This is a genomic window from Streptomyces sp. DSM 42067 (genome assembly GCF_055792885.1).
Map to the genome: position 1 here is coordinate 332,510 of NZ_CM147706.1, position 56,125 is coordinate 388,634.

Consider the following 56,125-nt stretch of genomic DNA (forward strand, 5'->3'; position numbering starts at 1 on the left):
ACTTCTACCGGCTGCTCACCGCGGTGGTGGTACCGCGGCCCATCGCGTGGGTGTCCACGATCTCGAAGGACCACTCCGTACCGAATCTCGCGCCGCACTCCTTCTTCACCGTCGCCAGCACCCAGCCGCCGATCGTGCAGTTCACGTCAGTGGGGCGCAAGGACTCGCTGCGGAACGCGGAGGAGACCGGGGAGTTTGTCGTCAACTTCTGCTCCGAGCCGCTGTTCGAGCAGGTCAACGCCACGGGCACGGACTTCCCCTCCGATGTCGGGGAGTTCGAGGCGGTCGGCATCGAGCAAGAGCCCAGCCTGCGGGTCAAGCCGCCGCGGGTGGCGGCGTCGCCGGTGGCGCTGGAGTGCCGCCTGCACAGCACGCTGTGCCTGGGCGACTCGACCGTGGTGTTCGGACGCGTTGTCCACGCCGTGCTGAGCGAGGACGTCGTCGTGGACGGCCACCCCGACATCGAACTGCTGCGTCCGCTCGCGCGCCTGGGCAGGAACGAGTGGGGCACCATGGGCGAGATCAAGGAGATCGCGCGCATCCCGTATGCCGTGTGGCAGCAGAACGGAAGCTGACCCGGCGCCAGGCAACGCCCCTGCACCAGCAGGCCCGGAGAAGTGCCGGGCCGGTCGCCCGACGAAGTGCCGGGCCAGGCCGGTCGGTCCCTGGCAACAGGTCGCACACGTGCGTCGGCAGTCTGTGCGATCAGCCAGTCAGCACGGGCAGGAGGTGCGCCGTCGCGGTGGCGAAGCAGCGTCAGACCAGTAGCAGGCCGCGAGGTCTCCCGGGCCGGATCGGCAGACAACCGCCGTGCCAGACCAGCCTTTGGGTGAACGCCTGCGGGGCCGGTGGCCTGCACCGCCTCTGTCAAGGTCAGTGGGTGGTGAGCACCATGCGGAAGCGTGCGGTGCCGGCGAGCATCTTCCGGTATGCCTCGTCGGCTTGGTCCAGCGGCATGATCTCGGTCATCGGGCGGATTCCGTGCAGGGCGCTGAATGCCATGGTGTCCTGCACGTCCAGCGCCGTTCCGGACGGGTGTCCGCGCACGATCTTGCCTGCCATGAGCAGTTGGATCGGGTTGATTCCCAGCGGCTCGGCGACCGCACCGATGACCACCAACTCGCCGCGGTGGGACAGCCCGTCAGCGGTCGCCGTGATGGCAGCGGAGTTGGCGGCGGTGGCGAGGACTACCTTGGCGCCGCCAAGGGACTGCAGCGCGTCTGCGACGGTGGTGTCCCCCGTACTGTCGATGTAGTGGTGCGCGCCGAGCTGCTTGGCGAAGTCGGCCTTGTCGGATCCGCGGGCGATGGCGACCGTCTCGAAGCCCATGGCGGCCGCGTACTTAACCCCCAGGTGGCCGAGGCCTCCGATGCCGAGTACGGCAACCAGATCGCCCGGTCGTGCGGAGCTGCGCCGAAGCCCGTTGTACGTGGTCACCCCCGCGCAGGCCAAGGGTCCTGCGTCGGTCGCCGCCAGCCCTTCGGGGATGCGCGCAAGGGCGTCGGCTGGTGCGATCACCACATCGGCGAAACCCCCGTCGTAGGCCCATCCGGGGACCTTCAGGTTCTCGCACACGACGAAGTCGCCCTGTCTGCAGGGCGTGCAGTAGCCGCAGCTGCCGCCGAACCATCCCACCGCCACCCGGTCGCCCACCTGCCAGCCGCGGCTTTGTGTTCCCTCGCCGAGCTCTTCGATGCGACCGGCGATCTCATGGCCGGGGACCACCGGAAACCGGACACCCGGGAACACGGCGTCGACGAATGCCGCGTCGCTGTGGCAGATCCCGCAGGCGTCCACGGCGATCCGAACGTGGCCGGGGCCCGGCTTCGGTACCTCACGCTCGATGATCTCGAACGGCCCGCCTGCGGCGGCCACCTGAGCAGCTCGATACGTGCTCATCTGGACCTCTCCCGGGTACTCCTAGGAACGGTCCCCCAGACCATCAGACCATGTCCGGCCCTGTCGCGCGCGTGGGCTGGGATCCGGTCCTGCCTTTTGGACCATGCCGGGTGTCACCCGCCCTCCACCCCGGTGTCACCAACTACGATCACGCGTCGTCTGAGCGACGAGAACATCGGCGCCAACATCGCGCGAGTCCAGGGCTCGCTCACGCGCCGGGCGCTCCCGGCGTGCCCCTGCCGAGAGGTGGCCCGGCAGCTCAGCGACGTATCGTTGCTGATGTCTGAGACGTGGAGGCAATCATGACCACACCACGGGACCTGTTGCTCGTCGCCATGGACATGGAAGCCAGCCGCCCTGTGGAACAAGGCGACCTGTCGCTCGCACTCGCGGGAGCCGAGGCGATCGACCTCCTCGATCACCAAGCCATCAGACTGGTCGATGATCACATCGTGCCCAGCCACCCGTCGGCGACAGGCGATCGCCTCCTGGATGAGGCCGCGTCCTCCCTCGTCCGTCAAGAGCCCTACGAGTCGGTCGATGACTGGCTGTGGCGCAGGGGTCGCGGCCTGTCCTCGTTCTATCGGGACGCTCTCGTCGCCGAAGGGCAGCTGACCGGGCAACGCCCTCGGCGGATGCTCTTCCGGAACCGTAAGCCGGTGCCGGCCGATTCGCCCGCTCACCACCAGGCGGCCAGCCGCTGGAGTTCACACGAGCCCGTCCTCGCCGCGCTCGCGGCGGCCGTCGGGATTCAGGACAGCCAAACGGCAGACTCCCCGAGCATGACCGAGGTCGACGACGCGGTGGCGACGATCCTGGCCGCAGTCAACGGCGCGGTGATCGAACTGGAAGCCACACGGCAACAGCGAGCCATCGAAGCCTCGGCCTTCGACAACATCTGGCGAGGCGAGTGACGAGGGCACGCGCTCGCCGGCTACCGAGCCGGCAGCCGCACTGACGATTCCCGGATCCGGCCCGCTGCCCGGAAGCCGCCCCACGCCCCGGCATATCACAGCGCTGCGCCGCCGACCCGCAGCCGGCCGGACCCTCAGCGGTGGCCGGCTTGCAGCGCAACCCGCTCCAGCAGGCGCCGGTAGTTCTCCCACCACGACTGATCGCCCGGCAGTCCGCTCCGTGCTCGGTCACGATCTGCCCTTGAAGGGGGGTGAGTTGAACGATCAGACGGTAACGTCGATCTCGTGCTGGCTACAGTTCTCGGGCTGACCGGCGGCATCGCGGCCGCAATCATCGGTGCGTGGGCGGCGCTTCGCGCTCGGCGCCCGCCCAAATCGCAGGTCGAGCTGGTCGACGTGACCATTGCGCCGCCGTCGGGTTCGGCCTCGGGTCTCCGGGACATGTCTCCTGTGCTCGATGTGAAGGTACGCAACACGGGAGGCCAGTCGGCCGTACTCAAGCGACTCGTCGTGCGCGTGCACCGGGCTGTCCGGTGCGGGAGCATGTTCTCCAGCATGCGGCTTACGCCCTACCGCGCGATGTGGGTCGGCGCCCTCTTGCCGGTGTCCGCCACGTACGACGCCGCGATCCCACCGCCCGAAGACGCCGGCGGTTTCCGGGCCGTCATCGACCTCTCCCAGGTGGTTGCGCAGGGAGAGGCGGATCGGTTCGAGGTCCGCCTCGGCATGCAACCCACGTTCGACACGTACGTATACGACCTGGACCTGGAGATCATCTACGACGGGAACGATCGCATGATGACCTCGCCGAGGGTGGCCGTCGCGTTCCCGCAGCATGGTTTCGTGTACTCGGCTGACGAGATCCGGACCGTGATCAGCCACTTCCTGGAAGACACGAGGAAGGTCCGCGAAGCGATCGACAGAGAGATGACCGCACGCGGACTCCCCGTCCCCGACTGGGAATCCACACCGCCCCGACGCCGCGCTGACCTGCCGGACGGCCTCGTATCGGTGGACGGGAACGCCGACGTCCTCTCCTCCGGCGCAGAAGGCGTCTATGAGGTTACGGAGGCGTTCTGGGATCCGGGACGAGCAATCACGGGCCATCTCCAGAGCTTCGAGCGGATGTATCGCGAACTCGTCGGGATCACCGTCGGCGCGGCAGTCGCCGACGAAGTCCTGACGGCGTCGCTCCCGCTGGCTGAGGCCACCCTGGCTCAACTTCCGGCGCTGTACGCGGAATTCCGGGTGCCGACGACCGCGGAGGTCCAGCGCGTCGGTGAACCGGCGGGCACGAAGCAGCCGGCCAAGCTGATGGCGGAGATCCGGGATCGCCACAGCGAATCCGCGGCACGAGAATCGGCACTTGAGGAACTGCGGAGCCGTATCCGTGCCCGTGACGAGGGGACCTTCTGGTTTCTCGGTCAGTTGCTGGCAGAGGAGGAACGCCGGAACTCGTGGCTTGCCCACATCGGCCTTGACACGATGCCGAACGGGTCCTCAGCAGCCGAGCTGCTGGACGAGTTCCTCCGGCTCCGGAGTCCGGACGACCGGGACTCCTTCAACGTCGGCGCGACCTGGCCAATCGCCGGGGTAGCCGTGACGCCGCGGGCGCTGCGGCTGCGCTCGGGACACTCCTGGACGACCAGTCACGGGCACTGGGGCCCGAGCACCCCGACACATGTGCCACGCGCATCGAAGTCTTCCGGTTTCTGATGGAGGCGGGCGACATGGCCGCCGCCGCCACGGTTGCTGCCGATATCGTCGCCGACCAGCGTCGGACGGTGGGACCGGATCACCGGCACACCTTTCTCTACCGGCACAACCTCGGATTCTGCCTGGGTGAAGCAGGGGATCACCAGGGTGCCGTCGAGGTGTTCACCGAACTTCTCGGCGATGCCATGCGGGTGCTGGGTCCCGACACTCCCAACACCCTTGATGTCCGTCATGAGCTGGCCCGATGGCGAGGGAGAGCGGGGGACGCCGCGGGTGCCGCCGCCGAGTTCGCCGAAATAGTCCCGGACCGCATCCGCATCCAGGGGCCCGACCACCCGCATACGCTCATGTCGCGGCACAACCTGGCGCTATGGACAGGCGAGGCGGGGGACGCCACGGGCGCCGCCGCCGAGTTCGCCGAACTCGTAGTCGACCGACGGCGAGTGCTGGGGCCGGAACACCCCGACACCGTCAAGAGCGAGCGCGCCCTGGCCCACTGGCGAGAACAGCCTGGCCCGCACAGTCACACTGTCCAATGACAGGATGTCTCGCGTGGTGATGGCATGAGCTGCGGCATCATTGCCGGTCGTGGGTGCCGATTGTCGCCGCGGCTGGTTCCTCACCGTCTGTAGGAGCTGGTCACCCCGTTACTGCCGACGTTCAACCCCCGACCGCAGGACGGCGGGACCGCTCCGCGCGACGAGCGGCCTGGGCTTACAGCGGTTGTGTATGTGCTGACCAGGGGGTGTGCCTGGGGGCACCTGCCGGAGAGGTTCGGTGCTTCGCTTTCGGCTACCGCCGCCTCACCGTCCGGTGCGAGCGAAAAGGCCTCACACTTCCCGGACAAGCGGCGACGGATGTACGTCATGGGGCCGTGGACTGGCGGGAGTGGTCGCCGAGTGGCGGGCGCGGTGCCGGGGCCGGGAGGCCGAAAAGGCGCGCGCGTGCGGCGGAGGCGATGAGCGCCGGGTGGAACAGGCCGGCGGGTGAACCCACGAGGTGGTAGATGCGGTCCAGGGTGCGCTGGGCGCGTAGGTCGCCGTGCACCGCGAGCCGGTCGAGCTCGTGTGACCAGCGGCCGAACAGCGCGTCGATCGGGGACCGGCCGCTGTCGCTGTCGGTGTATCTGAGGTCCTCACCGGTCGCTATGGCCCACGGCAGTTCGGCGGCACGGGCCAGGCGGCGCATCAGCCGTCGCTCCGAACCGGGCCGCAGACCGGAGACGGAGGTCATGGCCTTGCGCAGCAGCAGCGCCTGACACGCTGCCACGGTGATGCCCTGCCCGTATACCGGGTTGAACGCGCAGGAGGCGTCGCCGACCGCGAGGAGGCCGGTGGGCCAGTTCTTCATGCGGTCGTAGTGGTGGCGCACATTGCCCGTCCGTCGGTGGACGACGATGTCGCCGACCGGGCGCGCGCTCCTGGTGAAATCGGCGAGCGCGGGGTCGCGCAGCCGGCCGAGAAAGGCATCGAAGCCCTCGGCGTCGCGCGGCGGCCGCCGGTCCCCCGCCCCCACGGCGGCGACCACCCAGTTGCCGCCCTCCACGGGAAGGGCCACTCCGCCGCAAGGCGACTGCGGGGACAGCAGCATGAGGATGCCCGCTACCCGGCCGAGGTGGTCGGCGGGCGCGGAGTAGACCCGGCTTGCGTAGCCGACCCTGGCGTCGACGATGGTCGTGGCCACCTCGCCGAATCCGGATCGTGCCAGCCAGATGGGCAGCCGCGAGCCGCGGCCTGATGCATCCACCACGAGGTCCGCCGTCAGCGGCGCGTTGCCGGAGCACTCGACCACCCAGCCGGTGCCACCGTTCGGGCGCCGCAGCGCCGAGACCCGCCTGCCGCTGTGCAGTTTCACTGCGGGCAGCGCCTTCACTCGCTGTCTGATCACGTGTTCGACGAGTGGCCGGGGCGCGGAGACCAGCTCGAATGCGGGGGTGCCGAACGGCGCCCAGCCCTGCTCGCCGAGCCAGGCGAGGTCACCGGTGTCCAGCGGTACGCCGCCCGCGGCGATCAACTCCCGGCGCAGGCCGGGCAGTAGTTTCTCGATCGCGCTCAGGCCGCGGTAGAGCAGGACATGTGGCTGGTGGCCCTGGGGGACGCCGGGCCGGGGTTCGGGGCGGTCGGTCAGCACGTCCCGCTCGAGAAGCGTCACCGTCCATCCGACGCTGCCGAGGGCGGCGGCCGTGAGCAGCCCCGCGAGGCTCGCCCCTATCACGACGACGTGCCCAACCGTTGTGCCGTGGCGGGCCCTTGTGCCACTGCTGCCTCTGCTTCGCGAGCTTCCGAACACGGCCATGACTACACCAGCACGAAAAGGAGCCGGCGCATCTGACGAAGCCAGGAAAGAGGGAGGATGCGCCATAGCGGAGCACCTCCCGACAGAGGTATGTGCCCGCGGAGAATCGCCCCGTGATCGAGCGATGATTCGTGCGGGAAATAGCCCGGCTTGCAGGTTTCGATGTTCTTGAAACCCTTGTTGTAGTAATAGCGGAGCTGTGGGTCCCGTGGAAGATTGTGCCGCTTCTCACGCATGTATGTGTCCACCGGCGCATCGGGGTGGGTGCTCTTCCAGGCACGCAGACCCGGCATGGGTGAACCGAGGTAGATGTCACGCCAGCCGGCCTTGAGAGCGTAGGGCCAGAAGAACCCGAAGATGGCCGTGACCGCGTCGCCGTCGATGCTGCTGAGGCTGATGCCGAACAAGGACCGGGTTTCCGTCGGGACCGGACGTTCCACTCGTGCGCAGTCGGCCCAGGTCTTCGCCGCCCGCAGTCGGCCGGGCGTGACGGGCTTCATGAACGTGAGGCCAGCGCATCGCCGGTATCCGGCGCGAAGGCGCCGATGCTCAGTTGCGGATACGCCTCGATGCGGGGCGCCAACTCGTCGCGCCACGCGGCCTGCTCCTGGTTCCATTCGCTTCTTCGAGCACCATGAGCCGCTCGACGTCGTCTGGTCGTAGGAAGCGGACTTCGACAGAAGCGGCAGGCGAATTCTGTCTGTTCAGGTCACTCGGTTTCGATATCCGAACGGGGCTGGCCATGCAATTACCTTTCTCGGCATGACGGGGGGCTGCGGGAGGTCCCGTCCGCAGAGGAGGATTACATCCGCACGGGCGCTCGGGAAACGGTGCGCGAGTTTGGTCGTCTGACGTTCATTCGGAGATAACCAGCCGTGGCTCGAGCAGGTCAAACAGTCGCGACTAGCAAAAGCTGTTGGTGAACGAGGGGGAAACCCAAAGCGAGACGCACAGGGGTTCCCGGGTTAGGTAGCCGGATTACGTAATTCTACTGAGGCCGAATCCGGCCACTCCGCTCACCGGCAGGGCGCGATGAGCAACCAGGCCGTCCCGCACCTGCGACCGACAGCGGCGAGCCCACGACAAAGCCGCCCGTAATCGAGCGCCTGCCGCCTTCTTGTGCGTGCGTACGAATGCCGGCCTTGCGCTGCTGTTACAGGTCCGCGCCTCGAGCAGAGCGGCGTACGTGGGAGTGGTCGGTGCGTGCATGCCAGAGCCGACAGGGGCTTGCTCTTGATCCCGCAAGGGTCGGTGTAGCAATCAGCGATTGTCACGGGCACGCAGCGGAGACTTCATGCGCTACGCAACAGACAGTTACGGAAATGTCCGCTTTTAGAAACATGAAACGTCATTCCGTTGTTCAGCTGTGCCGTTGCTTCACAGTGATGCTCCTCGGCCCCACCGGGGTCGAGACACCGAACCGCACGGCCGACTCGAGAACACGTCCGGCCTGCAACAGCTTGAGGGAGCATCAGATGTCTGCTTCTGTCATCGCCCGCCGATTCACGGCCGCCGCGCTCGCCGCCGGCTGCCTGCTCGGCGCGGCCACGGTCTCGGCTGCCGCCGACGACGACCCGGGCCGTCACCACCGGGCGCCGCACTCCTCCGACGACCGCGGGCGCGACCACCGCTCGCCGTTCCCGTCGGACGACCGAGGGCGTGACCACCGCCCGCCGTTCTCCTCGGACGACCGAGGGCGTGACCACCGCCCGCCGTTCTCCTCGGACGACCGCGGCCGGGACCACCGCACGCCGTTCCCCTCCGACGACCGCCCCGGCCGTCACCACTGGGGGCCGTACCCCTCCGACGACCGCCCCGGCCGTCACCACACGCCGAACTACTCCTCGGTCGTGATCAGCAACGTCCGTGCCGACAGCCCCGGATTCGACGACGGCTCGAACTGGTCACTGAACGGCGAGTGGGTCGAGATCGCCAACACCTCGCGCCGCAGCGTCAACCTGAACGGCTGGACACTGCGCAACGAGGACGGCACCCGCTACCGCTTCGGCTACCTGCGTCTGGAGGCCCGCTCCACCATCCGCGTCCACACCGGCGTCGGCCGCGACACCCGCTACGACGTCTACCAGGACCGTCGCCACTACGTGTGGGACAACCGCTCCGACACCGCGGCCCTGTACGACGACGCGGGCCGTCTCGTCGACATCACCTCGTGGGGCCGCCGCCACCGCTGACCCACGACGGGGCACGAAGCAGTCCCGATGAGGCCCACAACCGCCGGGAAACCCTTGGCACATACGGGCCAGGCATGACATCGGCCTCCAGGACCAAGCCATGGTCCTGGAGGCCGGCGTCGTGTCGGAGGTGGTGCAGCGTCCGGGCCCCGCGGTCTGCACCAGGCCGCTTCCGTAACCCTCTGCCTGTGGCCGCCCGGCGCAAAGCCGTTTGGCAAAGCCGTTTGTAGGATGCGGCGGCACCACGGCCCAACGGAACGAAAGGCGGTCATGTGGCGGCCCGCATCGAGCTGGTCACCGTCGACAAGACGCTGATCCGGCGACTCGGCTCGGGCAAGCACGTCCGTCACCAGCGCCGCGGCTCGCTGCCGACGATCGGCTCCGAAGGCTTGCCGTCCACCCCGACCGGTACGTCACCGGCCAGCATCACCCGGTGCATGACCCGCGGGTGATCGAGATGGGCGGTGTCGGCGGGGGCCAGATGGATGGTGGACCGGTTGTCCCAGAACGCCACACTGCCCGGCTCCCAACGGAAGCGGACCGTGTACTCGGGCCGGGTCGCCTGCTCCAGCAGCATCTCAAGCAGCAGCCGGCTCTCGGCACGCGAGACGTCCTGGATCTGCTCGAGGTAGTAGCCGTTGACGAACAGCACCCGCTCCCCCGTCTCCGGGTGTACCCGCACGAGGGGATGCACCGACGCGACCTGATGTTCGAGCAGGTGGCGCACGTACGCGTCGTCACCCGGCCGCGCCTGATATCCGACGCCGAGCCGATGTTCGGCGCGCAGTCCGTCCACGAAGTCGCGTACCGGCTTGGACAGCCCTGCGTACGCGGCCGCGAGATTGGACCAGGTCGTGTCACCGCCGTACGGCGGGACGGTTTCGGCACGCAGGATCGTCGCCGCCGGCGGGTCGATACGCGCACCGTGATCGCAGTGCCAGCCGCGCAGGGGGGAGTGGCGGCGCCGCTGCAGCCACTCGGCTTGCTCCATGCCGTAACGCCCGCCCAGCTCCAGCCGGTCAGCCGTCGTCTCGATCTCCGGGACGTCCTGCGGAGAGGCACTGCCGCGCCGCCTGAGGACGACGAGTTCACCGAACCGGCGTGCGAACGCCACATGCCCGGTGTGATCCAGGCGCTGTCCGCGGAAGAACACCACCTTCCACCGCAGCACCGCAGCCCGGATCACCGCGACCACCGCGTCCTCCAGGCGATCCGCCAGGTCGACTCCCGTGATCTCGGCTCCGATATGGCCGGCGACCGGCTTCACCTCCAGCCCGGGCACCCGCACCGTCTCCACCGCGGCGGCCGGTAACGCCTCGCTCCCCTTACTGCTGCCCGTCGTCATACGCGCTCCGATCGTCCTTGCGTGCCGACTGGTTCTGTGATCGTGACAGTCTCCGCCGTTCACCGCGACAGGGCCTCGCAGCCGAGCGGCGCCGGGTGCTGGGGCATGAGGGCCAGGCGGTCGCTGGGGCGGCAGTTCGGGTGGCTGTGGGCGGTGTATTCGGTCAGCACGTTCGGCACGTGACTCGCGTGCGACGCGTTCCCCTTGATCGCGATCCTTGTGCTGCACGCCGGGCCGACGGAGGTGGCGCTGGTGGTGGCCGCGGGGCTGGAAGGCAACGAGTTCTGCCTGCACTGACTATCTCGCCCAGTAGGGTGGGCGACGTGTCGCTGATCGGCAACAGGCGAGGTCTCCGGTAGATGGTTCCTCGGCCAAGAGAACCATCCGTTACGAGAGTCGGCCAGCCAGACGCGACCGGCCAGTCCGCCCGTCTCCGTGACGACCTCCACCAGGTCGCCGGGCAGCGCGATCGGCGCCGACACAGAGTTGACGAGCCGGTACCAGGCCGAGCCCTCCGACAGTCAGTCGACGCCGAGGACCTGCTGCAGCACGATCTGCCCGTGCGTGGACAGCACCGCCCCCGGCCCCTCATACACGACGCTCGTCGGGGTCCGGCCCGGCTCCCCCGTCAGGGTCGCCTGGCGGTTCCGCGGCGCCGACGATGAAGCTGCCGCCCATTGTCCGCACATCGGCTGACCGACGAGTCGTCCAGCACCTGCAGTAGCCGGGCTGGCGCGATCATCGGCGGCTGGACCATCTCACCGCCGGCTTGCGCCGGTTCCTTGATGCCGGGGGTTCCGTGTATCGCGGGCGTATCGAAAATCGCATACGCCACCGCAACGGCCCTCCGTCTCCAATGGGGGCATGAACCACCACGCGTCCCTGTCAGCGCCGCCCCGCCGCACGCGCAGGATCGTGCTCCTCAGCCTGGCGATGCTCGGCATGGCGAGCGCCCTGTTCGTCGTGCGGCGGCCGCTCATGATGTCCGCTCCGAGGTGCATGGCCGGGCGGTGGCACGGCTGCTTCGATACGTTCAACGGTGTGGTGCTCATGACGTTGGTCACGCTGCCGTTGGCCGCGCTGGTGGTGTGGGCTCTGGCGCGCCGTCGGCGTGCCGCCGGTGTCACAGCGGCGTGGCGGATGTCGCTGGCCGAGGTGGGCATGGTGCACGGGACGGTGCCGCTCATATGGCTGACCATGATGCCGGGCGCCGCGGCCGGCGCCGTCCCCGGCCGGGTGAGCCTGGTACCGCTGCGGGACCTGCTCACGATGGGGCCGCTAGGAATCGTCGGCAACCTGCTGATCTTCGCGGCGCTGGGGTTCTTCGCCCCGATGCGGTTCGTGGCGCTGGCGTCCGTGCCGCGAATCCTGGCGCTCGGGGCGGGCTGCTCGGTCCTGGTCGAAACCGCACAGTACGTCCTGCGGCTGGACCGGGTGTCCTCCGTGGACGACGTACTGGTCAACGCCGCCGGCGCCGTGCTGGCCGCGCTGGCGTCGCGCCGCTGGTGGCGCACTACGGCGGAAGCGCCGTCGGACCGGCCTCGCCCCGCGCTGGCACCGGCAGGCTGAGTCGCGTGTCCGGTGTGCACACGTCATTGCATACGTCGGCGATATGTTGCGCTGCTTAGGCTTCAGACATGCGCGTACTGATCGTGGAGGACGAGCCCTACCTGGCCGAAGCCGTCCGTGACGGTCTCCGGCTGGAGGCGATCGCCGCCGACATCGCCGGCGACGGCGACTCCGCCCTGGAACTGCTCAGCGTCAACTCCTACGACCTCGCGGTCCTCGACCGCGACATCCCCGGCCCCTCCGGCGACGAGGTCGCCCGGCGCATCGTCGCCTCCGGCAGCGGCATCCCGATCCTCATGCTCACCGCTGCCGACCGGATCGACGACAAGGCTTCCGGGTTCGAGCTCGGCGCCGACGACTACCTCACCAAACCGTTCGAGCTGCGGGAGCTCGTCCTGCGGCTGAGGGCGCTCGACCGCAGACGCGCGTACGCCCGGCCCCCGGTCCGCGAGATCGCGGGCCTGCGGCTCGACCCCTTCCGCCGGGAGGTCTTCCGCGACGGACGCTACGTCGCGCTCACCCGCAAACAGTTCGCCGTGCTGGAAGTCCTCGTCGCCGCCGAGGGCGGGGTCGTCAGCGCCGAAGAGCTGCTGGAACGGGCCTGGGACGAGAACACCGACCCCCTCACCAACGCCGTGCGCATCACCGTCTCCGCACTGCGCAAACGGCTCGGCGAACCATGGATCATCGCCACGGTGCCCGGCGTCGGCTACCGCATCGACACCGGCCCCGACACCACCCGCCCCGGCAGTACGCATGCATAGACGCCCAGGGCTCAGCGCCCGACTGAAACTCACCCTCAGCTACGCCGGCTTCCTCGCCGTCGCCGGCGCTCTCCTCCTGGCCGTGGTGTGGGTGTTCCTGCTGCGCTACGTACCCGACAACCCCAAGGGCCTTCTCGGGATCGCGCCCAACCGCTACCTCCTTGTGCGCACCTTCGCCCCCGCCGCGGCCGCGGCGATGGTCTTCCTGCTCGTGTTCGGCCTCGTCGGGGGATGGATCCTCGCCGGCCGGATGCTCGCACCGCTGACACAGATCACGGCCGCGGCACGGATGGCCGGGAACGGATCGCTGTCCCACCGGATCCGCATGGAAGGCCGCCAGGACGAATTCCGTGAACTCGCCGACGTGTTCGACACCATGCTCGAACAACTCGAGTCGCACGTCGCCGAGCAGCAGAGGTTCGCCGCGAACGCCTCCCACGAACTGCGCACCCCGCTGGCGATCTCGCGGACGCTCCTCGACGTCGCCCGCAAGGACCCCACGCGAGACCGGGGCGAACTCATCCAACGCCTGCACGCTGTCAATACGCGGGCGATCGACCTCACCGAGGCCCTCCTGCTGCTCAGCCGCAGCGACCGCGCGAACTTCACCCGCGAGAGCGTCGACCTCTCCCTCGTCGCCGAAGAGGCCGCCGAAACCCTGCTCCTCCTCGCCGAACAGCGCGGGATCACGCTCGACGTCACCGGCGGAGCGACACGGACCAGCGGCTCCGCGGAGCTCCTGCTGAGGATGGTGACGAACCTCGTCCAGAACGCCATCGTCCACAACCTCCCCGCCGGCGGCACCGTGACGGTCCACACCGAAACGCAGGGCGACGCAAGCGTGTTGCAGGTCGAGAACACGGGCCATCCAGTGCCACCGGAACTGGTGCCGACCCTCACCGAACCCTTCCAGCGCGGAACGGAACGCGTACGCACCGACGAGCACGCCGGCGTCGGCCTCGGCCTTGCCATCGTGCACAGCATCGTCCGCGCCCACGACGGGACCCTCGACCTCGTCCCCCGCCCCGCCGGCGGTCTCCTCGTCACGGTCCGGCTTCCCGGCACGCCGTAGGCATCATCCCCGAGCGGAGCCCACGCCAGGGTCCAGGTCTGGTCGGGCCAGCCATGCGCGACTGGGCCTCTGGCCAGCTCTTTCTCCAGCACAGCGAACAGAGCATCGTTGAGCTTCGGGTGGGACACCGGGCCGCGTGAGCGCAGGCCCTCGGTGCCTCGTTCCTGCCATGACCGCCGCCATCTTTGAACGGACCGGACGCTGACCCGTAATTCCTTCGCGACCGCGGCATTGTCCTGCCCCTCGGCGAACAACTCAGCCGCCACCTGGCACGGCTACGAGAACTCGATTGTCGACATCGACGGCGGCCGGGTGCCCGTGGTGTCCAGCGGCGCACACTGGGGCGGCGGCCTGTGGATCAGCGCCCTCGACCTTGCTCGCATCGGCCAGCTCTGTCTGCACGGCGGGCTGTGGAACCAGCGCCGGGTCATCTCGCAGCGGTGGATCGAGGAGCTGTGGACGCCCTGCCGGGTCAAGCCGAACTACGGCCTGTCCTGGTGGTTGAACGACGACCGCACGGTGTGGCCCGCAGCCCCCGCGACCGGCCGCTGCGCCCGCGGCAACGGCGGCAGCCATCTGCTGTGGGTCGACCCGGCACGTGACCTGGTGATCAGCTCGCGCTGGGGGGCGGAGGTCGAGTCGCTCCTGGTGGGCGTCTCGCGGGCGGTGGTGCCCAGCGCGTGAGGCACTGGTGGGCGGTGCGCTACCAGACGAGGCCGAACGCCGCCCAGACCCGCGAACTGCACCGCTACCTGCGCTGGCGCAACGTCAACGCCCGCCACCCCACCGTGCTGGCCGCCCCTGCCGCGAACGCACCCGCATCCGCATCCGCATGCGGGAAAGGCGTCCGCTGGGGCGGACGTCCGCTGGACAAGGCAGATTTTCAGCCAGGATCCTCGGTCGTGCCAGAAGCGGAGCAGCTACCGGCGGCGGCAGAGGAACTCACCGTGCGTCGGCGTGCGGGACGCACGCGAGACGATCTCGAAGCCGGCCCGCTCCAGCATGCCCTCCAGGATCCAGGTGTATGTGGAGAACTCCTCCCGAACGTGTGCCTCGAAGTCCGCCCGGGTGAAGCCCTGGCCCTCGGGGCGTCCTGCGGTTTCGATCCACCGCTGCAGATGCTCTGCGGCCTCGGCGGGCTCGAAACTGAAGATGACATCCCACAGGTAGAAGGTGCCGCCCGGCTGAAGCATGCTGGCCGCATTGAAGAGCGCCTGCTGTTTCCAGAAGTCCGGGAGTTGGTGCAAGGCCGACTTGGTGGTCACCACGTCCGCAGGCCCCGCGCGGTGGGCATAGTCCAAAAACCCGGCCCGGTGCCAGTGCGCGCTGGCGCCGACCCGTTTCGCCCTGGCCTGAGCGAATGCGAGCATCTCCTCCGAGACGTCGACGCCGTGCGCCTCGGCCCCGCGTCGCGCCGCCTGTACCACCAGCGAGCCGGTGCCACATGCGAGGTCGACCAGGCGAGTGCCGGTGACGACGCCGAGGCGGTCGAGCAACGCGTCGTCGGCGTCCGGGTCGGTGCCCTGGTTGCGGTCGTAGGCGGCCACCGCAGCTGGGCTGCCCAGGTCGATGCCGACAGGCTCGTACTCGCGGAACAACCATGCGGGGCGTGAACGGGTGGTGTCGTTTCGTGGCATGACCCGTTTGTAGGGTCCGGGCAGATCCACCGGCAACAGCAACATCCGCAGCATGGCGTTCCGAAGGGTGAAAGATGCAGGACCACGACCAGTACCGGCTCTTCCTCCATCTCGCCTCCACACTGAACTTCACCCGCACCGCGGCCGACTGCCACGTCAGCCCCGCCACGTTGTCCCGGACCGTGCAGCGGCTGGAGGCCGCTACCGGGCACCGGCTACTGGACCGCGGCCCGCACGGCGTCGCGCTGACCGAGCACGGCCACCACTTCCGCCGCTACGCGACTGAAGCCCTGGAGCTGTGGGACCGCTACTGCGACAACGACCTCACAGGGGACCAACTCGGCGGCCAACTACGGGTGTTCGCCTCGGTCACAGCCTGCCAGAGCCTGCTACCCGACCTGCTCGCACCTCTCCGAGATGCCCATCCCCAGGTGCAGATCTCGGTGCGGACCGGTGACGCCGCAGCTGCCCTCGCGCTCCTCGACGACGGCGAGGCCGACCTCGCCGTCGCAGCCTTGCCCTCCCGGATTCCGGCTACCCTCCTTGCCCGCACCGTCGCCCGCACCCCCCTCGTCCTCGTCCGAGCCGACCCACCACGATCAAGCGCGCAGCTTCCTGCTCCCGACGAGCCGTTCGTACTCCCCAGACAGGGCCTGGTCCGAGACATCGCCAACCGGTGGTTCCGCCGCCTCGGCATCACACCCCGCATAGCCGCGGAAGCCGACGGACACGAAGCCCTGCTCACCCTGGTCGCTCTCGACTACGGCACCGGCATCATCCCTGACCTCGTCCTGCGGCACTGCAGCATCCGGCACCGGCTCCACGTCGCCCCGGCCCCGTCCAGCCCCGGCGAACTCACCATCGGCGCGTGCATCCGGCGCACCGATCTCCACCGTCCCTTGGTCGCCGCCGCCTGGTCAGCCACAGCACCCGGTCAACCTTTACGGCCATGGCACTGATAAAGACTCCGTCAGGTCGTTACGGGAGGCAGGCGCGCACGCCACCACGAGAAGGGGGCGAGCCCCGCGCAGTCCAGGAACTCGACCACGTCAGCGCCGGCCCGGTGGCCCACCGGGCCCCCTCGTGCGGCAGCTATATTGATGGCCTCTGACCGAGGAGATGCACCGTGCCGGCCCGCCCCAGCGTTCTGTTCGTGACCGATCTCGCCTACCAGGCACGGGGGCGGCGCTACTGCGACGAGGACATCTTCCTCACTTCCCGGCTTCGCGCGGACTTCGACGTCGCTTTGTGCCACCCGCTGGATGCCGCAGCCCTGATGGACAGGTTCGACGCTGTCGTGGTCCGCAACAGCGGACCGGTTCTGCACTATCAGAAGGAGTACAACGCCTTCCGCGACCAGGCCGCTGCACGCGGTATCCGGGTGTACAACCCGCTGACGGGCCGCGGTGACATGGCCGGCAAGCAGTATCTGCTGGACCTGACCGAAGCCGGATACCCGGTCATTCCCACCATCGACCGGCCCCAGGACGTGGGCCGTCTGCCCGAGAGCGACCTGTACGCGGTCAAGCCGAAGGCCGGAGCGGACTCCATCGGCCTGCGCTTCGTGCCCCGCGACCAGTTGGCGGGCCTCGTCTATGGCGACATCCTGGTCCAGCCGCGCATCGATTTCCGCTACGAAGTGTCGTTCTACTACGTCGACGACGCCTTCCAGTACGCCCTCCACGCCCCGGACCCCGACCGGCGCTGGGCCCTCCAGCCGTACGAGCCCACGCAGGCCGACCTGGACTTCGCTCAGCGCTTCATCGGTTGGAACACCTTCGATCACGGCATCCAGCGGGTGGACGCCTGCCGCACCCAGGAGGGGGAATTGCTCCTCGTGGAGCTGGAAGACCTCAACCCTTACCTGTCCCTGGACCTCGTCACCGACCGGACCCGCGAGGCGTTCGTCGCCGGCATGACGGCCTCTCTCCACCGGTTTCTGAACGCCGGAGCCTCCTCCACCTGAACCACAGCGCTGGCGAGCCCTCTTGAGGTCAGCGACCAAGCCGCCGTCTGAACTGGCCGCCGCAGACGGATCATCGAGCGCGCGCGGACCTGGCTGACCGACTACCGCCGACTCAACCATGGGGACCGCCGGCCCGACCGCGCGCCCTTTCAGGTCGTAGGCGGGAGCGGGAAGTGGCATGCGGCGTGCTGGCCGGGGCGTACCTCGTTCATCTGTGGTTCTTCGGTGGCGCAGCGGTCCTGGGCCAGTGGGCAGCGGGTTCGGAACCGGCAGCCGTGCGGAGGCGACAGGGGTGAGGGCACATCGCCTTCGAGGGCGGGGCCGGCGAAGCCCTTGTCGGGGTCGGTCAGCGGAACCGAGTCGAGCAGGGCCCGGGTGTAGGGGTGCGCAGGGTTGGCGTAGACCTCGGCGGAGTCGCCGAACTCACAGACCTTGCCCAGGTACATGACCATGACGTTGTCGCTGATGGTGCGCACGACCCCGAGGTCGTGGGCGATGAACACGACGGTCAGGTCGTACTCGGCTTTGAGGTCCTCGATGAGGTTGAGGATCTGTGCCTGAACCGACACGTCAAGAGCGGACACCGGTTCGTCGCAGATCAGGAGACGGGGGCCAACGGCCAGGGCGCGGGCGATCGCGACGCGTTGGGCCTGGCCGCCGGAGAGCTGGCGGGGCAGCATGTCGGCGAATCGTTCGCCGTCGAGGCCGACTTGGGACAGGACTGTGGCCGAGGCCGCGGCCTGCTCGTCCGCCGGACTGCCTGCGATCGCCAGGCCTTCGGCGACGATGTCCTTGACCGGGCGACGGGGGTTCAGCGAGGCCACCGGGTCCTGGAAGATCATCTGCATCTGGCGGCGCAGCGCGCGCATACGGCGCTCGTCGGCCTGCTCGATCCACTCGCCCGCGAACCTGATCCGCCCGGCGGTCACACGGTCCAGCCGCAATACGGCCCGCCCGGTCGTGGACTTGCCGCACCCGGACTCGCCGACGATCCCGAGCGTCTCCCCGGGCAGGACGTCGAAGCTGACCTTGGAGACCGCCTGCACGGTCCCTGCCTTGCCGGGGTACTCGACGACCAGCTCCTCCACGCTGAGCAGCGCCTTGTCGCCGCGCAGGTGTGCGCTGCCGCTACCGGCCAAGGGGATCGCCTCCTGAAGCGAGCGTCGTGGGTGCCGTGGGTGCTGCCGCCGGATTGGCGCAGGCGACATGGTGGTCGGCGCCGACGGGTGCCAGGTACGGGTCGAGGTCGCGGCATGCCTCGGCGGCGTGCGCACAGCGCGCGGCGAAGCGGCAGCCTTCCGGCAGCTTCGTCGGATCCGGCAGCGAGCCGGGGATCAGGCGGAAGGGGGTGTGCCGTTTGTGGTCGAGGGTGGGGGTGGCTCCCAGCAGCGCCCGGGTGTACCGATGCCGGGGTGCGTCGAAGACCTGCCGGGTGGAGCCGGTCTCGGCCAGCCGGCCTGCGTACATGACGGCTACCCGGTCGGTGCGTCCGGCGACCACCGCGAGGTCGTGGCTGATCAGGATCAGGGACATGCTCCGCTCGCGCTGCACCCGGCGCAGCAGGTCCAGGATCTGCCGTTGGACCGTCACATCCAGTGCGGTGGTCGGTTCGTCGGCGATCAGGAGGTCGGGTTCGCAGGCCAGGGCGATGGCGATCATCACCCGCTGGCGCATGCCGCCGGACAGTTCGTGCGCGTAGTTCCGCAGCCGCCGCTCGGGGTCGGGCACACCGACCTCCCGCAGGAGGCCGACCGCCCGGCCGCGGGCCTCGGACCGGCCGACACCCAGCTGCCGGCGCATCCCCTCGGTCAGCTGGCGTTCGACCCGCACGACCGGGTTGAGGGAGCGGCCGGGGTCCTGGAAGACCATGGCGATCTGCTTGCCCCACACCTCCGCCCGCTCCTTGCGGGAGAGGGACAGCAGGTCGCGCCCCTGGAAGAACACCTCCCCCGAGCTCCCGGACCGCGGCGGCAGCAGGCCCATGAGGGCCCGGGCCATCACCGACTTGCCGGACCCGGACTCCCCCACGATCCCCAGGGCCTGGGCCCGTTCGACCTCCAGGGACACGTCGTCCACCGCGCGCACGGTCCCCCGCGGGGTGCCGATGTGGGTACGCAGATGGCGCACCCGTAGCAGGGGCTGGGTACTCACGGCCTGAGGCGGCCTCTCGTCCGACATGCTGCTCCCTCGACCGAGCGGATGGTGGAACGGGTCCGGTGGTCACCGGGCGGGCGGTGCCTACTTCTGGATCCACAGCTCCTCGGGCAGCAGCGAGCCCTCGCCGTACAGGACGATGCCGTGGACGTTCTTTCCCGTCACGGCACTGGGCGCGGAGCGGCCGATGAAGATGCCCGGGACGATCTCGGCCAGTCGCTCCTGCACCGTCTTGTACGCGGCGTTCCGCTCCTCGGTGGAGGTGGCGGTACGTCCCTTCTGCAGGGCGGCGTTCAGCGCGTCGTCGTCGATGCCGGACATGTTGGCGCGGGAGCCGCCGTGGAAGGCGCTGTACAGCCGGGTCTCCGGGTCGATGAAGTTGGCGGAGCTGACCAGCATGTCGAAGTCGTGCGTGGCGTGCAGGGCGAGGTTGTCCGCGTAGTCGACCACCTTGACCTTGACGTCGACGTTCTTGAACCGGCTCAGCTGGGTCTGCAGGCTCTCCGCCATGGCCCTGTTCTCGGTGGAGGGGAAGGTCTTGAAGGTGAAGGACACCGGCTTTCCGTCGGCCGCGAGGTCGTCGAAGAGCTTCTGCGCGGCTTCCCGGTTCGTCTGCGTCAGCTTGATGTCCGAGTAGAACGGCGAGGTCTTCTCGAAGAGTGTGTCCGCGGCCTTGCCCTCGCCGTTGTAGACGGACTGCTTCATCGCCTCGAAATCGAATGCCGTGGCGACGGCCTTCCGCGCCCGGACGTCGTCGAACGGCGCCCTGCGGGTGTTCATGGCCATATACATGCCGCCGTTGAGCGGTGCGGTGGCGGTGGGGTATCCCGCGTCAGCCGACTTGGCGAGGTTCTTCCAGTTCGTCTCGATCGCCACGTCGGCGCCGCTGCTCATCAGGGTGTCGATCCGCTGCTTGGTGTCCAGGGCCGGACGTATGGTGAAACCGTCCAGGTAGGGCTTGGATGCGTCGTAGTAGCCGGGGTTCTTGGCCAGTTCGATGGAGGCTTGCCGCGTCCACTTCTTGAGGGTGTAGGGGCCCGCGCCGACCGGCTTGGCGTCGAACGCCTGCCGGCCCGCCTTCAGTGCCTTCGGGGATGCGATCCAGTTCAGCGTGGTGGAGAGCACCGCCTGCGCGTAGCTCGGGACCGGCTGGGTCATGGTGATCTTGAGGGTGGTGGCGTCCACCACCTTCGTCGAGGCCATCAGCGACGCCTCCTGGATGGTGGACGACCCGGTGGCCGGGTCCTTGGTGCGGTCCCAGTTGAACTTCACCGCCGCGGCGTCCAACGGAGTCCCGTCGGTGAACTTCAGCCCGTCACGCAGCTTCAGCTCGAAGGCCTTTCCGCCGTCCTCGGTGGTGAAGGACTCGGCCATCTTGAACTGCACCTTGCCCGTGCGCGTGTCGTTGGTCATCAGCGTGCCGTACAGGGCATTGCCCACGAAGCCGCCGGTCACCCATGAGTTGCCGATGAGGGCGGGGTCCAGGCTCCGCGGCTCGCTGAGTTGCAGCAGGCGCGCGGTGCCGCCGGGGACGGGCTTGCCCGCGGAGGCAGTGGAGCCTGACGACGTGCCAGAGCCGGCCCCGCCGCACGCCGTCGACAGGAGGAGCAGGGCGGTGCCGCAGACCGTGGCGAGGTGGGCGAAGCGTCCTTTTCGGATCATCGTCGAACCTTCGTGAGCGGTGGGGTGGGGGACCTGACGGTTCTCGCTCTCCCGCGACACGGAGCTGCGGGACGGCGGTCCGTCGTGGAGCGCGTGCTGGGCGGCGGCCCTCGGAAGGCCGCCGGTCAGCCGCGCAGCGTGCGGTCGAACCGGTGGCGCAGGTGGTCGCCGGCCTGGTTCAGCGCGAAGACGGTCAGGAAGATGACGAGGGAGGGGACGAACACCATGTGGGGGGTGTCCGCGATGGAGTCCTTGCCTTCGGCGATCATTCCGCCCCAGCTGGGGCGAGGCGGCGGGATCCCCAAGCCGAGGAAGCTCAAGGAGCCCTCGGCCACGATCAGCGCGGCCATCACGACCGGGAGGTACGCACCCAGGGTGGGCAGGACGTTCGGCATGATCTCCCGGGTCAGCACGCGCCGGTGTCCCGCGCCCATGTTGCGCGCGGCGAGGACGAAGTCCCTGGCCGCCCATGCCAGGGTGTTGGCCCTGGCCAGGCGGATGAACGAGGGGACGATCAGAAGCGTCAGGCCCACCAGCAGGGTGCGCACGCTCGGGGTCAGTATCGACGAGAGCGCCAGCAGGAGGATCAGTGGCGGGAAGGCGAGCATCGCGTCGGCCACCAGCCGCACCAAGGAGTCGACGCGCCTGCCGAAATAGCCGGCAGGCATCCCCAGGGCGGTGCCGATGGCCGCTCCGACCAGGCCGGCAGCGGCGCCCACCACGAGGGAGACCTGCGCCCCGTACACGCATCGGGACAGGATGGATCGACCCTGACTGTCGGTGCCCAGTAGCAGGTCGAGCGAGCCGAGTTGCGGAGCCTGCCGCGGTGGGCCGACCGGGACGGCATAGGACGCCAGCGGCAGCGCGCCGGCCAGCAGCGCCGCCGCTACCACGGCGAACAGCCAGCCGTAGGACAGGTACACCATCACCGAGCGCGGCTCGCTGACCCGCGGGACGATCGGCTCCCGTGCGCCGTAGCTCTGCGGAGCGGCGGCCTCGGGCACGGCCTTCACATCCGACTGCGTCATGCCTTGGCCGCCTTCCTGACGCGCGGATCGATGAGCCCGTAGCTCAGGTCGACCAGCATGTTGACCACGACGTAGACCACCGCGATGAACACCACGATTCCCTGCACCGTCACCACGTCCCGGGAGGTGATCGCGGATGCCAGCAGCTGCCCGAGACCCGGCAGGGTGAACAGCGTCTCGACGATCACCGTCCCGCCGATCAGCCGTCCCAGGTTGATGCCGGCGAGCGTGATCAGGGAGAACGAGGACGGGCGCAGGGCATGACGGAACATCACGTACGTGCCGCTCATGCCTTTGGCCCGGGCAGCTCCGACGAAGTCCTCCCCCAGCGTCCCGATCAGGTCCGTGCGCAGCAGCCGGTGGAACGCCGCGATCTCCGTCAGGGCGATGGCCACCGTCGGCAGCACGGCGCCTCGCAGGTTGGCCCCGATGCCCTCACTGGCCGGCGACCATCCCGTCACGGGGAACCACCCGAGCTGGAGGGCGAAGAAGTAGATCAGCACCGGGCCGGCGATGAACGCCGGCACCGAGAGGAACACCGACGACACCGCGTTGATCAGCCGGTCCACCGGGCTTCCGGGGCGCACGGCCGAGGCGACGGCCAGCAGCACCGCGACGGCGAGGGCGAGCACCAGGGCCATCGCCGCCAACTGCAGGGTGACCGGTAGCCTTTCCACGATCGCCGTACTGACGGACTGCCCCGTCACCGGCGAGTTCCCCAGGTCGCCTTGGACCGCCGCGGTGAGCCAGTCCCAGTACTGCCCCCACAGCGGCTGGTCGAGCCCCAGTCGGGTTTCCATCGCCTCGACAGTCTCGGGTGTCGCGTCAGGCCCGAGAACGACCTCGGCCACGGAGCCCGGAGCGAGGCTCAGCAGCAGCGTCACCCCCATCGTGACCAGCAGTACGACGAGGAGACTTCGACCCACACGTCTCACAACGGGGAGCACCATTGCGACTCGCTTTCCTGAGGCGATGCGAGCTGAGCAGCTGGGTGCCCGCGCACCCGTGCACGCTTCTTCGGGCATTGGTTCTGGTCTCAGGGCATTGGTTCTGGGCACCGCTCTCCCGGGGCGGTGGCGACACGTATGGCTCTGTCCATAGCCGTCTCATGGGGTCACCGACGATCACGGCAGCCGCCGGGATCCGGGCCCGTCCTGGCCCGTCACCCCCACGAAAGAGGATGTAAACCCCGACCACCACGGCAGAGAACGATACTCTCGAAAATGTATAGCGCCAATACCGCTGCAAGCGAGAAACAGCTCCAGCCGCCAGCGGGGTCGGCCGACGAGGCCGTGCGCCCATGTCGCGCAACCCTCGTCGCACCGGCTCCGGCTCGTCGACATTGACGAAGAATGACTTTGACGTTGATGTAGAAGAAACGCCGATCTACCCTTCGGCAGTTACAAGCACAGCGGGCTCGGCCGCCAGAACGGTGTCGCCGGCTTCGACCAGTACCTCGAAACCAAGTCGCCGGCCCGGCTGGCGGGTTGAGCAGGGAGCGTACGCAGATGGCTGTCCGACCGATCAGGTTCGGGACCGGGCCGGGCCGGCTTCCCGACCGCACCGCCCTCGTCGAGGCCGCACGGAACATCGAGCGGCTCGGCTACTCGACCTTCGCCATGGCCGACCACCTCACGATTCCCTTCGCCCCGCTGCTCGCCCTGCAGGCGGCCGCCGACGCGACGAGCACCGTGCGGCTCACCCAGACGGTCCTGAACCAGGACTTCCGCCACCCCGCCGTACTCGCCAAGGAGTTGGCAACCCTCGACGTGCTGTCGCAGGGCCGTCTCCAGGTCGGCATCGGTGCCGGGTGGATGCAGGACGAGTACGACCGGGCCGGCATCCGCTACGACAAGGCGTCCGTCCGCATCGAGCGGCTGGAGGAGGTGGTCGTCATCCTCAAGGGCCTGTTCGGCGACGGCCCGTTCAGGTTCTCCGGCGAACACTTCACGATCGACGGCCTCGAGGGGACACCGAAACCGCTGCAGCGCCCCCGCCCGCCCATCATGATCGGCGGTGGCGGCCGCAAACTGCTGTCCGTGGCCGGCCGCCAGGCCGACATCGTCCAGGTCATGCCGCGCACGCGGCGTGGAACGCAGTCGTCCGGGCCTCCTGAGGTCAGCGTGCAGGCTTACGAGGAGAAGATCGGCTGGATCCGTGAGGCGGCCGGGGACCGCTTCGACGAGATCGAGCTTGGCGCCCAACTGCTGGACGTCACCCTCACCGATGACGCGGACGGGGGTTTCGAGGCGTTCTTCCAACGCTTCGGGAGTCTGCTGCGAAAGAGAGGGAGCGGGGAGGTCCCCGACCGGGAGGAGCTCCGCTCGTCGCCGATGGTCGCCATCGGTTCCCTCGACGAGGTGTGCGAGAAGCTCCTGGCGACCCGGGAGCGTTTCGGGATCAGCCATTTCTCGGCGCCTCTCGGTTCGACTCCCGAGTCGCTGGTCCCGGTCATCGAACGGTTGTCAGGGCAGTAGAGCGTCCGGTTCCTCCGACCGCGGCCCATCGCGGTCTTCACCACGGAGAGGCTCAGCACATGAATGAGCGGCAGCCATGACGATCGAACTGGGGCTGACCCCCGACTCGCGATGGGACATCGACGTCGCCGACCTGGTGGCGGCCGCTGCCGAGGCAGGGTTCTCGGCCGTCGGAATACCCGCGCCGCAGGCGGACGCCGCCTGCGCGGCCACGCTGGCCGCACAGGGACTGCGGTGCCACGAGCTCCTGGCCCTGGTGGTGAGCGCCGACGAGGAGGCCACGGTGCGCGAGGCGCGCCGGCTCGCCGAGGCGGCGGCCGCCGTGCGGGCGCAGTGGGTCCTGACGACGTTCATGACGCCGCTGCAGGGCAGGACCGGGCCGTTGGTGGAGCGGTGTGCCGCGATGTTCGCCGAGGCCGGGGCGGGGATGGCGGTCGAGTTCAGTCCGCTCGGCGCGGTGACGTCGATCTCCGCCGCCCTGGAGGTGGCCGAGGCCGCGGGGAAGGACCGGGCAGGGGTGCTGATCGACTCCTGGCACTTCTTCCGCGGGGACAGCTCCTGGGAGCAACTGGCGTCCGTGCCACTGGAGAGGATCGCGTACGTCCAGTTCGACGACGCCCCTCCCCCTGTCTCGGAAAACGCGATGAAGGAGACGATGCACCGCCGGGTGATGCCCGGCGAGGGGACCTTCGACCTCGACCGGTTCGCGTCCACCCTGCTCAAGCGGGGCTGGGAGGGCCTGGTAAGCGTCGAGGTGCTCAGCTCCGAACTGCGCAGGCTTCCTGTGCCCGAGTTCGCGCGGCGGGCCCACGAAACCACCGGCCGGTATTGGCGATGAGTCCGACCGTGATGTCGATGTCCTCCACGGCGTCGAAGCCCGGCCTGTTCGCCGTGCCGGATGCGTACGGGCCGACCGAAAGGGGTGAAGTGGGAGCCGCCGTCCACCGCACGTGGGAGCCGTACAAGGACGAGCAGTACGAACGTCCCCCGCTCGCGCCGAGGTGCCGAGACGAAGGCGAGTGCCGGTATGGACATGCAACGGCACGGGCTCTCGATCCGGCCGTCGCGGCGGCCGGCCTGGCCGCCATGACGTGTCGGTTCGGTGAGCAGTGGCTCGTCCAGGGCCGTCCGCAGTGCGACGTCGACACCGGTGTCGAGCAGATCACGAGACTTGTGGTCAACGCGCTGCGAGTGTGAGCTGTCAAAGGTCTGGATTGCAGCACACAGTCTGCGGATATGCTATTTACATTTGCGAGAATGCTGATATCCAGGCGGAGAACGGCACGGGACATTCCGGATCCCGGCCAAGTGACGTGTGCAGGTGGCGGCCGCCCTGCGGGCGGCGGGTGCCATCCCACCCGACCTTGTGGAGGCCATTGTGCGAGAACCACGCGCCCGGCGCTCGGAGTTGGCCACACCGGCCAGCAGCGAGCGCATGTGCGAGAAGGCGGCGAGCTCCGGCGCCGACCTCGTCTTCCTCGATCTCGAAGACGCGTGCGCGCCGTCCGCCAAGGAGGCGGCGCGCGGCATCGCCGTCGCGGCGCTGACGGACCTGGACTGGGGACGGACCGTCCGGGCCGTCCGCGTGAACGCCATCGACACACCCTGGTGCCACGGCGACATCATCGAGGTCGTCACCGGCGCGCGCGACGCTCTGGATGTCCTCATCGTGCCCAAGGCGCGATCGGCACGGGACGTCTGGTGGGTCGACGTCCTGCTCACCCAGCTCGAGACGAAGCTCCGGCTGACCCGGCCCATCGGCCTGGAGGTGCTCATCGAAGAGGCCGAGGGGCTGGCCAACGCGGCCGAGATAGCACGGGCGAGCTCACGCCTCGAAGCGGTCATCTTCGGTGCGGGCGATCTTTCGGCGTCGCTACGGGCGCGCGTGAACGGGAACTTCGATCCGGTCGGCGAGTACCCGGGCGACTTCTGGCACTTCGCGCGTGCCACGGTGCTCGCTGCGGCGCGGGCCGCGGGGGTCGACGCGATCGACGCACCGTACCCGGACTACCGCGATGCCGAGGGCTATCGCAGGTCCGCCGTGCACGGGAGCCTGATGGGCTACGACGGCAAGTGGGCGATCCACCCCGCCCAAGTGCCCATCGCCAACGAGGTCTTCACCCCGACCGCCCAGGAGATCGAAGAGGCCCGTGAGGCCATGGAGATCTACCGCGAGTCCGAGGCGGAGGGCGTGGGCGCGATCGGTCGCGACGGCAGGCTGGTCGACGCCGCCCATATGCGCCTCGCCACCAACGTGCTGTACAAGGCGTCGCTGGCGCGAGAATCAGCATTTCAAAAATAGAGAGTCACACTCTATCCAACACTCCCGCGCTGAGTACACTGCCAGCATGGCTGATTCTCCCTTGGCGACCGATCGAGTACGCCGGCGGCTCGAGGGCAAGGTCGCGGTCGTCACCGGCGCCGGCTCCGGCATCGGCCGGGCAGCCGCCGTGCTCTTCGCTGAAGAGGGTGCGAAAGTCGTCTGCGCCGACATCAGCGGCCGAGAGAAGGAAGCGGCAAGCGCGATCGGTGACGGCGCGGTCCCCGTGCACGTCGATGTCGCCCGGTCCGACGAGGTGGCCGCCATGATAGACACGGCCGTGCAGGAGTTCGGGCGGCTGGACGTGCTCTTCAACAACGCCGGCTTCGGTGGCCCGCCCCACCCGCTCACCGAGTTCGACGAGGCGACCTTCGACAACCTGATCGCGGTGAACCTCAAGGGTGTCTTCCTCGGCATGAAGTACGGGATCCCCGCCATGCTCCGCGGCGGCGGGGGCTCGGTCATCAACACGGCGTCGACAGCGGGACTCGTGGGCTGGAAGGGCAAGGCCGTGTATGCGGCGGCGAAGGGCGGGGTCGTGCAGCTCACCAAGTCGGCCGCCCTCGACTTCGCCACACAGGGAGTGCGGGTCAACGCCATCTGTCCGGGCATGACCTGGACGGGGTTGGCCAGTGCTGCTGCGGACGGCAGCTCGACGCCACCGCCCGAGTCACGTCCGCCTCAGCCGATGGGCAGGTGGGGCATGCCCCAGGAGCTGGCAGCCGCTGTGCTCTTCCTCGCCAGCGACGAGTCGTCGTTCGTCACCGGGACGGCGATCCCTGTCGACGGCGGGTACGTCGCCCGCTGACGTGCCGGCGTCCTGATGTGCTCATACGCCCACCGATGTGAGGAGGCGCAGGCCCAAACTCGCCAGACGGACCGCCCTCCCCCGCTCCGGCGGACTCGATGCCCACCGGCGCGCCGAACCGATGTGAACACCTGGATTCCGAGGTGACGATGCGCTTCATCTTCCACTATCCGGAGACGAACGGGCCCGACGGCGACGTCCTCGATCCCGGGCCTCTGCGTGAGCTTGCTGTGGCGGCAGAGCGGGCCGGGTTCGACGGCTTGTCTCTCAGTGAGCATCCGGTGCCGGGTGCCCGGTGGCTGGCCTCGGGCGGCCATCAGACGCTCGACCCGTTCGTCGCGCTCGCCTATGCGGCCGCAGCGACGGAACGTCTGCGGCTGCTCACCTATCTGGCGGTCTCGCCCTACCGGAACCCGTTCCTCCTCGCCAAAGCCGCAGCGACGCTGGACAAGCTCTCGGGAGGACGCCTGTTCCTCGGACTCGGCACGGGATACCAGAAGAGCGAGTTCCACGCCCTCGGTGTCGACATGGAGGAACGCAACGCCCTGTTCGACGAGGCCCTCGACGTGCTGCCCTTGCACTGGAGCGGGGCGCCGTTCAGCTACCAGGGACGGCACTTCAGTGCGCGTGACGTGGTGGCGAGGCCCCGGCCGGTCCAGGACCCCATCCCGATCTGGGTGGGCGGCAACTCGAAGCTCAGCCGTCGCCGCGTCGCCGAGCGGGCACAGGGGTGGATGCCGATGTCCGGGGGAGCCCAGCTCAGCGCCACCGCTCGTACGCCCAGCCTCGGTTCGGTGCAGGAACTGGCTGTCGCGATAGTCGAGTTGCGGGAGGCGGCGGCCGCGGCCGGGCGTTCCGAGCGGATCGACGTGCTGTACTCCTACCAGGGCGCCGGAACTCACTCACCGACCGTCGAGCCCGACCGCCATCGGGAAGCGTTCGCGGAGCTCGAGAAGGCCGGTGTCACATGGGTGGTGGTGTCGAGCGGCACCCACTCGCCCTCGGCCACGCTGGAGTTCCTCGAGGCCTTCGGCTCGACCTATTTGTCGTGACGGCGGGGAGGAAGGCAGCGCGCGTGGGATGGTTCGAGGAACGCGGAGGGCTCGCAGGCACTGTCGCCGTGGTCACCGGTGGGGCGGGCGGTCTCGGGGAGGCCATCGTGTCCGATCTGGCCGCGGGCGGCGTCCTCCCGGCAGTGATCGACATCGACGGCGAGGCGGTGGACGTCCTTCGCCGGTCGCTCGCCGAGCGAGGTTGTGACGCGATCGTGCACCAGGGCGACGTTCGCGACGCCGACGCGTTGTCGGCACTGTTCGCCGCCGTCGACGAACGCTGGGGCCGGCTCGACACGCTCGTCAATGTCGTCGGGGGCACCTTTCGAGCGCCGTTCACCGAGACCACCCCGAGGGGCTGGGACGCGCTCTTGCGTACCAACCTGCTCCATGTGCTGCACGCCTGTTCCCTCGCCGCCCCACGGATGCGGGCCGGTGGACGCGGGGGCAGCATCATCAACCTCACGACGGTCGAGGCGCACCGGGCAGCGCCGGGTTTCGCCGTCTACGCGGCCGCCAAGGCGGCGGTGGAGCAGTTCGCCCGGACGCTTGCCGTCGAACTCGCCCCGGACGGCATCCGGGTCAACAACGTCGCCCCGGACTACACCCCCACGCCCAACATCCTGAAGTTCTCAAGCGGCGACGAGTCGCTCGCGACCCCTGCCGGCGTGCGCGTCGCCATCCCCATGGGGCGGGTGGGGAGCGTCACGGACGTATCGAACTGCGTGGTGTTCCTCGCGTCGGGGCTGTCGGCCTACGTCACCGGGACCACTCTCCATCCCGACGGCGGCACGTTCGCATCGGCGGGATGGTTCAACTGGCCGGACTCGGGCTGGGCCAACCACGCCCCGACGAGCTTGCTGAAGCACATCGCATCCGGCGGCGAAACGTAACCGCTCGACCGGCCGTAGGACGCCAAGCCCTTGTCGGCGCGCCGGCATCCCTCACCGGCCGCTCAGACGCGCGGCGACCGGAGCGAAGCTGTCGATCTGCGGCTGCTGGACGGTGACGTAGTTGATGCCGAGCTCCTCGCGGCGCTCCTGGAGGCGTTCGGCGATCTCGTCGGCGGTGCCGACCAGCACATTGGGGTGGTCGAGCAGCCCCGCAGAGGGGACCCGCATCAGCTTCGCGACGCGGGCGACGGCAGTCCCCGGGTCTTCGGTGACCTCGGTGAAGTACGGAGAGCTTTCGATGTCGAAACCGCCGAACCGTTCACCGGCCGCGTCCCTTACGTAGCCCAGTCGGCGGGCGGCCTCCTCCCGGGGCGACAGACCATCGGAGTTCACCGGCTGGAACGGCACGTTATTGATGCTCATGATGTCCGCCTCGCGGGCGGCCAGGGACAGTACGCGCCTGCGGCCGCCGCCGATCATGATGGGTGGGTGTGGGCGCTGCGCCGGGAGCGGCAGGCCGGCATAGCCCGTCACGTTGACGTACTCGCCCTTGGCGTCGAGCTCCTGGCCCGACCAGTGGGCTTTGACGAGTGCGACCGCCTCCTCCAGTTTCGTGACGCGCTGCGGAGCCGCCGCGAAGTCGAGCCCCATCGCCCGGTATTCGGGGGCGCTCCAGCCGGCGCCGATGCCGAACTCGAGCCGCCCCTCGGAGAGCAGGTCGATGGTGGCCGCCTCCTTCGCGAGCACGGCCGGGACGTGGTAGTCGACGCAGAAGACCCGGCAGCCGATGCGCAGGGTCCGTGTGACCGCCGCGGCCGTCGCCATGGCCGCGATCGGTGCGAGGTGCTGCGGGACCTGGCTCGCCTCACGGGCGGCGGGGCCCGGGCCCAGATAGTGGTCGGCGGTGAAGAGGGTGGAGAACCCCAGATCCTCGACCTTCCGTGCCAGGTCGCGCCACTCGGCAGCCGACTTGGCCTTGGTCGCCTGCACGGCGAAGCGGAACGGACGCACGGTCGTCGTCTGCATCCGCCGAAAATAACACATGCATGGATCGATAACAGGGGTATTGACTACTGGATATGACGTTCTTCTAATGGAGGGGATCCATTCTACTCACGCCGTACGCCGAAGGGGCACGAGGGTGGCCAAGAGGACGAGGTTCGCCGAGTACGAGAACCGGTATGCCAACTACCGCTTCGAGCTGAGCGAGGAGGGCATCCTGTTCATGCAGTGCCACACGAACGGCAAGAGCCTCGTGTGGGACTGGAAGGCGCACGACGACATGGCCGACGTCTTCGCGGACATCGCGGGCGACCGCGAGATCAAGGTCCTGATCCACACCGGCACCGGCGAGAATTACAACGCCGACTGGGGACGGCTGCCCGACGGCAACCCTCCGGAGCGGCCGGTGTACCAGCTCATGCCGGACGAGCGCGGGCTCAACAAGCTGGACGAGAAGGCCTGGTACAGCCGCAACCTCATCTTCAACGTCCTCGACGTGGACGTGCCGATGATCAGCGCGGTCAACGGCCCGTGCAACATCCACTCCGAGGTCCCGCTGATGGGTGACATCGTCCTCGCCTCCGACGACGCCTGGTTCCAGGACGTCTCGCACTTCCCTCGCGGCCAGGTGCCCGGCGACGGCCAGCACGTCATCTGGAACTTCCTCGTCGGCCACAACCGCGGCCGCTACCTGCTGCTGACCGGCAAGAAGCTCAGCGCGCAGGAGGCACTGGAGTGGGGTGCCGTCGCCGAGGTGCTGCCCAAGGAGCAACTACTCGACCGCGCCTGGGAGCTGGCCCGCGAACTGGCGAAGCGGCCCCCGCTAGTGCTGCGCTACACCCGCCAGCTGTTCACCCAGGAGCTCAAGCGAGCCTTCCTGAACGAGCTCGGCCACGGCCTGGCCCGCGAGACCTACGCCCAGCGCGCCTTCTTCCCCTTCGGCGGGGAGATGGAGCCACTGGACCGCGCATGGGACGACCGACCCTGGTCGGACTGACACCCGTGCAGGCGCTCGAAGGCATCAGGGTCCTGGACCTGGGCACCTTCATCGCCGGGCCGTTCTGCGGCACCGTGCTCGGCGAGTTCGGCGCCGAGGTGATCAAGGTGGAACGCCCCGGAGCCGGGGACCATCTGCGCCGCTTCGGCACCGACACGGACTGCGGGGACACCCTGGTCTGGCTCAGCGAGGGCCGCAACAAGCGGTCCGTGACGCTCGACCTCGGCGACCAACGCGGCAGGGAGCTGATGAGGGAGCTCATCGCCGGCGCGGACGTGGTGATCGAGAACTTCCGGCCCGGGGTGATGGAGCGGTGGGGGCTGGGCTGGGAGGAGATCCAGGCACTCAACCCGCGCACGATCCTGCTGCGGGTGTCCGCCTACGGGCAGTCCGGGCCCTACCGCGACCTGCCCGGCTTCGCCCGCATCGCCCACGCCTTCTCCGGCCTGGCCTATCTCGCCGGGGAACCCGACGGACCGCCCGTGACCCCCGGCTCCACATCGCTGGCCGACTACACCACCGGCCTGTACGGCGTCATCGGCGTCCTGTTGGCCCTGCGGGCCCGCGAGTCCACCGGCAGGGGGCAGTGCGTGGACCTCGCGCTGTACGAGACGATCTTCCGCCTGCTCGACGAACTGGCGCCCGCCTACCAGCAGTACGGCTACGTACGGGAGCGGATGGGCGCCGACACGGTGAACGTCGTCCCGCACAGCCACTACCGCACCAAGGACGGCCGCTGGATCGCCATCGCCTGCTCCAACGACGAGATGTTCGCCCGGCTCGCGCGGGCCATGGACCGCCCTGAGCTGGCGGCGGACGACCGGTTCGGCCCCAAGGAGGCCAGGCTCGCGGCGCGGGACGAGGTCAACGCGCTGGTAGGCGAGTGGGTCGTATCGCTCACCCGGCAGGAGGTCCTCGACCGGTGCCGGGCCACGCAGGTCCCGGCGGGGCCGCTCAACTCGATCGCCGACATCTTCGAGGATCCCCAGTACGCGCACCGCGGCACCATCCGGCTCCAGGACTCACGTATCGGCCCCCTGGCCGTACCCGGGGTGCTGCCCGCGCTCTCCGAGACACCGGGCGAGATCCACTGGCTGGGCCCGGCGCTCGGCGCCGACACCGACGCGGTCCTCGGCGGGATTCTGCACCGCACGCCCGCGGAGATAGCGCGACTGCGGGACGACGGGGTAATCTGATGGTCTCGGAAACGCCATTCTCCCCAGACGAGAGCCATGTTCATGGGTAAGAGGGAAGGGCTTCAGGCATGACCGGTATTCAGGAACGACTGGCCACCGGGAAGGGGAAGTTCACTCCCAACTTCCCCGAGCTCGGCACCGCCCCGGTGAACTACGAGGACTCGATCTCCCAGGAGTTCTTCGAAGCCGAGCGGGAGGCCGTCTTCCGGCGGTCCTGGCTCAAGGTCGGGCGGATCGAGCAACTGCCCAAGCGCGGCAGCTACTTCACCCGGGACCTCCCCGGCCTCGGCTCGATCGTCGTCGTCCGCTCCACTGACGACACCGTGCGGGCCCTCCACAACGTCTGCGCCCACCGCGGCAACAAGCTCGTCTGGCAGGAGCATCCGCAGGAGGAGAGCCAGGGCACGTGCCGCGCCTTCACCTGCAAGTACCACGGCTGGCGCTACGGGCTCGACGGCAAGATCGCCCACATCACCAACGAGGACCAGTTCTTCGACCTCGACAAGAGCGGCCTGCGCATGCCGCCGCTGCACTGCGAGGTGTTCGCCGGCTTCATCTTCGTCAACTTCGGCAAGGACGCCGAGCCCCTGCGGAGCTTCCTCGGTGAGCGCCTACTGGAGCTGGAGAGCTACCCGTTCGGCGAGATGACCCAGCGATTCGGCTACCGGACCCGGATCAAGGGCAACTGGAAGCTGTCCATCGACGCCGTCCTCGAGTGGTACCACCCGCCGTACGTGCACGCCCGGTTCATCGACCCCGACGTGAGCAAGGCCGAAAAGCTCGTCCCGCCGGTAGACGCCTACCACTACGACATCTTCGACCCGCACATGCTCACCTCCGTGCCGGGGCCGCCCCCGCTGCCGCCGCGCAAGCCCGGCGAGCTGGGGCCGGTGCAGCGCAATCAGAAGTGGATCTACCGCCTCTTCCGCGCCGGCCTGTTCGGGCCGGACGACGTCCCTGACGTCGGCCCGCTGCCCGAGGCGCTGAACAAGGGCCACATCCGGTCCTGGGGCAACGACTCCTTCTGGCTGTTCCCGAACTTCTCGGTCCAGATCTGGGCGCGGAACTTCTACATCACCTACCAGTACTGGCCCGAGGCGGTCGACTCGCACACCTACGAGCTCGACATCTACTTCCCGCCGCCCGAGAACGCCCAGCAGCGGCTCGCCCAGGAACTGGTCGCCGACAGCACCATCGAGTTCGCCATGCAGGACTCCAACACCGTCGAGGCGACCCACTCGGCGCTGGCGACCCGCGCCAACCAGCAGTTCCACCTGTCCGACCAGGAGCTGCTCATCCGCAACTTCCACAAGGTCATCCGCGACGCCGTGGACGCCCACCAGTCGGCCGCGAACGAGGAGGACCACCGGTGACCACCGCCGCGGCAACCCTGCCCGAAGCCTTCCGCGACCTTGAACCGTACGTCGCCGACTGGGCGCTGCCGACCCGGCAGGAGCGGTACGACATGCGCCTGTCGAAGCCCTTCGAGGAGCTGGTGGACTTCTACGACGCCATCGCCCCGCGGGCCGAGGAGGCGATCGCCTACCTCGACGCACTCGACCTCAACGCCATGCCCGAGGACGCCACACGGCTGCTGCGCCTGCTCTACTCGCTGGTCCTGGTCTCGTACGCCGTGAACGTCTTCAAACAGCCCCGCATCCCCGACTCCGGCTCGGCGTTCTTCGACACCGTCGCCGAGCCGGCCGTCTGACGCGCCTGACATCTGGCCGTCCGACCGTCTGACCAGAAACAGGAGGAGCGATGGACAGCACGGGCGTGCCCCGCACCGAGCAGCCGCACCGGCGCATGGACCGCACACCGCAGTGGGACGGGGAGGCGGTCGCATGAGCCGGCAACGTACCGCGCTCGTCACCGGTGGCGCGTCCGGCATCGGGCGGGCCATCAGCCTGCGCCTCGCCGAGAACGGCTTCGCCACCGCCGTCCTCGACCTGGACGCGCAGGGAGCCGAGAAAGTGGCTGCCGAGTGCCGCGAGAAGGGACACGAGGCGGTCGCCTTCGGCGGGGTGGACGTGTCCGACCGCGCCCAGGTGGACTCCGCGGTCCAGCGGGTGCGTGACACGCTGGGCCCCGTGCTCGCTCTCGTCAACAACGCCGGAGTGACCGGGACGACGGCGTTCCTGAAGATCACCGACGACCAGTGGGACCAGCAGCTCGCCGTGAACCTCAGCGGCCCCTTCTACCTGTGCCAGGCGGTGCTCCCCGGCATGATCGAGGCCGGCTGGGGGCGGATCGTGAACATATCCTCCTCCAGCTTCCATTCGGGGCAGCCGTACATGGCGCACTACGTGTCCGCCAAGTCCGGTCTCGTCGGCCTCACCAAATGCCTGGCCCTCGAATTCGGTCCGAAGGGCATCACAGTCAACACGATCCCGCCCGGATTCATCGACACCCCCATGCTGCGCGAATCGGAGCGGAAGGGCCTGATCGGCGGGTCGGTCGACCACCACGCCGGACTCACACCGGTACGGCGCCCGGGCCGGCCCGAGGACATCGCGGCCGCCTGCGCCTTCCTGGTCTCCGAGGAGGCGGGGTACGTCACCGGGCAGGTCATCGGCGTCAACGGCGGGCGCAACACCTGACAAGGCTTCAAGAAGCGAAGAGGTGCCAATTGACATCCAGCAGCGACGCTCACCGGCCAGCCGGAGATCGCCGAGCCGGTGATCGCCGGCGCGATACGGGGGCCTTGAAACCATGAGAGTGCTCAAGGAGCGCGTCGCCGTCGTGACCGGGGCGGCGAGCGGCATCGGCCTCGCCGTCTCTGAACGACTTGCCGTCGCAGGCGTTCGTCTGGTGATGACCGACCTCGACGGCCAGGCAGTGGAAGACGCCGCCGCAGCGGTTCGGAAACGCGGCTGCGAGGTTGAGGCGGTGCCGCTCGACGTTCGTGACCCCGACGCGGTCGAGCGGGTGGCCGAGCTCGTCGTGCATCGGTTCGGGGGGCTGCACATCGCGGTGAACAACGCCGGGATCGTGAACCGGGGCACCGCCTGGGAGCTCTCCCTCGACGACTGGCACCGCGTGATGAACGTGAATCTCTGGGGCGTCATCCACGGCGTGCGGTCCTTCGTGCCACGGATCCTCGCGACCGGTGATGACGGCCATGTGGTGAACGTGGCTTCGATGGCCGCCGTTCACCCGCAAGAGCGCCTGGGGCCGTACACCGTCGCCAAGCACGGCGTCCTCGGCCTCTCGGACGTTCTGCGTGCCGACCTCGCAGCCGTCGATGCGCCCATCGGCGTCAGCGTCGTCTTCCCCGGCCGGATCCGAACGGCCATGAACCCGGTCGGCAGCGTCGAGCCGCACGCCGTGGCGAACAATGTCCTCGACGCGATCGCGCGCCGACGTCCGTACGTCTTCACCGATGACCACGCCGCCGGCGCCGTCGACGAGCGGCTCAAGGCGATCCTCTCGGCTCGAACGGACGTCATCGCCGAGTAGTGCGATCACCCTGGACAGGCCTCCTCCACGAGAACCAGGCCGTCTGAAGGGTCCGTGCTCCCGGACGGCCGGGCCGGTGTCGACAGGGGCGACGTCGCCGGGCAACGGCCCGTCCCGGCAGCGCTCATCAGTTCCCCGCCCATGCGCGCGCGGTGGCACCCGCGATCCCGAGACTCCGACTGACCGGTGATAGCGTTGCCGGGAATTTACGGAGAACCGATGGAACGACGCCAGCTGGAATATTTCATAGCCGTGGTCGAGCACGGCGGATTCACGGCTGCGGCCACTGCCCTCCATGTCGCACAACCCTCGCTGTCCCATGCGATCCGGGCTCTGGAGCGCGAATTCGGCGGAAGCCTGTTTCACCGCCTCCCGCACGGCGTCGCACTCACCGCGGCCGGCGAGGCGCTCGTTCAGCCGGCGCAGCAGGTCCTGCGGGACCTGTCCACGGCCAGTTCCCTGGTCCGTGAAGTCCTCGGGCTCAGCGGTGGCCGACTCGACATCGTTGCGCAGACAACCCTTTCGGTCGATCCCCTCGCCGGCATGCTGGGGCGCTTTCATCGCGCGCATCCGAAGATCTCCGTGCGCGTGGTCGACCCGGAGCGGGGATCTGACGTGGCCCACATGGTCGCGGCCGGTCAGTGCGAACTCGGGCTGGTGGACGCCTCGGTGCCCACGGCGGACCTCCGCGGAATCGACCTGCCCGAGCAGGAGATGCACGTCGTGCTGCCCCCGGACCACCCGCATCCGCCAGGAAGCACGATCACCTCGCGTGAACTGGCCGCCCTGGACCTGATCGTGACACCACCGGGCACCGAAACCCGGGTAGCCGTGGACGACGTGTGCACCGCGCTCGGCGTCCCACCGCGGATCGTGGTGGAGACGGCGCATCGCGCGATGATCGTGCCGCTGGTCCTCTCCGGCGTCGGCGCCTCACTGCTGCCCACCTCCATGGCCCAGGACGCCGCGCTCCGCGGGGCCCGGATGCTGTCCAACCGTCCGCGGTTGCTGCGCCACGGCCGGCTGGTCTGGCGGTCAGGCCCGCTGTCGCCCGCTGCCCAGGCGTTCGTGGACCTGGCAGCCTCCCCTGCCGAGAAGTGACGCCAGGGCTGACGCCCAGGATCCACGCCCAGCACTGACTGCCGAAGCACGTCAGCCCCTCCGCCCCTGCCGGTATAGAAGTCTTCTATTGCCTTCATTCAAAACCGGTTCAGGGCGACTCAAGGTGCCTTATTGACCGGTGTCGGTGGCGAATGACATCTTTTTCTGAACCGCAGGCAGGCCCGGCCGGAAAAGCCCACTGGGTCGTCATCCTCCGCCTGCGCCCTGTCCTTTGGAGCGAGGGCTCCAAAGCCGCGGAAGTCCAGCTTTGTTACGCCGGCAAATCGGCCAGGAGAAAAGCAGGTGACATCTTCCCCGGTGCGCGTCGATGTGCGCTGTCGACTCTTCACCCGGGTTTACGGGGTTTTGGGTTTACAGGGTTTCGGTTCAACCGTTCGCCGGGGACCACAACGGAGATATGCATGACTGAGTTCGATGCCGGACGGCACATACTCCCGCGGCCGGACACGCGCCGGCCGCTGACGACCGCGATGGACGTCCACGACCAGGAGACCGCCTTCACTCCGATCGGTCCGGTCCCTCCGCCGGAGGGCGCACCGAACGTGGTGATCGTGCTCGTCGACGACCTCGGGTTCGGCACCTCCAGCGCATTCGGCGGGCCGTGCGAGATGCCGACCGCGGAGCGACTCGCCGAGAACGGGCTGCGGTACACCCGCTTTCATGTGACGGCCTTGTGCTCGCCGACCCGGCAGGCCCTGCTGACCGGACGCAACCATCACTCGGTCGGCATGGGCGGCACCACCGAGATGACCACCGCGGCTCCCGGGTACAACGGATTCCGGCCGCGCAGCGCGGCGACCATGGCCCAGATCCTGCAGGGCAACGGCTACAGCACGGCGGCGTTCGGCAAATGGCACCAGACCCCGCCGAGGGAGATCAGCGCGGTCGGGCCCTTCGACCGCTGGCCGACCGGCGAGGGGTTCGACACCTTCTACGGGTTCATGGGTGCCGAGATGAACCACTGGTATCCGTTGCTCTACCAGGGCACCACCCCGGTCGAGCCGGATCGCCGGCCCGAAGACGGCTACCACCTTTCCGAGGATCTCGTCGACCACGCCATCGACTGGGTTACCACCCAGCGCACGCTGACCCCGGGGCGGCCGTTCTTCACCTACCTCGCGCTCGGCGCCGCACACGCTCCTCTGCACGTCGGCCGGGAATGGCAGGAGAAGTACCGCGGACGCTTCGACCACGGCTGGGACCACCAGCGCCAACTGACCCTGCGGCGGCAGAAGGAACTCGGGGTCGTGCCCCCGGACGCGGAGCTCGCGAGTTGGGCGGAAGGCGTTCCGCACTGGGACGAACTCACCGACAACCAGCGCCGGTTGGCGGCCAGGTTCATGGAGACGTTCGCCGGGTTCACCGAACATGCCGACGTACAGGTCGGCAGGTTCATCGACGCGCTGGAGGAACTCGGCGAGCTGGACAACACACTCATCCTCTACATCCTCGGTGACAACGGCGCTTCGGGCGAAGGTGGCATCGAAGGGACGATTGTCGAGCACCGGCTCGGGCACGGCGTGGTGGACGACCCGGACGAGATGATCGAGCACCTCGACGAGATCGGCGGGCCGTACAGCTATCCGATCGCCCCGGCGGGATGGGCGCTGGCGCTGAACACGCCCTATCAGTGGACCAAGCAGGTGGCCTCACACTTCGGCGGCACGCGCGACGGCATGATCCTGCACTGGCCCCGTGGGGTCCCCGAGCGCGGCGGCCTTCGTCACCAGTTCTCGCATGTGATCGATGTGCTGCCGACGATCCTGGACTGTGCGGGGATCCCGGCGCCGTTCAGCGTCGACGGGGTGACGCAGCAGCCCATCGAGGGGACGACCATGTGGCGGACGCTCGCCGATCCCCACGCGCCCGAGCATCGCCGTACGCAGTACTTCGAGATGTGCGGCAACCGGGGCATCTACCACGAGGGCTGGATGGCGGTGACCCGGCACGGCATCCCGTGGGAGATGGTTCCGGACAAGGGCCGGAGGTTCGCCGACGACGTCTGGGAACTCTACGACCTGAACCACGACTGGAGTCAGGCGCACGACCTCGCCGCCAGGCATCCCGAGAAGTTGCGCCGCCTGCAGGACCTGTTCCTGATCGAAGCGGCGAAGTACCAGGTCTTCCCTCTGGACGACCGGGTCACCGAGCGGGAGAACCCCGCCATGGCCGGGCGCATCGATCTGCTCGGTGACCGGACATCCGTGACCTACCGCGGGCGAATGCGGCGGTTCACCGAGGAGACCACACCCAACATCAAGAACCGCTCGCACAGCATCACCGCGGACGTCGACGTGCCGGAGACAGCGGCCGAGGGCGTGCTCATCGCGCAGGGTGGCCGATTCGGCGGCTGGACCCTTCACTTCACCGGTGGAAAGCCGGCCTACGCCTACAACTACTTCGGGATGAGCCTGTACACCGTGCGCGGTGGCGACCCCCTGGCGCCGGGACGGCACGAGGTCCGGCTCGAGTTCGACTACGACGGCGGAGGACTCGGCAAGGGCGGGACCGCCGTGCTCATGGTGGACGGCGAAAAACATGCGACCGGACGGGTCGAGCGGACCATCCCGTACTACTTCTCGTTCGACGAGACGCTCAATGTCGGAGTGGACCTGGGTACACCGGTGACCGACGACTATCCCGTCCTCGACAACGAGTACACCGGGACCATTCACTCGGTGCGCATCGACCTGGACGTCCAGACCGCCGAATCGTCCGAGTTCGACGGTGGACTGCACCGGCGCGTCATGGGGGCCCAGTGAACTGCTGTGCGCCGTCCGGCGGCCGGGCGGCGGACCGGACGTCGTCCCGACAGGCCACCGTCCGCCGGGCGACTACTGAGGGCATGGTGGCCGTTCCCGCCGGCGAATTCCTCATGGGCAGCGAGGACGCGCTCGCCTACCCTGCCGACGGGGAAGGCCCGGTGCGAACGGTGTACGTCGACGCTTTCTGGATGGACGCCTGCACGGTGTCGAACGCGCAGTTCGCGTGCTTCGCCGCCGAAACCGGGTACCGCTCCTCCGCCGAGCGGATCGGCTGGTCGTTCGTCTTCGCCGGTCTGCTCCCGGACGACTTCCCGCCGACCCGGGGAGTGGTGGGTGCACCCTGGTGGCGCCAGGTCGAGGGCGCCGACTGGCGCCATCCCGACGGACCGCATTCCAGCTGGGAGAACCGGGCGGATCATCCGGTCGTCCACGTCGACTGGCACGACGCACGCGCCTACTGCTCCTGGGCCGGTAAACGCCTGCCCACCGAGGCGGAATGGGAACGCGCCGCCCGAGGAGGCCTGCACGGAAAGGTGTTCCCCTGGGGCGACGAACTCGAACCGGGCGGTCGCCCCCGGATGAACGTGTGGCAGGGCGACTTCCCGAACCGCCACCCGACAGCCGACGGCTGGTACGGCACCTGTCCGGTCAACGCCTTCGAGCCCAACGGCTTCGGCCTGTACAACGCCACCGGCAACGTCTGGGAATGGTGCGAGGACCCGTTCTCCCCCTCCCGTGACGACAAGCAGCGCGTCGCCAAAGGCGGCTCCTACCTGTGCCACGCGTCCTACTGCCGCCGCTACAGGGTCGCCGCGAGACAGGGCCTGCCCCCGGACTCGGCAACCGGCAACGTGGGGTTCCGGTGCGCCCTGGACATGACGTGATCCCCATATGGCTGGATCCCTGGGGGGCTACCCGGCTTGATCCCTGGGGCCCACCCGCACGTCGCCGCCGTCCGGTGGCGGGGCCCTTCATCTTATGGCTCGGAGTCATGTTCGACTCGACCACTCAGCAACGGCGCGACGCGCCGGCGCATAAGGAGCAGGACCATGGCAAAGCAAGCAAGACAGTGGCGCGTCGGCTCGGCGGGCATAGCGGTCCTCGGCCTCGCCCTCACCGCCTGCGGCGGCGCGAAGGTCGGTGACAGCTCCGCCGGGGCCGACAGCAGCTCGGGAAAGTGCGGCATGTTCAACATAGCGGTCAACCCCTGGGTGGGTTACGAGGCCGATGCGGCGGTCGTCGGCTATGTCGCGGAACACGAACTCGGCTGCAAGGTCACCAAGAAGGACCTGAAGGCGGAAATCGGATGGCAGGGGTTCGAGACGGGCGAGATCGACGCCATCCTGGAGAACTGGGGGCACGAGGATCTGAAGAAGAAGTACATCACCCGGCAGAAGACCGCCGTCAACCTTGGCCAGACCGGCAACAAGGGCATCATCGGCTGGTACATCCCACCGTGGATCGCGAAGAAGTACCCGGACATCACGAGCTGGAAGAACCTCAACAAGTACGCGTCCCGGTTCAAGACCTCCGAGTCGGGTGGTAAGGGCCAGCTGCTGGACGGCGACCCGTCGTACCAGACCAACGACGAGGCGCTGGTGAAGAACCTGAAGCTGAACTTCAAGGTGGTGTACGCGGGCAGCGAGACCGCGCTCATCCAGGCCTTCCGGGAGGCCGAGCAGAACAAGAAATGGGTGATCGGTTACTTCTACGAGCCGCAGTGGTTCCTCTCGGAGGTACCGCTGGTCAAAGTCGAACTGCCCAAGCACACGGCGGGCTGTGACGCCGATCCCGCGAAGGTCGCCTGCGATTACCCCGTGTTCAACCTCGACAAGATCGTCAGCACCAGGTTCGCGAAGTCCGGCAGCCCGGCCTATGACCTGGTGAAGAACTTCAAGTGGACCAATGACGACCAGAACACCGTGGCGAGGTACATCGCGTTGGACAAGATGTCGCCGGAGGCGGCGGCGAAGAAGTGGGTCGAAGCAAACCCCGACAAGGTCGAGGCCTGGCTCGGGTAGGGCGCGACAGGCCCATCCGCGGGGCGCGCCCGCCATCGGCGTGCCCCGCGGTCACGGTGCTCGGCCACCGCACCGCCACCTCCACCGCCTGCGCCGCGGCTCAGCCGGTGGGTTCCTCGTGGCGGTACACCTGACCGCCCTTCATCACGAACCGGACGTTCTCGGTCACGCCGATGTCGGTCAGCGGGTCGCCGGGGACGGCGATGACGTCGGCGAGCAGGCCGGCCTCAAGGCGGCCCCGGTCGTCGGCGTCGATGAGCTCGGCGGCGACGGTCGTGGCCGCCCGGATCGCTTGCAGGGGCGCCATGCCCCGGTTGACGAGGGCGATCAGCTCCTTGGCTCCGCGGCCGTGCGGGATCGCGGGCGCGTCGGTGCCGCAGGCGATGCGTACCCCGCGCTCGATGGCCTTGCCGATGGTGGCCCGCGAGCGCGGGAAGACGTCGGCGGCCTTGGCCTGCAGCTCGGGTGCCGCGTGTGAGACGTCCATTCCCTCGGTGAGGTAGGTGGTCGCGACGAGGAAGGTTCCTCGCTCGACCATCAGGTCGAGCGTCTCGTCGCTCGCGAGGGAGCCGTGCTCGATGCAGTCGATGCCCGCGTCGAGCGCGGCACGGATCGCCGTGTCGCCCATGCAGTGGGCGGCCACCTTGCGTCCGGCGCGGTGGGCCTCGTCGACGATCGCCCGCAGCTCCTCGTCGGAGTACTGCTGGGCGCCGGCGGGACCGGTGTGCGACATGACGCCGTTGGAGGCGCAGACCTTGATGACCTCCGCGCCGTGCTTGATCTGGTAGCGCACCGCCTTGCGCACCTCGCTGACCCCGTTGGCGATGCCCTCCTCGACGCTCAGCTCCATGATGTGCGGCGCGAACGCCTGGAACATGGTGGGGTCGAGATGCCCGCCGGTGGGCGTGATGGCATGGCCCGCGGGCACCACCCGCGGGCCGTCGATCCAGCCCAGGTCGATCGCCTTTTTCAGGGCCACGTCCAGGAGGAGCCCGCCGGTCTGCACGAACAGGCCGAGGTTCCGCACCGTCGTGAATCCGGACCGGAGTGTCCTGCGCGCGTTGGCTACGGCGCGCAGGGTGCGTACGGCGGGGTCGTCCTGCACCGGGTTGAGGGGGCTGCGGTGGTCGGGGCCGCCGAGCAGCAGGTTGACCTCCATGTCCATCAGCCCCGGCAGCAGGGTGAGGTCGCCGAGATCGAGCACCACGGCGCCCTTCGGCCGCGAGGTCGGTGCGACCTCGACGATGCGCTCACCCTCGATCAGGAGCTCCCCCGGTTGGACGTACTCGCCCTTGTCGACGTCGAGCAGGCGGGCGGCGCGCAGGAGGACGGGCGGTTGCGGTGTGCGGGGACGGGCCATCGAGCGGCTCCTTCGAAGGCGCAGACGGGTGGTTCGAGGATCCGAAGGCGTCAGACGGCGGGTTCGAGGATCGCGTCGATGCTCGATGCGCCGGCGTCGGGGACCCTGGGCTGGCGCCACGCCTCCACCGGGAAGGCGACGGTCACCAGCGCACAGAACAGCCACAGCAGGCGCTTGTCCTCCTCGGAGATGGTGTCCATCTCGACCTTCTCCAGGTAGGACGTGCCGGACTCCAGGAGCGGGAACGCGGCGTTGTAGAAGGCGTCGAGCTCCTCCATGGTGCTGGCGATGCGCTTGGCGTAGCGGGCGCGTTCGGTCGGGATCGCCCAGTCCGCGAACGGCTCGAGATCGGCGAATTCGGGCGGGAAGATGTTGGCCATGGTTCGCGTCTCCTCGGATCAGGAAGCGGGCTGCGTCTGGGTCTGCCGCCGCTGGTGGTCGCGCACGTACTGATACGTGGTGTGGTGCAGGTGACGCAGCAGGACCTCCTGGTCGTTGAGTGGGAAATCCGTCACCGCCCGCGACTCCAGCATGGTCTGCGTCGCCTCCAGGGTGTTGCCGTCCTGGAGTCCGTACTCCTTGAACGAGACGGCGGCGAGCTCCTGCTGCAGACGCTGGAAGGCGTTCTTCGGCGGGACGAAGTAGCACGTCCCCTCGAAGATGTGGGTGTTGTACGAGGTCGGCCAGTAGTGGTACGTGAGCACCCAGTTCGGCCGCCAGATCAGCAGCATGAAGTTCGGGAAGAACACGAAGGAGTCCATGCCCCAGCGGGGGTCCCGGGTCGGGTTGACGGCCGAGGGCAGGTCCTCCATGGCCATGCCGATGTCCGGCGCGTCCCACGGCCCGAACAGCCCGCTGCGCAGCGCCTGTTCGATCGGCTTGACCATCTTCCGGTCGTGCGGCGGTGCGATGCCGCCCCAGGACGACACCATCCCGTGGGGTCCGTCCACGTCGTAGGCGAGTGCCTCGTAGCCGTACTTCTGGATCTTGCGGCGCTCCTCGGCCATGTACTGTCCGCCGTGCAGGATCGGCGCGTGGTAGAACTCGGCGAACGCGTCGATGAACAGCTTCCAGTTGCTGCCGATCTCGGCGCGGTACTTGTGCACCTGCGTCAGCTTGTCGAAGGGGTAGCCCTCGATACCGGCCGCGAACTTGCCGAGGTACTCGCGCAGCGGCGTCTTGTTCTCCGGATCGAGGTTGACGAAGATGAACCCCTCCCACACCTCCGTCTGGATCCCGATCAGCCCGTAGTCGGACTTGTCGAGGTCGAAGAACTCGCCCTCCTGCTGGACGAAGGTCAGCTTGCCCTCGAGGTCGTAGCGCCAGGCGTGGTACTTGCAGGTGAACTGCCGGCAGACCCCGCTGGTCTCCTCGCGCGGGAAGTCGTTCCACACCAGCTTGTTGCCGCGGTGCCGGCACACGTTGTGGAACGCGCGCACTTCGCCATCCGAGCCACGCACGACGATCAGCGATGCGCCCGCCGCGTCCAGCTCCTTGGTGAAGAAGCTGCCCTTCTTCGGCAGCTGCTCGACGCGGCCGACGTTCAGCCATGTCCGGCGGAAGATCGCGTCACGCTCCAGCTCGTAGAACTCCGGCGAAATCGAGTCCTCGAACGAGAGCGGCTCCGTGCCGATCTTGAGGTGCTCGGTCCAACTGCCCGCATCGGGCTTGGGGAAGTGCGCCATGGATCTGCCCTCCAGTCGGTTGCACAGGGCGTACAGGCATACGGTAACACCGATATCCCATTGAGAGAATGCTATTCTCGCTGGAGAGCGATCGTCAACCCTGGGCGTTACGGGGTCACGGTGGGCGAGCGGGCACGGGCCCTGCGCAGAGGGCAGGCCACAGCGGTGGCGTGGCGAACCGACGCCGCACACCGGCGCAGGAAATGACACGGGGAACTACTCGAACAGGCCAGCCAGTTGGGCTGTCGGAATCCCACCGATCCGGGGGCCTTCTCGATGAGCAGCACGAGCACACCGGACACCGGCCGCTACGGCATCGCTCCCACAACCACCGCAGGACGGGCGGGCTGAAACCGGGGCGCCGCCTTGATGTCCGCCCCAGCGGAAAGACTCATAGACTCAAGGCGGTTTACAACGCCGCAGGTTCGGGGTCAGGTGTTCCGGGCATATGGGGCAGCTCGCCGCTGCGGAACACCTCGGTGACGTCGATCGAACCGGTCGGAGCGGCGGCCGCGGCCAGGGCCTGAGCTTTGAACGCCCGCGCGGCGACGCTCAACCGGTGCTGCACTGAACCGACTCCGCTGTTGAGGTCAGCAGGACATCGGTCGCCCCAGAGCCTGACGTCGGCCACGCCTCCCTCGAGGGCCTCCCGCACCATGCGCCGGACTCGTGCGTCGAGCCCGTAAAGATCCGCGTCGACGGCTATGGCCTGTGGCCCCGGACCACGAACCGGTGACGCCATCGCACACTCCAGGTCGACGGCTCGGGCCCCGAGGATCCGCAGCGGCCGGGGATCGGCGTGGTCCGCGGTGAGGACCGTGGCGTCCCACCCGGCCATCACCTGGTCGAACAGCCAGCCTCCGGCGGACCGCACCACCTCGACCGTGCTCGGCGCGACCACCACGAGCCGGTGCCTCAGGAATCGTCCGAGGGCGGGGCGAGCTGCCGGGCGAGCGACCTGGAGTACTCCCGGAACACTTCGGTCAGCGGTATCGAAGGGTCGAGCAGCCACGATGTCTCCATCCCGTTGAGAAAGGCGACGATCTCCACGGCCTTGACGGCCGGATCCAGGTCGGTGCGGTACTCGCCTGCGCGTTGGCCCTGCCGGATCTCCTCGGCGAGGGTGTCGACCGCCGCCCGGTACCTGTCGAGGAAGCGTTCGTGCAGCGGGGCGTCGGGGTTGAGGTTCTCGATCAGGAGCACGGCGAACATGCTGACCAGATCGGGTGCCCGCCGGAACCGCTCGGCACGCCCTTCGATCCGCTCGATCAAGTCGCCCGACGGATCCCTGGTGGCCTCGTCGTAGGCATCGCGGGCGTCGAGCACCGCGTGGAGCAACTGCTCCTTGGACTCGAAGTGGTGCAGCAGGCCTGCCGGGCTGACGCCTGCCTCCCGGGCGATCTGCCCGAGGGTGATGCTGCGCCACCCGTTCCGCGTCAGCAACCGCTGGGCGACGGTCAGGATCCGCTGCCTGCGCTCCTCCCCCTTGGCGAGGAGCGTGGCGTACGGCCGTCGACCAGACACGGGACCTCCTTCAACCAACCTACTGAATCGAAAGTAGGTTGGTTACCCGGCCGTGACAAGGGTCTCATCCGAACGAAACCTGACGTCCTGAAAGCCCGTGGCTCATGCGCCTGTGACCTACTGCAGCTTCTGCTTCATCTCGTCCAGCCTCGCGAGGACCGGGTAGCCGATGACGCTCAGGGCGTTGCCGTGGCCGGTCTGGTGGATGTCGAAGACGGACAGGATCGCGGCATGGAAACCCTGCACGTCCAGCGTCTGGTTGACGGCCCGTTTGGCCTGGCGGAGCCCGAAGGACGGCATCGTCGCGATCCGCTGCGCCAGCGCCCGTGCCTTGTCGTCCAACTCCTCACGCGGCACCACCTTGTTGACCATGCCGATACGCTCGGCCTCGTCCGCGGTGAGCGGGCGGCCTGTGAACAGGATCTCCTTGGCCTTCCCTGCGCCCAACTCCCGGTACGGCCGTGGTATTCGACGCCACCGATCCCCATGATGGCCACCGGGTCGGAGAACTGCCTCGAGCTCGTCGAGAAGCTCGGCGTTCTGGGCGTTGGCGACCTCGGGCCGGTTCAGGGTGATCGTCGCGATGCGGTCCTTCGCCTCGTAGAGGATGGTCACGGCGGCTCCTCAGCGTCGGGGCAGGCCGAGCACGCGCTCGGCGATGATGGTGCGCTGGATCTCGGACGTGCCGCCGGCGATCGTGCCGCCGAAGCTGCGGGCGTAGCGGTGGAACCAGCTGGCGAAGGCGTCGTCGTAGCTCATGTGGTAGTACGGCGCGGTGGTCGTCGGGTGAGTCAGCCCGTCGGGCCCGGCCGCCTCCAGCGCCCGCTCCAGGGCCTTCTGCGAGGCCTCCGAGCCGAGCACCTTCAGCACGGACAAGGCCGGGACGTCCGTGTCGCCGCGGGCGGCGCGGGCCAGGGCCGCCGAGCCGAGCAGGTTCAGCGCCTGCCGGTCCATGACGAGGGTGGCGTACCAGTCCTTGTCGAGGGGCGTGGAGGGGTGGAAGTCCCGTAGGAGATCCCCCATGCGCTCGGCGTCGCCCAGCCACATCAGGGTGCGTTCGTGACCGAGCGAGCCGTTGGCCACCCGCCAGCCCTGGTTGAGTGGACCGACAAGGTTCTCGGCAGGCACGCGGACGTCCTCGAAGAAGACCTCGTTGAAGTCCTTGTCCTCGGGACCGGTGAACGCGGCGAACGGGCGGCGGGTCACCCCGGGCGTGGATGTGGGGATCAGCAGCACGCTGATTCCCTTGTGCTTGGGGGCGTCCGGGTCCGTGCGCACGAAGGTGAGCAGGACGTCGGCGCCATGCGCGCCGGAGGTCCACACCTTCTGCCCGTTGACGATGAAGTGGTCGCCGTCCAGCACGGCACGCGTACGCAGGGACGCCAGGTCGGAACCAGCACCGGGCTCGCTCATACCGAGGGCTGCGGTGATCTCCGCACGCAGGATGGGCACGGCCCAGCGGTGCTTCTGCTCCTCGGTGCCGAAGGAGAGCAACGAGGCGGCGATGATCCCGACGCCCTGGGGGTTGAAGCTGTGGAAGATACGGCGCCGGGACAGCTCCTGCAGATGCACGAACTGCTGGACGACGGTGGCGTTGCGCCCGCCGAACTCCGGGGGATTGCCGGGGAGCAGCCAGCCCGTGTCGAACTGGAGCCGCTGCCAGCTCCTCGCCCACTCGGGGAGGTGTCCCGTGGAGCGGGACCGCTCGGCGGCCTCGGCCTCGGCGGGGAGGTTGGCCTCCAGGAACGCCGCGAACTCGGCGCGGAAGGCCTCGACGTCGTCGTCAAAGGTCAGTCGCATGGCACTCCTCTGCGATCAGTGCCCGGTGCTCGGCCGCACCGCCGAGCAGCAGCTCGCCTGCCTTGGCCCGCTTGAGCGCGAACTGCAGGTCGTTCTCCCAGGTGGTCCCCATCGCTCCGAACAGCTGCACGCCGTGGCGGAACACCAGGGCCTGGCACTCCCCCGCCGCGGCCTTCGCCATGGATGCGGCCAGCCGGCGGCGCGGGTCGTCGGCGGCGATCGTCATCATCGCGAAGTAGGCGAGGGCACGGGCCCGCTCTATCGCCACGTGCATGTCGACCGCCTTGTGCTGGACGGCCTGGAAGGAGCCGATGAGGGCGTCGAACTGGCGGCGGGTGCGTACATGCTCGATGGTCAGGTCGAGGATCCGGCGGCAGGCGCCGACCATCGTCAGGGCCAGGCCGGCCAGGGCGATGTGGCGGGCGCGCTCCGGGTCGGCCGTGCCGCGGGCGTCGTCGGTGACCCGTACCCCGGCGAAGGTGACATCGGCGACGTGCAGGAGCGGGTCGAAAACGGAGGTGCGCACGGCCGTCGCCTGCTCGGCGGGCACCACGAAGACGCCTTCCCCGGTGACGACGGCCAGCGAGTCGGCCCGGTCGCCGTCCAGCACATGCCGGGCAGTGCCTTCGAGCACCCAGCCCTCCTGGTCCTGGCGGGCGTTCACCCCTCCGAATACGGCGGCCCCGGACCCGGACTGCCCGGCCCAGGTGCCCGCCCGGGCAAGGGGTGCGAACTGCGTCATCGTCGCCAGATAGGGCGTCGGATCGACGGCCCTCCCCAACTCCTCCAGGACGATTCCGAGTTCGACCGCCTCGGTCGGATCCGTGAGCTCTGTCCAGCCGAGGTCGTTGTAGGTGCGCCAGAGGGGTGCGGGGTCCGCCCCGCCATCCACCACGGACCGGACCAGGGCGGGCGGGCACTCCTTGGCGACCGCGTCCCGGACGGTGTCCTGCCACAGCCGCTGGTCGGGGTCGAATTCAAAGAGCATCCCGGCCTCCGGTGACGAAGCCGCCGGCCGATGGCGTCAAATGCCCGAACTCGCGGTAGGTCTGGAAGTCCCGCGCCACGAACGGCCTCCTTGCCAGAGTTCCGGTGCATACAACATGGGAGAATAACATTCTCTTTCAGTGAAAGTAATAGTCTCCACGCGCTCTGCAGGTGCCCGATCGAGGAGAAAAATCCCTCCCCCAACACTGCAGTAATGTTCTCCTCATGGCGCAGAAGACGAGTCAGCCCGTGAGCACACCGAGCGAAGAGCCGGCCTGGAAGCAGCGTGCGATCGAGCGTTCCACCCAGGCTGCGAAACGCCGAGCAGAGCAGAGGGTGGAGCGGTTCCTCGGCGCCGCGCAGGCGATCATGGCGGAGAAGGGCACCACCGACTTCACCGTGCAGGAGGTCATCGAGCGGTCCCGCCAGTCGCTGCGCAGCTTCTACCAGCACTTCGACGGCAAGCACGAACTTCTGCTCGCCCTCTTCGAAGACGCCATGAACCGGACGGCCGACCAGATCCGCGCCGCCGCGTCCGGCCAGTCCGATCCGCTGGACCGCCTCAAGGTCGCCGTCCAGCTGCTGTTCGAGCTTTCACGCCCCGACCCGACCGCGCAGCGCCCGCTGTTCACCGATTTCGCCCCGAGGTTGCTGGTCTCCCACCCCGCCGAGGTGAAGTTCGCCCACGCGCCGCTGCTCACCCTGTTCACCGAGCTGATGACGGAGGCCGAGACCGCCGGCCGGCTGCGCCCCGGCCCCAAGCCCCGCCGCCTGGCCGCCATGACCATGCAGACCGTCATGTTCAACGCCCAGTCCAGCGGCGCTCCCGACGACGAGAGCGCTCACCCGATCACGGCCGACGAGATCTGGGACTTCTGCTCCAGGGGATTCACCCACACCCAGTAGGAGACCTTGTTCCGGCCCTCAGCTCGTGGTGATGGCGCGTTCGGGACAGGACGCGGCGGCGCTGCGCACCGCCTCCTCGAACTCGACGGGCACCTCGGGTGTCTCCACCACGGTGTAGCCGTCGTCGGTCAGGACGAACACCTCGGGACAGGCCACGCAGCACACCCCGTGACCGCGGCATCGTTCGTCGTCGACGGTGACCTTCATCGGGCGACTTCCTCGGCAGCAGGGGCGTCGGCGAGCGTGAACTCCAGGAAGAGACGCGTCAGTCCGCGCAGCATGAACGTCGGGACGTAGCGGTAGCGGCGGGCGCCCTCGGGGCCGTGCTTCTCCTCCGCGAGGCGGATGTCGGTGGTGCGGTCGAGGAGCCGCTCGATGGCCACCCGGGCCTCCGCACGGGCCAGCGGCGCTCCCGGGCAGGTGTGCACGCCGCGACCGAAGGCGAGGTGGCGGCGGACGTTCGAACGCCCGATGTCGAAGTCCGCGGGGCCTGCGAACTGGCGCGGGTCCCGGTTGGCGGCCCCGTTGAGCACCATCACCGTCGTACCGGCCGGGATGTCGACCCCGCCCACCGTCGTCGGGACCTTGGACAACCGGAAGTCCCCCTTGACCGGGCTCTCGATGCGCAGCACCTCCTCCACGAAGGCGGGGATGCGCTCCCGCTCGGCACGCAACTGCCGCTGAAGTTCTGGGCGTTCTGCGATCAGCTTGAGTGCCGTACCGAGGAGGCGGACGGTCGTCTCCTGGCCCGCAGCGAAGAGGTTGGCGGCGACACGTACGACGTCGGCGACGTCGGGCAGCCGGCCATCGGGGAACGTCGCGGCGGCGAGGCCCGAGAGCACGTCCTCGCGCGGCGCCCGGCGGCGGTCCTCGATGTAGCGCGCGACCCGGTCGTAGAGGTGCTCCAGGGGCGAGTGCGCCATCGTGCCCTCGCTGGTGCTGCCCATGGCCGCGCCGGTGGGCGGTCCGTGTTGCAGCTCCGCGGCGACCTCTGCCCGGTCCTCTTCCGGTACGCCGAGGAGGTCGGCGATGACGAGCATGGTGAAGGGTCCCGCGAATCCGTGAATGAACTCGCCTTCCCCGCCGGTGAGGAAGTCGTCGAGGAGACCGTCGGCGAGGTGCCACATGGCCGCCTCGTTCTCCTTGAGCCGCTTCGGAGTGATCAGGCGCATCAGCAGCGCACGGTGGTCCGTGTGGACCGGCGGGTCGAGCGTGGGCAGCTGGTCGCTCATCGGGAGTTCGTCGCGGTGCTGCTCAATCAGCTCGCTGACGTCGTCGCCCTCGAGCGGGACGGGGAAGCCGGGGAACGGGCCGGTCACCGAGTTGCACGCGGAGAAGGTGTCGGTGTCGTTGTAGATCTGCACGGCCTCCTCGTATCCCGTCACCATCACCACGTCGTGGTGGTTCTCCCGGCGTACGGGGCACTGCGCACGCAGCGCGTCGAAGTACGGGTAGGGGTCCTCGATGAGACCCTCGTCCCGGAAGAAGTCGGCCGACTCGTAGTCCTTCACTGTTCGTACGTTCCCTTCGGCATGGTCACGGCTGCGGCTCGGTGACACGGTGCGGTTCGGCCTCGCCGCCGTCGACGAGCGGCAGGGGCCCCGTCGACGACCGCTTCGGCGCCGCCGAAGCGGTCGCGCGCACTCAAGACCGTCCCGGGGATGGTTTCCCCCGTCATACGGACAGCAGCCTGGCCAGGTTGCCGCCCATGATCTTGGCCTGGTGCTCCTCGCTCATGTGCTTGATCGCTTCGAGGTAACTCGTCGGCTCCGCCAGGCCCTCGGGGTGCGGGTAGTCCGAACCGAACAGCACCTTGTCGACGCCGATGAGGTCGGCCAGCTCGCCCAGGTCCTCCTCCCAGAACGGGCTGACGTGGATGTTGCGCTTGACGGCCTCCACCGGGTCACCGCCGAAGCCCTCCGGAGCCTTCTTGTAGACGTCCGCCAGGGTCTCCAGCAACGGCGCCACCCAGCTGGAGCCGTTCTCGATGACCGCGATCTTCAGCTCGGGGAAGCGGAACAGCGCACCGTGGCACACCCACGACGCCACCGCGTCCTGGACCGGCCGCCACTCACCGACCATCCGGAAGGTGTTGGTCTTGAACGGCAGCATCTCCTGGTCGGCGCCCTCCCACTCGCTGGTGTACCGGGAATAGCCGCTGTCCGACGAGTGCATGGTGACCAGGATGTCGTGCTCGACGACACGCTTCCAGAACGGATCGAACTCGGGCAACGCGAAGGACCGCGGGCCACGAAGCCCGGGAACGGGAGCCGGCCGGACCAGGATCGCCCGGGCACCGCGCTCGACGCACCAGTCGAGTTCCTCGATCGCCTTCTCGACGATGGGGAGGCTGACCACCGGGACGGTGAAGATGCGCTCCTTGTAATTGAACGACCAGGTCTCGTGCAGCCACTGGTTGAGCGCGTGGACGACCACGTGGATCAGCTCGGGATCGTCGCGCATGCGCTCTTCGACGAGGCTGGCCAGCGTGGGGAACATCAGGGTCCTGTTGATGCCCAGCTCGTCCATCAGCTCCAGCCGCGGGGCCGGTTCACGGAAGGCGGGAATGGACCGCATCGGCTCGCCGAAGATCTCCCTGCGGCTCTTGCCCTCGGGGTTGCCGTTCCGGAAGTACTCCTCCATCGCGCCGGGGCGGGCGACCACCTCGAAGGTGGGGTTGGGGATGTAATCGCTGATCTGACCGCGGACCGCGATCTTGGTACGGCCGTTCACCTGCACGTACTGGATCGCGTCTCGGTACTGCTTGGGCAGGAACTTGGTCAGCGACTCCTCGGTCTCGTACAGGTGGTTGTCCGCGTCGAACAGCGGATACGGCAGCACGCGCGAGGGCATGAGATCCTCCTTTGCTCGATACGAGAAGCCTATTCTCCATATGTGCTCTACCGCAACGTCTCGGCGCAGGGGCACTTCTGGATCCCGCCGCTCGCCGTGCGCGCGAAGTCCGCGAGCCGATCACTGCCGGCCGGGTCCCTCAACCGGCCCTGCTGAAGGCCGAGCGCAGGTCACCGATAGGCTTGAGTACTTGTGCAGCACGTGAGAGCAGAGGGACCAAGCGAGAGCAGAGGGAAGAGGAGCACCATGACTGCCGTGCGTGGAACATCCGTGGACGTCCCCACCCCGGACGGCGCCGCCGACGCCTACCTGACCTTCCCCCAAGCTCTCGGCTCCGCTCGAGCAGGGGGGACCCCCATCGACGACGGCCGGCCTCATCCCGCGGTGCTGTTCTACATGGACGCCTTCGGGCCGCGCCCTCATCTGAGGAAGATGGCCGACCGCCTCGCCGAGGCCGGCTACACCGTGCTGGTTCCCCACGTCTTCTACCGCCACGGGCGCGCCCCGGTGGTGGAGCTGCCCGACTTCATCGGCCCCTCCCAGTCGCCTGGCATCTTCGAGCAGCTCCTTCCGATCATGCGGTCGCTCACCCCGGACCTGGCCATGCGCGACGCGGAGGCCTATCTGAACTGGCTGGCCGCCTGCCCCCAGGCCGCCGACGGGCCTGTCGGCATCACCGGCTACTGCATGGGCGCCGGCCTGGCGCTGCGTACCGCCGGCACCTACCCCGAGCGCGTGGCCGCCGCGGCCGGCTTCCACGGCGGGAACCTGGCCACCGAGGCCCCCGACAGCCCGCACCTTGTCGCCGACCGCATCACCGCCGAGCTGTACTTCGGCCACGCCGACCAGGACCGCTCCCTGCCCGCCGAGCAGATCGACCGCCTCGACAAAGCCCTCACCGCGGCCGGCGTCCGCCACCGCACCGAGGTCTACTCCGGCGCGCACCACGGCTATACGCAGTCCGACACCGCCGCCTACAACCCCGAAGCGGCGGAACGCCACTGGGCAGCCCTTCTGGACCTCCTGGGCCGAGCCCTCTGATCTGGCCGCCTGCGTCGGCAAGGGACTTGGGATCCCAGGTGGGTTCCCATTTCACTCGTGAGGTTCCGCGGTTCCCATGAGAGTGATCCGGACCAGGTCGGACGTGGGCTCGGCCAGTGCCATGGCGCGCCCGGTGTGCAGCAGGACCAGGTCGGCGGGCTCGCCGCGCCGGACGCGCCGGGGTGGTCCGCCGGGGTCCTCGGGCGGGCAGAGGTAGGCATTGAGGGCCGCGGCCGGGGTGAGTGTCTCCTCGGGGGCGAGTATGGCGCCGAGCGGGGTTTTGCGCTGCACTGCGGCTGCGATGACGGCCCAGGGGTCCAACGGCCCGTACGGAGCGTCGGAGGACAGGGCCAGCGGAATGCCGGCGTCGGTGAGGGATCGGCAGCGGTAGAGGTCCGCGTGATCGTTGGCGGGGACGTCGCGTGCGTAGTCGTCGCCGCGGTCGGCGACGAAGCCGGGCTGGGTCACGACGCGCAGCCCGAGCGCGGCGATGTCGCCGATCAACTCGCGGGGGACGACGGCTGCGTGTTCGATTCGGTCACCGGGCCGGGAACCTGCCTCCCGCAAGGCCACCAGCAGAAGCACGAGCGCCTCGCGGGTCACGGCGTGCACGGCCACGGCTCGGCCGTGGGTATGCGCCGCGCGGATGCGTTCGATGAGGTCGTCGAGCGCGGGCAGGCCCGAGTCGGCCAGGACGATTTTGTAGGGGCCGATCGAGGGGCGGCGGGGGCCGGGTGAGGTGCTGTCAGAGGACGCTCCGAGCGGGGCACCGAGAAGGTGAACTCGCTGGGGAAGCGCCCCACTCTCCATGTCGGCGGTGATGGCAGCGAGGGCGCCCGGAGCCACGTCGGGTGTGGCGTCGGTGACGGCGGTGATGCCGAACCGGGCGAGCTGGTGGCCGATGTCCGCGAGACCGGGTGGGCGGGTGCGCGGGAGCCGGGTACGCAGCCAGTCGTCGGCGCGCCACAACCGGCCGTTCGGCGTGCCGTTCGCGTGCCGTTCGATGCCGGGGTGGTCGCCGTGGGCGAGGGAGAGGGCGGTCGCGGCTGCGGTGTTGAGGATCCAGAGGGCGCCGCTGCGGTGCTGGATACGCATGGGGCGGTGAGGGTGGAGCCGGTCCAGGGCGGCCGCGTCAAGGTCGCCGGCGACGGTCTCGTGGTAGCCGGTGCCGCGGATCCAGCCGTGCTCGTCGGGCGCCGCCTTGGCGAGCGCCTCGCCGAGGGCGGCCGTGTCAAGAACCGCTGGTGGTCCGCAGGGGGTTGAGCGCTGGTGGGCGGCGAGGGCGTGCAGGTGCAGATGGTGGTCGACAAGGCCGGGCAACAGCGCGCCACCACGACAGTCGAGCGTCTCCTCCCCTGGGCGGCGGGGCAGGGCCGGGGCGATGTCCGCGATGCGTCCGGAGGTGATACGGACGTCGGCGCGGCGGCCGTCGTCGAGCTCGGCGTTGCGCAGCAGCAGGCTGCCGATGTTCACCGGGCTGTCCGTCCTGAGTACGCGGGTCATGGTGCCGGGATTCCGAGACCGCGCAGCACCTCGGTGGTGTGCTCACCCATGCGGGGTGCGTCCCCGGCGGGTTCGCGCCGACGGGGTTCCGTGACGGGGACGCATCCGTCGGCGGTCCCGACCGTCCACCCCGTGCCCGTG

At 68.8% G+C, this 56,125-nt stretch carries 55 protein-coding genes and 1 pseudogene (2 of these 56 cut by a window edge); 31 read left to right on the plus strand and 25 right to left on the minus strand.

Going from position 1 to position 56,125, the window contains the following annotated elements:
- Window positions 1-575, plus strand: partial view of a flavin reductase family protein gene (locus ACSMXV_RS01815; RefSeq protein ID WP_473175929.1) — the 3' portion only. Its footprint begins 40 nt before the window's first position; the window shows 575 of its 615 coding nt (coding positions 41-615); the start codon falls outside the window, past its left edge; its stop codon occupies window positions 573-575.
- A gap of 298 nt (window positions 576-873) precedes the next feature.
- On the opposite strand, the gene ACSMXV_RS01820 is transcribed toward ACSMXV_RS01815, so the two are convergent.
- On the minus strand, window positions 874-1,899 hold the full coding sequence (locus tag ACSMXV_RS01820) for an alcohol dehydrogenase (RefSeq protein WP_473175930.1): 1,026 nt from the start codon (window positions 1,897-1,899) through the stop codon (window positions 874-876).
- A 302-nt stretch (window positions 1,900-2,201) separates the two neighbouring features.
- On the opposite strand from ACSMXV_RS01820, the gene ACSMXV_RS01825 reads away from it, so the two are divergent.
- The 4 genes from ACSMXV_RS01825 to ACSMXV_RS01840 all read left to right on the plus strand — a co-directional run bounded on the left by ACSMXV_RS01825 (window position 2,202) and on the right by ACSMXV_RS01840 (window position 5,491).
- Window positions 2,202-2,813 carry a GOLPH3/VPS74 family protein gene (locus ACSMXV_RS01825; protein ID WP_473175931.1) on the plus strand — a complete coding sequence of 204 codons (612 nt, stop codon included), beginning with the start codon at window positions 2,202-2,204 and terminating at the stop codon, window positions 2,811-2,813.
- A 285-nt stretch (window positions 2,814-3,098) separates the two neighbouring features.
- Window positions 3,099-4,529, plus strand: a complete 1,431-nt coding sequence (locus tag ACSMXV_RS01830; RefSeq protein ID WP_473175932.1) for a hypothetical protein — start codon at window positions 3,099-3,101, stop codon at window positions 4,527-4,529.
- Window positions 4,530-4,543: 14 nt separating this feature from the next.
- Window positions 4,544-5,068 carry a tetratricopeptide repeat protein gene (locus ACSMXV_RS01835; RefSeq protein WP_473175933.1) on the plus strand — a complete coding sequence of 175 codons (525 nt, stop codon included), beginning with the start codon at window positions 4,544-4,546 and terminating at the stop codon, window positions 5,066-5,068.
- 96 nt (window positions 5,069-5,164) lie between these two features.
- A complete protein-coding gene (locus ACSMXV_RS01840; RefSeq protein WP_473179209.1) occupies window positions 5,165-5,491 on the plus strand; it encodes a transposase in 327 nt (108 codons plus the stop codon).
- Here ACSMXV_RS01840 and ACSMXV_RS01845 read toward each other — a convergent pair.
- Both ACSMXV_RS01845 and ACSMXV_RS01850 read right to left on the minus strand, forming a co-directional pair.
- Entirely contained in the window at window positions 5,394-6,743 is a 1,350-nt protein-coding gene (locus tag ACSMXV_RS01845; protein WP_473175934.1) for an NAD(P)/FAD-dependent oxidoreductase, read from the minus strand. The two genes, ACSMXV_RS01840 and ACSMXV_RS01845, sit on opposite strands and share 98 nt — an antisense overlap.
- 83 nt (window positions 6,744-6,826) lie before the next feature.
- On the minus strand, window positions 6,827-7,324 hold the full coding sequence (locus ACSMXV_RS01850; RefSeq protein WP_473175935.1) for a hypothetical protein: 498 nt from the start codon (window positions 7,322-7,324) through the stop codon (window positions 6,827-6,829).
- Window positions 7,325-8,299: 975 nt separating this feature from the next.
- On the opposite strand from ACSMXV_RS01850, the gene ACSMXV_RS01855 reads away from it, so the two are divergent.
- Window positions 8,300-9,016 (plus strand): lamin tail domain-containing protein, encoded by a 717-nt coding sequence (locus ACSMXV_RS01855; protein ID WP_473175936.1) that lies wholly within the window; start codon window positions 8,300-8,302, stop codon window positions 9,014-9,016.
- A gap of 346 nt (window positions 9,017-9,362) precedes the next feature.
- Here the strand turns inward: ACSMXV_RS01855 and ACSMXV_RS01860 are convergent, their stop codons facing one another.
- A complete protein-coding gene (locus tag ACSMXV_RS01860; protein ID WP_473175937.1) occupies window positions 9,363-10,361 on the minus strand; it encodes a TauD/TfdA dioxygenase family protein in 999 nt (332 codons plus the stop codon).
- Window positions 10,362-11,225: 864 nt separating this feature from the next.
- Here ACSMXV_RS01860 and ACSMXV_RS01865 point away from each other — a divergent pair.
- The 3 genes from ACSMXV_RS01865 (at window position 11,226) to ACSMXV_RS01875 (ending at window position 13,766) form a co-directional block, all read left to right on the plus strand.
- A complete protein-coding gene (locus ACSMXV_RS01865) occupies window positions 11,226-11,930 on the plus strand; it encodes a VanZ family protein (protein WP_473175938.1) in 705 nt (234 codons plus the stop codon).
- A gap of 68 nt (window positions 11,931-11,998) precedes the next feature.
- Window positions 11,999-12,694: a response regulator transcription factor gene (locus ACSMXV_RS01870; protein WP_181658872.1), complete on the plus strand. Its 696-nt coding sequence runs from the start codon at window positions 11,999-12,001 to the stop codon at window positions 12,692-12,694.
- Entirely contained in the window at window positions 12,687-13,766 is a 1,080-nt protein-coding gene (locus tag ACSMXV_RS01875; RefSeq protein ID WP_473175939.1) for a sensor histidine kinase, read from the plus strand. Before ACSMXV_RS01870 ends, ACSMXV_RS01875 begins: the two co-directional genes overlap by 8 nt.
- Window positions 13,767-13,789: 23 nt before the next feature.
- Here the strand turns inward: ACSMXV_RS01875 and ACSMXV_RS01880 are convergent.
- Window positions 13,790-14,029 (minus strand): annotated as a pseudogene (locus tag ACSMXV_RS01880) (helix-turn-helix domain-containing protein); the annotation flags it as partial.
- Between ACSMXV_RS01880 and ACSMXV_RS01885 the strand changes: the two are divergent.
- Window positions 13,998-14,450, plus strand: a complete 453-nt coding sequence (locus ACSMXV_RS01885) for a hypothetical protein (RefSeq protein WP_473175940.1) — start codon at window positions 13,998-14,000, stop codon at window positions 14,448-14,450. The pseudogene ACSMXV_RS01880 and the gene ACSMXV_RS01885 overlap by 32 nt on opposite strands.
- A gap of 236 nt (window positions 14,451-14,686) precedes the next feature.
- Here the strand turns inward: ACSMXV_RS01885 and ACSMXV_RS01890 are convergent, their stop codons facing one another.
- Window positions 14,687-15,403: a class I SAM-dependent methyltransferase gene (locus tag ACSMXV_RS01890; RefSeq protein ID WP_473175941.1), complete on the minus strand. Its 717-nt coding sequence runs from the start codon at window positions 15,401-15,403 to the stop codon at window positions 14,687-14,689.
- A 74-nt stretch (window positions 15,404-15,477) separates the two neighbouring features.
- Between ACSMXV_RS01890 and ilvY the strand changes: the two genes are divergently transcribed.
- Complete coding sequence (ilvY, locus tag ACSMXV_RS01895; protein WP_473175942.1) at window positions 15,478-16,362, plus strand: HTH-type transcriptional activator IlvY; 885 nt, start codon at window positions 15,478-15,480, stop codon at window positions 16,360-16,362.
- A 167-nt stretch (window positions 16,363-16,529) separates the two neighbouring features.
- Window positions 16,530-17,369, plus strand: coding sequence for an ATP-grasp domain-containing protein (locus tag ACSMXV_RS01900; protein ID WP_473175943.1), 840 nt, complete (start codon window positions 16,530-16,532; stop codon window positions 17,367-17,369).
- A 149-nt stretch (window positions 17,370-17,518) separates the two neighbouring features.
- Here the strand turns inward: ACSMXV_RS01900 and ACSMXV_RS01905 are convergent, their stop codons facing one another.
- From ACSMXV_RS01905 to ACSMXV_RS01925, 5 genes are all read right to left on the minus strand, one after another.
- Entirely contained in the window at window positions 17,519-18,508 is a 990-nt protein-coding gene (locus tag ACSMXV_RS01905) for an ABC transporter ATP-binding protein (protein ID WP_473175944.1), read from the minus strand.
- The gene (locus tag ACSMXV_RS01910) at window positions 18,498-19,520 is read right to left on the minus strand and encodes an ABC transporter ATP-binding protein (RefSeq protein ID WP_473175945.1); all 1,023 of its coding nucleotides are present in this window, start codon (window positions 19,518-19,520) and stop codon (window positions 18,498-18,500) included. The genes ACSMXV_RS01905 and ACSMXV_RS01910 overlap by 11 nt, the downstream gene beginning before the upstream one ends.
- A gap of 87 nt (window positions 19,521-19,607) precedes the next feature.
- Complete coding sequence (locus ACSMXV_RS01915; RefSeq protein WP_473175946.1) at window positions 19,608-21,185, minus strand: ABC transporter substrate-binding protein; 1,578 nt, start codon at window positions 21,183-21,185, stop codon at window positions 19,608-19,610.
- A gap of 125 nt (window positions 21,186-21,310) precedes the next feature.
- A complete protein-coding gene (locus ACSMXV_RS01920) occupies window positions 21,311-22,213 on the minus strand; it encodes an ABC transporter permease (protein WP_473175947.1) in 903 nt (300 codons plus the stop codon).
- A complete protein-coding gene (locus ACSMXV_RS01925) occupies window positions 22,210-23,163 on the minus strand; it encodes an ABC transporter permease (protein WP_473175948.1) in 954 nt (317 codons plus the stop codon). Before ACSMXV_RS01925 ends, ACSMXV_RS01920 begins: the two co-directional genes overlap by 4 nt.
- A 558-nt stretch (window positions 23,164-23,721) precedes the next feature.
- On the opposite strand from ACSMXV_RS01925, the gene ACSMXV_RS01930 reads away from it, so the two are divergent.
- The 7 genes from ACSMXV_RS01930 to ACSMXV_RS01960 all read left to right on the plus strand — a co-directional run bounded on the left by ACSMXV_RS01930 (window position 23,722) and on the right by ACSMXV_RS01960 (window position 29,763).
- Entirely contained in the window at window positions 23,722-24,690 is a 969-nt protein-coding gene (locus tag ACSMXV_RS01930; RefSeq protein WP_473175949.1) for a TIGR03621 family F420-dependent LLM class oxidoreductase, read from the plus strand.
- A 76-nt stretch (window positions 24,691-24,766) separates the two neighbouring features.
- A complete protein-coding gene (locus tag ACSMXV_RS01935; protein WP_473175950.1) occupies window positions 24,767-25,528 on the plus strand; it encodes a sugar phosphate isomerase/epimerase family protein in 762 nt (253 codons plus the stop codon).
- 17 nt (window positions 25,529-25,545) lie between these two features.
- Window positions 25,546-25,887: a hypothetical protein gene (locus ACSMXV_RS01940; RefSeq protein WP_473175951.1), complete on the plus strand. Its 342-nt coding sequence runs from the start codon at window positions 25,546-25,548 to the stop codon at window positions 25,885-25,887.
- Between the two features lie 181 nt (window positions 25,888-26,068).
- On the plus strand, window positions 26,069-26,992 hold the full coding sequence (locus ACSMXV_RS01945) for an HpcH/HpaI aldolase/citrate lyase family protein (RefSeq protein ID WP_473175952.1): 924 nt from the start codon (window positions 26,069-26,071) through the stop codon (window positions 26,990-26,992).
- A gap of 46 nt (window positions 26,993-27,038) precedes the next feature.
- Window positions 27,039-27,818: an SDR family NAD(P)-dependent oxidoreductase gene (locus tag ACSMXV_RS01950; RefSeq protein ID WP_473175953.1), complete on the plus strand. Its 780-nt coding sequence runs from the start codon at window positions 27,039-27,041 to the stop codon at window positions 27,816-27,818.
- Between the two features lie 149 nt (window positions 27,819-27,967).
- Window positions 27,968-28,870: an LLM class F420-dependent oxidoreductase gene (locus ACSMXV_RS01955; RefSeq protein ID WP_473179210.1), complete on the plus strand. Its 903-nt coding sequence runs from the start codon at window positions 27,968-27,970 to the stop codon at window positions 28,868-28,870.
- 23 nt (window positions 28,871-28,893) lie between these two features.
- A complete protein-coding gene (locus ACSMXV_RS01960; protein WP_473175954.1) occupies window positions 28,894-29,763 on the plus strand; it encodes an SDR family NAD(P)-dependent oxidoreductase in 870 nt (289 codons plus the stop codon).
- A 51-nt stretch (window positions 29,764-29,814) separates the two neighbouring features.
- Here ACSMXV_RS01960 and ACSMXV_RS01965 read toward each other — a convergent pair whose 3' ends face one another.
- A complete protein-coding gene (locus ACSMXV_RS01965; RefSeq protein WP_473175955.1) occupies window positions 29,815-30,789 on the minus strand; it encodes a TIGR03621 family F420-dependent LLM class oxidoreductase in 975 nt (324 codons plus the stop codon).
- Between the two features lie 115 nt (window positions 30,790-30,904).
- Here ACSMXV_RS01965 and ACSMXV_RS01970 point away from each other — a divergent pair, with 115 nt between their 5' ends.
- The 10 genes from ACSMXV_RS01970 (at window position 30,905) to ACSMXV_RS02015 (ending at window position 42,325) form a co-directional block, all read left to right on the plus strand.
- The gene (locus ACSMXV_RS01970) at window positions 30,905-31,762 is read left to right on the plus strand and encodes an enoyl-CoA hydratase/isomerase family protein (RefSeq protein WP_473175956.1); all 858 of its coding nucleotides are present in this window, start codon (window positions 30,905-30,907) and stop codon (window positions 31,760-31,762) included.
- Window positions 31,735-32,958: a CaiB/BaiF CoA transferase family protein gene (locus ACSMXV_RS01975; RefSeq protein WP_473175957.1), complete on the plus strand. Its 1,224-nt coding sequence runs from the start codon at window positions 31,735-31,737 to the stop codon at window positions 32,956-32,958. The genes ACSMXV_RS01970 and ACSMXV_RS01975 overlap by 28 nt, the downstream gene beginning before the upstream one ends.
- Window positions 32,959-33,026: 68 nt before the next feature.
- Window positions 33,027-34,331 (plus strand): aromatic ring-hydroxylating oxygenase subunit alpha, encoded by a 1,305-nt coding sequence (locus ACSMXV_RS01980; protein ID WP_473175958.1) that lies wholly within the window; start codon window positions 33,027-33,029, stop codon window positions 34,329-34,331.
- Entirely contained in the window at window positions 34,328-34,669 is a 342-nt protein-coding gene (locus ACSMXV_RS01985) for a hypothetical protein (protein ID WP_473175959.1), read from the plus strand. Before ACSMXV_RS01980 ends, ACSMXV_RS01985 begins: the two co-directional genes overlap by 4 nt.
- A gap of 133 nt (window positions 34,670-34,802) precedes the next feature.
- Window positions 34,803-35,558 carry an SDR family NAD(P)-dependent oxidoreductase gene (locus ACSMXV_RS01990; protein ID WP_473175960.1) on the plus strand — a complete coding sequence of 252 codons (756 nt, stop codon included), beginning with the start codon at window positions 34,803-34,805 and terminating at the stop codon, window positions 35,556-35,558.
- Between the two features lie 112 nt (window positions 35,559-35,670).
- Window positions 35,671-36,417 carry an SDR family NAD(P)-dependent oxidoreductase gene (locus tag ACSMXV_RS01995; protein ID WP_473175961.1) on the plus strand — a complete coding sequence of 249 codons (747 nt, stop codon included), beginning with the start codon at window positions 35,671-35,673 and terminating at the stop codon, window positions 36,415-36,417.
- A gap of 219 nt (window positions 36,418-36,636) precedes the next feature.
- Window positions 36,637-37,518, plus strand: coding sequence for a LysR family transcriptional regulator (locus ACSMXV_RS02000; protein ID WP_473175962.1), 882 nt, complete (start codon window positions 36,637-36,639; stop codon window positions 37,516-37,518).
- Window positions 37,519-37,940: 422 nt separating this feature from the next.
- Window positions 37,941-40,301, plus strand: coding sequence for an arylsulfatase (locus ACSMXV_RS02005; protein WP_473175963.1), 2,361 nt, complete (start codon window positions 37,941-37,943; stop codon window positions 40,299-40,301).
- Between the two features lie 83 nt (window positions 40,302-40,384).
- Entirely contained in the window at window positions 40,385-41,188 is an 804-nt protein-coding gene (locus ACSMXV_RS02010; RefSeq protein ID WP_473175964.1) for a formylglycine-generating enzyme family protein, read from the plus strand.
- Between the two features lie 165 nt (window positions 41,189-41,353).
- Window positions 41,354-42,325 carry an ABC transporter substrate-binding protein gene (locus tag ACSMXV_RS02015; protein ID WP_473175965.1) on the plus strand — a complete coding sequence of 324 codons (972 nt, stop codon included), beginning with the start codon at window positions 41,354-41,356 and terminating at the stop codon, window positions 42,323-42,325.
- A gap of 100 nt (window positions 42,326-42,425) precedes the next feature.
- Here the strand turns inward: ACSMXV_RS02015 and ACSMXV_RS02020 are convergent, their stop codons facing one another.
- The 8 genes from ACSMXV_RS02020 to ACSMXV_RS02055 form a co-directional block, all read right to left on the minus strand.
- The gene (locus tag ACSMXV_RS02020; protein WP_473175966.1) at window positions 42,426-43,685 is read right to left on the minus strand and encodes a metal-dependent hydrolase family protein; all 1,260 of its coding nucleotides are present in this window, start codon (window positions 43,683-43,685) and stop codon (window positions 42,426-42,428) included.
- A gap of 50 nt (window positions 43,686-43,735) precedes the next feature.
- Complete coding sequence (locus tag ACSMXV_RS02025) at window positions 43,736-44,065, minus strand: hypothetical protein (RefSeq protein ID WP_181658850.1); 330 nt, start codon at window positions 44,063-44,065, stop codon at window positions 43,736-43,738.
- A gap of 18 nt (window positions 44,066-44,083) precedes the next feature.
- On the minus strand, window positions 44,084-45,370 hold the full coding sequence (locus ACSMXV_RS02030) for an aromatic ring-hydroxylating oxygenase subunit alpha (protein WP_181658849.1): 1,287 nt from the start codon (window positions 45,368-45,370) through the stop codon (window positions 44,084-44,086).
- Between the two features lie 409 nt (window positions 45,371-45,779).
- A complete protein-coding gene (locus tag ACSMXV_RS02035) occupies window positions 45,780-46,274 on the minus strand; it encodes a hypothetical protein (RefSeq protein WP_473175967.1) in 495 nt (164 codons plus the stop codon).
- A gap of 11 nt (window positions 46,275-46,285) precedes the next feature.
- On the minus strand, window positions 46,286-46,894 hold the full coding sequence (locus ACSMXV_RS02040) for a TetR/AcrR family transcriptional regulator (protein ID WP_473175968.1): 609 nt from the start codon (window positions 46,892-46,894) through the stop codon (window positions 46,286-46,288).
- Window positions 46,895-47,011: 117 nt separating this feature from the next.
- Window positions 47,012-47,509 (minus strand): enoyl-CoA hydratase-related protein, encoded by a 498-nt coding sequence (locus ACSMXV_RS02045; protein WP_473175969.1) that lies wholly within the window; start codon window positions 47,507-47,509, stop codon window positions 47,012-47,014.
- Window positions 47,510-47,518: 9 nt separating this feature from the next.
- On the minus strand, window positions 47,519-48,694 hold the full coding sequence (locus ACSMXV_RS02050; RefSeq protein ID WP_473175970.1) for an acyl-CoA dehydrogenase family protein: 1,176 nt from the start codon (window positions 48,692-48,694) through the stop codon (window positions 47,519-47,521).
- Complete coding sequence (locus ACSMXV_RS02055; RefSeq protein ID WP_473175971.1) at window positions 48,678-49,682, minus strand: acyl-CoA dehydrogenase family protein; 1,005 nt, start codon at window positions 49,680-49,682, stop codon at window positions 48,678-48,680. The genes ACSMXV_RS02050 and ACSMXV_RS02055 overlap by 17 nt, the downstream gene beginning before the upstream one ends.
- 224 nt (window positions 49,683-49,906) lie before the next feature.
- Between ACSMXV_RS02055 and ACSMXV_RS02060 the strand changes: the two genes are divergently transcribed.
- Window positions 49,907-50,587, plus strand: coding sequence for a TetR/AcrR family transcriptional regulator (locus ACSMXV_RS02060; RefSeq protein ID WP_473175972.1), 681 nt, complete (start codon window positions 49,907-49,909; stop codon window positions 50,585-50,587).
- Between the two features lie 18 nt (window positions 50,588-50,605).
- On the opposite strand, the gene ACSMXV_RS02065 is transcribed toward ACSMXV_RS02060, so the two are convergent.
- The 3 genes from ACSMXV_RS02065 to ACSMXV_RS02075 form a co-directional block, all read right to left on the minus strand.
- Window positions 50,606-50,794, minus strand: coding sequence for a ferredoxin (locus ACSMXV_RS02065; RefSeq protein ID WP_181865292.1), 189 nt, complete (start codon window positions 50,792-50,794; stop codon window positions 50,606-50,608).
- Window positions 50,791-52,098: a cytochrome P450 gene (locus tag ACSMXV_RS02070; protein ID WP_473175973.1), complete on the minus strand. Its 1,308-nt coding sequence runs from the start codon at window positions 52,096-52,098 to the stop codon at window positions 50,791-50,793. The genes ACSMXV_RS02065 and ACSMXV_RS02070 overlap by 4 nt, the downstream gene beginning before the upstream one ends.
- Window positions 52,099-52,261: 163 nt before the next feature.
- Complete coding sequence (locus ACSMXV_RS02075) at window positions 52,262-53,440, minus strand: amidohydrolase family protein (RefSeq protein WP_473175974.1); 1,179 nt, start codon at window positions 53,438-53,440, stop codon at window positions 52,262-52,264.
- Window positions 53,441-53,686: 246 nt separating this feature from the next.
- Between ACSMXV_RS02075 and ACSMXV_RS02080 the strand changes: the two genes are divergently transcribed.
- Entirely contained in the window at window positions 53,687-54,481 is a 795-nt protein-coding gene (locus tag ACSMXV_RS02080) for a dienelactone hydrolase family protein (protein ID WP_473175975.1), read from the plus strand.
- A 51-nt stretch (window positions 54,482-54,532) separates the two neighbouring features.
- On the opposite strand, the gene ACSMXV_RS02085 is transcribed toward ACSMXV_RS02080, so the two are convergent.
- On the minus strand, window positions 54,533-55,984 hold the full coding sequence (locus ACSMXV_RS02085) for an amidohydrolase family protein (RefSeq protein ID WP_473175976.1): 1,452 nt from the start codon (window positions 55,982-55,984) through the stop codon (window positions 54,533-54,535).
- A protein-coding gene (locus ACSMXV_RS02090) for a CoA transferase (RefSeq protein WP_473175977.1) crosses the window boundary here: on the minus strand, window positions 55,981-56,125 show its final stretch. The gene runs 1,103 nt beyond the window's last position; 145 of the gene's 1,248 nt are visible here — the last part of the coding sequence; the start codon falls outside the window, past its right edge; its stop codon occupies window positions 55,981-55,983. The genes ACSMXV_RS02085 and ACSMXV_RS02090 overlap by 4 nt, the downstream gene beginning before the upstream one ends.

Coding starts and splice junctions, on each gene's coding strand:
- ACSMXV_RS02030 (WP_181658849.1), bottom strand. CDS start 45,370: ATGGCGCACTTCCCCAAGCCCGATGCGGGCAGTTGGACCGAGCACCTC.
- ACSMXV_RS02050 (WP_473175970.1), bottom strand. CDS start 48,694: ATGCGACTGACCTTTGACGACGACGTCGAGGCCTTCCGCGCCGAGTTC.
- ACSMXV_RS01925 (WP_473175948.1), bottom strand. CDS start 23,163: ATGGTGCTCCCCGTTGTGAGACGTGTGGGTCGAAGTCTCCTCGTCGTA.
- ilvY (WP_473175942.1), top strand. CDS start 15,478: ATGCAGGACCACGACCAGTACCGGCTCTTCCTCCATCTCGCCTCCACA.
- ACSMXV_RS01860 (WP_473175937.1), bottom strand. CDS start 10,361: ATGACGACGGGCAGCAGTAAGGGGAGCGAGGCGTTACCGGCCGCCGCG.
- ACSMXV_RS01990 (WP_473175960.1), top strand. CDS start 34,803: ATGAGCCGGCAACGTACCGCGCTCGTCACCGGTGGCGCGTCCGGCATC.
- ACSMXV_RS02000 (WP_473175962.1), top strand. CDS start 36,637: ATGGAACGACGCCAGCTGGAATATTTCATAGCCGTGGTCGAGCACGGC.
- ACSMXV_RS02010 (WP_473175964.1), top strand. CDS start 40,385: ATGGTGGCCGTTCCCGCCGGCGAATTCCTCATGGGCAGCGAGGACGCG.
- ACSMXV_RS01920 (WP_473175947.1), bottom strand. CDS start 22,213: ATGACGCAGTCGGATGTGAAGGCCGTGCCCGAGGCCGCCGCTCCGCAG.
- ACSMXV_RS01930 (WP_473175949.1), top strand. CDS start 23,722: ATGGCTGTCCGACCGATCAGGTTCGGGACCGGGCCGGGCCGGCTTCCC.
- ACSMXV_RS01890 (WP_473175941.1), bottom strand. CDS start 15,403: ATGCCACGAAACGACACCACCCGTTCACGCCCCGCATGGTTGTTCCGC.
- ACSMXV_RS02075 (WP_473175974.1), bottom strand. CDS start 53,440: ATGCCCTCGCGCGTGCTGCCGTATCCGCTGTTCGACGCGGACAACCAC.
- ACSMXV_RS01950 (WP_473175953.1), top strand. CDS start 27,039: ATGGCTGATTCTCCCTTGGCGACCGATCGAGTACGCCGGCGGCTCGAG.
- ACSMXV_RS01975 (WP_473175957.1), top strand. CDS start 31,735: ATGGGACGACCGACCCTGGTCGGACTGACACCCGTGCAGGCGCTCGAA.
- ACSMXV_RS02085 (WP_473175976.1), bottom strand. CDS start 55,984: ATGACCCGCGTACTCAGGACGGACAGCCCGGTGAACATCGGCAGCCTG.
- ACSMXV_RS02055 (WP_473175971.1), bottom strand. CDS start 49,682: ATGCTCTTTGAATTCGACCCCGACCAGCGGCTGTGGCAGGACACCGTC.
- ACSMXV_RS01935 (WP_473175950.1), top strand. CDS start 24,767: ATGACGATCGAACTGGGGCTGACCCCCGACTCGCGATGGGACATCGAC.
- ACSMXV_RS01835 (WP_473175933.1), top strand. CDS start 4,544: ATGGCCGCCGCCGCCACGGTTGCTGCCGATATCGTCGCCGACCAGCGT.
- ACSMXV_RS02020 (WP_473175966.1), bottom strand. CDS start 43,685: ATGGCCCGTCCCCGCACACCGCAACCGCCCGTCCTCCTGCGCGCCGCC.
- ACSMXV_RS01870 (WP_181658872.1), top strand. CDS start 11,999: ATGCGCGTACTGATCGTGGAGGACGAGCCCTACCTGGCCGAAGCCGTC.
- ACSMXV_RS02065 (WP_181865292.1), bottom strand. CDS start 50,794: ATGAAGGTCACCGTCGACGACGAACGATGCCGCGGTCACGGGGTGTGC.
- ACSMXV_RS02060 (WP_473175972.1), top strand. CDS start 49,907: ATGGCGCAGAAGACGAGTCAGCCCGTGAGCACACCGAGCGAAGAGCCG.
- ACSMXV_RS01940 (WP_473175951.1), top strand. CDS start 25,546: ATGTCCTCCACGGCGTCGAAGCCCGGCCTGTTCGCCGTGCCGGATGCG.
- ACSMXV_RS01965 (WP_473175955.1), bottom strand. CDS start 30,789: ATGCAGACGACGACCGTGCGTCCGTTCCGCTTCGCCGTGCAGGCGACC.
- ACSMXV_RS01820 (WP_473175930.1), bottom strand. CDS start 1,899: ATGAGCACGTATCGAGCTGCTCAGGTGGCCGCCGCAGGCGGGCCGTTC.
- ACSMXV_RS01865 (WP_473175938.1), top strand. CDS start 11,226: ATGAACCACCACGCGTCCCTGTCAGCGCCGCCCCGCCGCACGCGCAGG.
- ACSMXV_RS01980 (WP_473175958.1), top strand. CDS start 33,027: ATGACCGGTATTCAGGAACGACTGGCCACCGGGAAGGGGAAGTTCACT.
- ACSMXV_RS01955 (WP_473179210.1), top strand. CDS start 27,968: ATGCGCTTCATCTTCCACTATCCGGAGACGAACGGGCCCGACGGCGAC.
- ACSMXV_RS02025 (WP_181658850.1), bottom strand. CDS start 44,065: ATGGCCAACATCTTCCCGCCCGAATTCGCCGATCTCGAGCCGTTCGCG.
- ACSMXV_RS01915 (WP_473175946.1), bottom strand. CDS start 21,185: ATGATCCGAAAAGGACGCTTCGCCCACCTCGCCACGGTCTGCGGCACC.
- ACSMXV_RS01825 (WP_473175931.1), top strand. CDS start 2,202: ATGACCACACCACGGGACCTGTTGCTCGTCGCCATGGACATGGAAGCC.
- ACSMXV_RS01850 (WP_473175935.1), bottom strand. CDS start 7,324: ATGAAGCCCGTCACGCCCGGCCGACTGCGGGCGGCGAAGACCTGGGCC.
- ACSMXV_RS01995 (WP_473175961.1), top strand. CDS start 35,671: ATGAGAGTGCTCAAGGAGCGCGTCGCCGTCGTGACCGGGGCGGCGAGC.
- ACSMXV_RS01875 (WP_473175939.1), top strand. CDS start 12,687: ATGCATAGACGCCCAGGGCTCAGCGCCCGACTGAAACTCACCCTCAGC.
- ACSMXV_RS02005 (WP_473175963.1), top strand. CDS start 37,941: ATGACTGAGTTCGATGCCGGACGGCACATACTCCCGCGGCCGGACACG.
- ACSMXV_RS02080 (WP_473175975.1), top strand. CDS start 53,687: ATGACTGCCGTGCGTGGAACATCCGTGGACGTCCCCACCCCGGACGGC.
- ACSMXV_RS02015 (WP_473175965.1), top strand. CDS start 41,354: ATGGCAAAGCAAGCAAGACAGTGGCGCGTCGGCTCGGCGGGCATAGCG.
- ACSMXV_RS01855 (WP_473175936.1), top strand. CDS start 8,300: ATGTCTGCTTCTGTCATCGCCCGCCGATTCACGGCCGCCGCGCTCGCC.